General features: G+C 42.8%; 53 protein-coding genes, 3 tRNA genes and 1 pseudogene (2 of these 57 only partly in view). 1 reads left to right on the forward strand and 56 read right to left on the reverse strand.

The window, feature by feature from the left end:
- The 15 genes from MUF05_00605 to MUF05_00675 form a co-directional block, all read right to left on the reverse strand.
- Nucleotides 1-577: the 5' end (the start) of an adenosylhomocysteinase gene (locus tag MUF05_00605; GenBank protein ID MCU0665589.1), read on the reverse strand. The gene continues 680 nt to the left of window position 1, outside the view; the window shows 577 of its 1,257 coding nt (coding positions 1-577); its start codon is at nt 575-577; its stop codon lies off the left edge, out of view.
- Between the two features lie 76 nt (nt 578-653).
- A complete protein-coding gene (metK, locus tag MUF05_00610; protein MCU0665590.1) occupies nt 654-1,817 on the reverse strand; it encodes a methionine adenosyltransferase in 1,164 nt (387 codons plus the stop codon).
- Nucleotides 1,818-1,830: 13 nt separating this feature from the next.
- Nucleotides 1,831-2,586 (reverse strand): nucleotidyltransferase family protein, encoded by a 756-nt coding sequence (locus MUF05_00615; protein ID MCU0665591.1) that lies wholly within the window; start codon nt 2,584-2,586, stop codon nt 1,831-1,833.
- A 7-nt stretch (nt 2,587-2,593) separates the two neighbouring features.
- A complete protein-coding gene (ptsP, locus tag MUF05_00620; GenBank protein MCU0665592.1) occupies nt 2,594-4,327 on the reverse strand; it encodes a phosphoenolpyruvate--protein phosphotransferase in 1,734 nt (577 codons plus the stop codon).
- 9 nt (nt 4,328-4,336) lie between these two features.
- Nucleotides 4,337-4,600: an HPr family phosphocarrier protein gene (locus MUF05_00625; protein ID MCU0665593.1), complete on the reverse strand. Its 264-nt coding sequence runs from the start codon at nt 4,598-4,600 to the stop codon at nt 4,337-4,339.
- A gap of 15 nt (nt 4,601-4,615) precedes the next feature.
- Nucleotides 4,616-5,893, reverse strand: coding sequence for a uridine diphosphate-N-acetylglucosamine-binding protein YvcK (yvcK, locus tag MUF05_00630; GenBank protein ID MCU0665594.1), 1,278 nt, complete (start codon nt 5,891-5,893; stop codon nt 4,616-4,618).
- Nucleotides 5,877-6,347: a PTS sugar transporter subunit IIA gene (locus MUF05_00635; protein ID MCU0665595.1), complete on the reverse strand. Its 471-nt coding sequence runs from the start codon at nt 6,345-6,347 to the stop codon at nt 5,877-5,879. The genes yvcK and MUF05_00635 overlap by 17 nt, the downstream gene beginning before the upstream one ends.
- A 327-nt stretch (nt 6,348-6,674) precedes the next feature.
- Nucleotides 6,675-6,747, reverse strand: a tRNA-Gly gene (locus tag MUF05_00640).
- A 215-nt stretch (nt 6,748-6,962) separates the two neighbouring features.
- Nucleotides 6,963-7,044, reverse strand: a tRNA-Leu gene (locus MUF05_00645).
- A 31-nt stretch (nt 7,045-7,075) separates the two neighbouring features.
- Nucleotides 7,076-7,148: transfer RNA gene (locus MUF05_00650), tRNA-Lys, on the reverse strand.
- A gap of 47 nt (nt 7,149-7,195) precedes the next feature.
- A complete protein-coding gene (frr, locus tag MUF05_00655) occupies nt 7,196-7,750 on the reverse strand; it encodes a ribosome recycling factor (protein MCU0665596.1) in 555 nt (184 codons plus the stop codon).
- 32 nt (nt 7,751-7,782) lie between these two features.
- Nucleotides 7,783-8,508, reverse strand: a complete 726-nt coding sequence (gene pyrH / locus MUF05_00660; GenBank protein ID MCU0665597.1) for a UMP kinase — start codon at nt 8,506-8,508, stop codon at nt 7,783-7,785.
- Nucleotides 8,509-8,524: 16 nt separating this feature from the next.
- Entirely contained in the window at nt 8,525-9,052 is a 528-nt protein-coding gene (gene tsf / locus MUF05_00665; protein MCU0665598.1) for a translation elongation factor Ts, read from the reverse strand.
- Nucleotides 9,053-9,078: 26 nt separating this feature from the next.
- A complete protein-coding gene (gene rpsB, locus MUF05_00670; GenBank protein MCU0665599.1) occupies nt 9,079-9,951 on the reverse strand; it encodes a 30S ribosomal protein S2 in 873 nt (290 codons plus the stop codon).
- Nucleotides 9,952-10,163: 212 nt separating this feature from the next.
- Nucleotides 10,164-11,960 carry an ABC transporter ATP-binding protein/permease gene (locus tag MUF05_00675; GenBank protein MCU0665600.1) on the reverse strand — a complete coding sequence of 599 codons (1,797 nt, stop codon included), beginning with the start codon at nt 11,958-11,960 and terminating at the stop codon, nt 10,164-10,166.
- Nucleotides 11,961-12,021: 61 nt separating this feature from the next.
- On the opposite strand from MUF05_00675, the gene lpxB reads away from it, so the two are divergent.
- Nucleotides 12,022-13,140 carry a lipid-A-disaccharide synthase gene (lpxB, locus tag MUF05_00680; protein MCU0665601.1) on the forward strand — a complete coding sequence of 373 codons (1,119 nt, stop codon included), beginning with the start codon at nt 12,022-12,024 and terminating at the stop codon, nt 13,138-13,140.
- 106 nt (nt 13,141-13,246) lie between these two features.
- On the opposite strand, the gene MUF05_00685 is transcribed toward lpxB, so the two are convergent.
- The 41 genes and pseudogenes from MUF05_00685 to MUF05_00885 form a co-directional block, all read right to left on the reverse strand.
- Entirely contained in the window at nt 13,247-13,477 is a 231-nt protein-coding gene (locus MUF05_00685) for a 50S ribosomal protein L27 (protein MCU0665602.1), read from the reverse strand.
- A 146-nt stretch (nt 13,478-13,623) separates the two neighbouring features.
- Complete coding sequence (locus MUF05_00690) at nt 13,624-15,018, reverse strand: MBL fold metallo-hydrolase (GenBank protein ID MCU0665603.1); 1,395 nt, start codon at nt 15,016-15,018, stop codon at nt 13,624-13,626.
- Between the two features lie 7 nt (nt 15,019-15,025).
- A pseudogene (gene carB, locus MUF05_00695) lies at nt 15,026-16,678 on the reverse strand (carbamoyl-phosphate synthase large subunit).
- 79 nt (nt 16,679-16,757) lie between these two features.
- Nucleotides 16,758-17,876, reverse strand: coding sequence for a glutamine-hydrolyzing carbamoyl-phosphate synthase small subunit (gene carA / locus MUF05_00700; GenBank protein ID MCU0665604.1), 1,119 nt, complete (start codon nt 17,874-17,876; stop codon nt 16,758-16,760).
- 5 nt (nt 17,877-17,881) lie between these two features.
- Nucleotides 17,882-19,405 (reverse strand): DUF1846 domain-containing protein, encoded by a 1,524-nt coding sequence (locus MUF05_00705; GenBank protein ID MCU0665605.1) that lies wholly within the window; start codon nt 19,403-19,405, stop codon nt 17,882-17,884.
- Nucleotides 19,406-19,449: 44 nt separating this feature from the next.
- Nucleotides 19,450-20,547 (reverse strand): tRNA 2-thiouridine(34) synthase MnmA, encoded by a 1,098-nt coding sequence (gene mnmA / locus MUF05_00710; protein ID MCU0665606.1) that lies wholly within the window; start codon nt 20,545-20,547, stop codon nt 19,450-19,452.
- Entirely contained in the window at nt 20,544-21,524 is a 981-nt protein-coding gene (gene hydE / locus MUF05_00715; GenBank protein MCU0665607.1) for a [FeFe] hydrogenase H-cluster radical SAM maturase HydE, read from the reverse strand. Before hydE ends, mnmA begins: the two co-directional genes overlap by 4 nt.
- 36 nt (nt 21,525-21,560) lie before the next feature.
- Nucleotides 21,561-23,171 carry a CTP synthase gene (locus tag MUF05_00720; protein MCU0665608.1) on the reverse strand — a complete coding sequence of 537 codons (1,611 nt, stop codon included), beginning with the start codon at nt 23,169-23,171 and terminating at the stop codon, nt 21,561-21,563.
- Nucleotides 23,172-23,412: 241 nt separating this feature from the next.
- Nucleotides 23,413-26,031 carry a magnesium-translocating P-type ATPase gene (gene mgtA, locus MUF05_00725; protein MCU0665609.1) on the reverse strand — a complete coding sequence of 873 codons (2,619 nt, stop codon included), beginning with the start codon at nt 26,029-26,031 and terminating at the stop codon, nt 23,413-23,415.
- Nucleotides 26,032-26,052: 21 nt separating this feature from the next.
- Nucleotides 26,053-26,415 carry a hypothetical protein gene (locus tag MUF05_00730; GenBank protein ID MCU0665610.1) on the reverse strand — a complete coding sequence of 121 codons (363 nt, stop codon included), beginning with the start codon at nt 26,413-26,415 and terminating at the stop codon, nt 26,053-26,055.
- Between the two features lie 31 nt (nt 26,416-26,446).
- A complete protein-coding gene (locus MUF05_00735) occupies nt 26,447-26,761 on the reverse strand; it encodes a hypothetical protein (GenBank protein ID MCU0665611.1) in 315 nt (104 codons plus the stop codon).
- A 42-nt stretch (nt 26,762-26,803) separates the two neighbouring features.
- Nucleotides 26,804-27,061 (reverse strand): hypothetical protein, encoded by a 258-nt coding sequence (locus MUF05_00740; protein MCU0665612.1) that lies wholly within the window; start codon nt 27,059-27,061, stop codon nt 26,804-26,806.
- A 74-nt stretch (nt 27,062-27,135) separates the two neighbouring features.
- A complete protein-coding gene (locus tag MUF05_00745; GenBank protein ID MCU0665613.1) occupies nt 27,136-28,557 on the reverse strand; it encodes a glutamate synthase subunit beta in 1,422 nt (473 codons plus the stop codon).
- A gap of 123 nt (nt 28,558-28,680) precedes the next feature.
- On the reverse strand, nt 28,681-33,219 hold the full coding sequence (gltB, locus tag MUF05_00750) for a glutamate synthase large subunit (protein ID MCU0665614.1): 4,539 nt from the start codon (nt 33,217-33,219) through the stop codon (nt 28,681-28,683).
- Complete coding sequence (locus MUF05_00755) at nt 33,201-33,584, reverse strand: hypothetical protein (protein ID MCU0665615.1); 384 nt, start codon at nt 33,582-33,584, stop codon at nt 33,201-33,203. The genes gltB and MUF05_00755 overlap by 19 nt, the downstream gene beginning before the upstream one ends.
- Nucleotides 33,585-33,757: 173 nt before the next feature.
- Nucleotides 33,758-35,953 carry a glutamine synthetase III gene (locus MUF05_00760; protein MCU0665616.1) on the reverse strand — a complete coding sequence of 732 codons (2,196 nt, stop codon included), beginning with the start codon at nt 35,951-35,953 and terminating at the stop codon, nt 33,758-33,760.
- A gap of 150 nt (nt 35,954-36,103) precedes the next feature.
- A complete protein-coding gene (locus tag MUF05_00765; GenBank protein ID MCU0665617.1) occupies nt 36,104-36,445 on the reverse strand; it encodes a P-II family nitrogen regulator in 342 nt (113 codons plus the stop codon).
- A gap of 122 nt (nt 36,446-36,567) precedes the next feature.
- Nucleotides 36,568-37,794, reverse strand: coding sequence for an ammonium transporter (locus tag MUF05_00770; protein ID MCU0665618.1), 1,227 nt, complete (start codon nt 37,792-37,794; stop codon nt 36,568-36,570).
- Between the two features lie 21 nt (nt 37,795-37,815).
- Complete coding sequence (locus tag MUF05_00775; GenBank protein ID MCU0665619.1) at nt 37,816-38,622, reverse strand: hypothetical protein; 807 nt, start codon at nt 38,620-38,622, stop codon at nt 37,816-37,818.
- A 240-nt stretch (nt 38,623-38,862) separates the two neighbouring features.
- Nucleotides 38,863-39,384, reverse strand: a complete 522-nt coding sequence (locus MUF05_00780; protein ID MCU0665620.1) for a sigma-70 family RNA polymerase sigma factor — start codon at nt 39,382-39,384, stop codon at nt 38,863-38,865.
- Nucleotides 39,381-41,000 carry an NAD+ synthase gene (locus MUF05_00785; GenBank protein MCU0665621.1) on the reverse strand — a complete coding sequence of 540 codons (1,620 nt, stop codon included), beginning with the start codon at nt 40,998-41,000 and terminating at the stop codon, nt 39,381-39,383. The genes MUF05_00780 and MUF05_00785 overlap by 4 nt, the downstream gene beginning before the upstream one ends.
- Nucleotides 41,001-41,430: 430 nt before the next feature.
- Nucleotides 41,431-41,829, reverse strand: coding sequence for a CBS domain-containing protein (locus MUF05_00790; GenBank protein MCU0665622.1), 399 nt, complete (start codon nt 41,827-41,829; stop codon nt 41,431-41,433).
- A gap of 46 nt (nt 41,830-41,875) precedes the next feature.
- Complete coding sequence (locus tag MUF05_00795; GenBank protein MCU0665623.1) at nt 41,876-44,086, reverse strand: Hpt domain-containing protein; 2,211 nt, start codon at nt 44,084-44,086, stop codon at nt 41,876-41,878.
- Between the two features lie 105 nt (nt 44,087-44,191).
- Nucleotides 44,192-45,784 carry an FMN-binding glutamate synthase family protein gene (locus MUF05_00800; GenBank protein MCU0665624.1) on the reverse strand — a complete coding sequence of 531 codons (1,593 nt, stop codon included), beginning with the start codon at nt 45,782-45,784 and terminating at the stop codon, nt 44,192-44,194.
- A gap of 221 nt (nt 45,785-46,005) precedes the next feature.
- Nucleotides 46,006-46,386 carry a response regulator gene (locus MUF05_00805; protein MCU0665625.1) on the reverse strand — a complete coding sequence of 127 codons (381 nt, stop codon included), beginning with the start codon at nt 46,384-46,386 and terminating at the stop codon, nt 46,006-46,008.
- Nucleotides 46,387-46,580: 194 nt separating this feature from the next.
- Nucleotides 46,581-47,033, reverse strand: a complete 453-nt coding sequence (locus tag MUF05_00810; GenBank protein ID MCU0665626.1) for a nucleoside deaminase — start codon at nt 47,031-47,033, stop codon at nt 46,581-46,583.
- Between the two features lie 56 nt (nt 47,034-47,089).
- Nucleotides 47,090-47,497, reverse strand: coding sequence for a PilZ domain-containing protein (locus MUF05_00815; GenBank protein ID MCU0665627.1), 408 nt, complete (start codon nt 47,495-47,497; stop codon nt 47,090-47,092).
- Nucleotides 47,498-47,555: 58 nt separating this feature from the next.
- Nucleotides 47,556-47,807, reverse strand: coding sequence for a hypothetical protein (locus tag MUF05_00820; GenBank protein ID MCU0665628.1), 252 nt, complete (start codon nt 47,805-47,807; stop codon nt 47,556-47,558).
- A gap of 10 nt (nt 47,808-47,817) precedes the next feature.
- The gene (gene atpD, locus MUF05_00825; GenBank protein ID MCU0665629.1) at nt 47,818-49,218 is read right to left on the reverse strand and encodes a F0F1 ATP synthase subunit beta; all 1,401 of its coding nucleotides are present in this window, start codon (nt 49,216-49,218) and stop codon (nt 47,818-47,820) included.
- Between the two features lie 143 nt (nt 49,219-49,361).
- Complete coding sequence (gene atpG / locus MUF05_00830) at nt 49,362-50,222, reverse strand: ATP synthase F1 subunit gamma (protein MCU0665630.1); 861 nt, start codon at nt 50,220-50,222, stop codon at nt 49,362-49,364.
- The gene (gene atpA, locus MUF05_00835; GenBank protein ID MCU0665631.1) at nt 50,207-51,742 is read right to left on the reverse strand and encodes a F0F1 ATP synthase subunit alpha; all 1,536 of its coding nucleotides are present in this window, start codon (nt 51,740-51,742) and stop codon (nt 50,207-50,209) included. Before atpA ends, atpG begins: the two co-directional genes overlap by 16 nt.
- Nucleotides 51,739-52,290, reverse strand: a complete 552-nt coding sequence (gene atpH, locus MUF05_00840; GenBank protein ID MCU0665632.1) for an ATP synthase F1 subunit delta — start codon at nt 52,288-52,290, stop codon at nt 51,739-51,741. The genes atpA and atpH overlap by 4 nt, the downstream gene beginning before the upstream one ends.
- Nucleotides 52,287-52,781, reverse strand: coding sequence for a F0F1 ATP synthase subunit B (gene atpF / locus MUF05_00845; GenBank protein ID MCU0665633.1), 495 nt, complete (start codon nt 52,779-52,781; stop codon nt 52,287-52,289). The genes atpH and atpF overlap by 4 nt, the downstream gene beginning before the upstream one ends.
- Nucleotides 52,782-52,790: 9 nt before the next feature.
- Nucleotides 52,791-53,021: an ATP synthase F0 subunit C gene (atpE, locus tag MUF05_00850; protein ID MCU0665634.1), complete on the reverse strand. Its 231-nt coding sequence runs from the start codon at nt 53,019-53,021 to the stop codon at nt 52,791-52,793.
- Nucleotides 53,022-53,045: 24 nt separating this feature from the next.
- On the reverse strand, nt 53,046-53,798 hold the full coding sequence (locus MUF05_00855; GenBank protein ID MCU0665635.1) for a F0F1 ATP synthase subunit A: 753 nt from the start codon (nt 53,796-53,798) through the stop codon (nt 53,046-53,048).
- A gap of 3 nt (nt 53,799-53,801) precedes the next feature.
- A complete protein-coding gene (locus tag MUF05_00860; GenBank protein MCU0665636.1) occupies nt 53,802-54,029 on the reverse strand; it encodes a hypothetical protein in 228 nt (75 codons plus the stop codon).
- Between the two features lie 258 nt (nt 54,030-54,287).
- Entirely contained in the window at nt 54,288-55,007 is a 720-nt protein-coding gene (locus MUF05_00865) for a GAF and ANTAR domain-containing protein (GenBank protein ID MCU0665637.1), read from the reverse strand.
- 2 nt (nt 55,008-55,009) lie between these two features.
- Nucleotides 55,010-56,158, reverse strand: coding sequence for an aminotransferase class I/II-fold pyridoxal phosphate-dependent enzyme (locus MUF05_00870; GenBank protein MCU0665638.1), 1,149 nt, complete (start codon nt 56,156-56,158; stop codon nt 55,010-55,012).
- A gap of 99 nt (nt 56,159-56,257) precedes the next feature.
- Nucleotides 56,258-56,743, reverse strand: a complete 486-nt coding sequence (locus MUF05_00875; GenBank protein ID MCU0665639.1) for an Lrp/AsnC family transcriptional regulator — start codon at nt 56,741-56,743, stop codon at nt 56,258-56,260.
- 128 nt (nt 56,744-56,871) lie between these two features.
- On the reverse strand, nt 56,872-57,615 hold the full coding sequence (locus MUF05_00880; protein MCU0665640.1) for an NAD+ synthase: 744 nt from the start codon (nt 57,613-57,615) through the stop codon (nt 56,872-56,874).
- Nucleotides 57,612-57,671, reverse strand: partial view of a YbhB/YbcL family Raf kinase inhibitor-like protein gene (locus MUF05_00885; GenBank protein ID MCU0665641.1) — the end only. The gene runs 375 nt beyond the window's last position; the window shows 60 of its 435 coding nt (coding positions 376-435); its start codon lies off the right edge, out of view; it ends in the stop codon at nt 57,612-57,614. Before MUF05_00885 ends, MUF05_00880 begins: the two co-directional genes overlap by 4 nt.

Raw genomic sequence — 57,671 nt, forward strand, 5'->3', positions numbered from 1 at the left:
TTGACTGACCCGTACCATAGCGATTATCAAAAAGATGCTTAGTCTGGGCGTCGTTTACGGCAATAATCGGATATCTTAATTTTTTCTGATCTGCCAATGCCCTCAAACGGATAACACCCGTTGTAGTTTCCTCAGTACCACCAATAATATTATTGTGGACTGATCTGTCACGCTGATGAATGGTGCCGACTAAATCCGCGCCATCGTCCATAGTAATCTGCGGTTTGACTTTCAATACTTCCTGGAGATGATTGTAATATGTTTTTGTATCCTCGCCTTTAATAGCAAAACACGAGATTTTCAAGTCCTTTACCAAAGAGGCTGCCACGTCATCCTGTGTGGAAAGTGGATTTGAAGCGCACAAAGAAACTTCGGCCCCAGCGGATTTTAAAACTTCCATCAACACCCCTGTTTCAGTAGTAACATGCAAACAACAGGCCAGCTTAATCCCATCAAGCGGTTTTTCTTTGGCAAAACGTTTCTTAACTAGAGCCAAAACCGGCATATTGTTTCTTGCCCATTCAATCCTCAATGCGCCTTTTTTAGCCAGCGCCATATCCTTAATATCGTAATCCAAAATATCTCCTCCCTCTACAGGCTTGCGCCTGTAGTATCTTTATTCCCCACGCGGCAGCTTGGGGTTAATCGTTATTTTATAATTTTGCCGCGGCTTTTTTCAAAACCGCTGCCTTAGCAGTACTTTCCCAAATAAACTCCGGCTCTGTCCTTCCAAAGTGCCCGTAACAAGCGGTCTTGCGGTAAATTGGCCGCAAAAGATCAAGCTCTTTTATCATCCCGCGCGGAGTAAGGTCAAAATTCTCCATGATCAATTTCATAAAAGAAGCTTCTGAAATTTTCCCTGTCCCGTATGTATCCACTAAAACCGATAAGGGCTCTGGTTTTCCAATTACATAAGCCACATGAATCATGCATCTATCTGCTAAGCCTGCAGCTACGATATTTTTGGCGATGTATCTGCCCATATACGCGCCAGACCTGTCCACTTTAGTCGGGTCTTTCCCGGAGAAAGCCCCGCCGCCGGGAGCAGCTGCTCCGCCATAGGTATCCACAACAATTTTTCTGCCGGTCATGCCGGTATCTGACTGGGGGCCTCCGACGACAAACTTACCCGTCTCGTTCACGTAGTATTTGGTATTTTTATCAATATAATTCTTTAAAACAGGCTTGGCCACATGATCAATGATCTCCTGGCGCGCCTGCTTGGTGATTTTTTCTTTTGTGGAATCAAGGATCTCTTCGGTATGCTGACAAGCCAAAACCACTGAGTCCACTCTCTTAGGCAGGCCATCATGGTATTCCACGGAAACCTGCGATTTGCAATCGGGCCCTAAATATTTCAATGTTCCGTCTCTTCTCACATCTGCCATGCGCTTGACTAATTTATGCGATAGCATCAACGGTAAAGGCATTAATTCCTCTGTTTCTTTGCATGCGTAACCAACCATAAATCCCTGATCTCCGGCTCCGCCTCTGTCAACCCCTTGGGAGATATCCGGAGATTGCGCGTTAATAGTATTAATAATAGCGCAAGTATGGTAATCAAAACCATATTTGGGATGGGTGTATCCGATGTCTTTAATCACTGAACGGGCTAATTTCTGAATATCCACATAGGCGCTGGTAGTAATTTCTCCGCCTACGATTAATAAGCCCATAGTAACATACGTCTCACAGGCAACCCTGCCCGTGGGATCATGCTTTAATACTTCATCTAATACCCCGTCTGAAATCTGGTCGCAAAGTTTATCCGGATGCCCCTCACCAACTGATTCAGAAGTAAACAGATACTTACGCATTGCCTTTATCCTCCTATTTTCTTGCTTTATTAGTAATAAAACTTTCTTTGGCATGTTGATAAAATTTCTTATCCCCTATATCATACCATTTACCGCCAAATTTATAGGCGAAAATGTCTTCTTTGCGCATTAACCAATCTATATAAAATCCCAACGCGTCTTTCTTGTTTTCCTTGGCGCTTAAATATTCTTTAACAAGGCCGAGTTTCTCACGCGGGAAATAATAAAGGCACATCGCCACAAGAGTAGATGCCGGAACTTGCGGCTTTTCCTGAAATTCCACAACCTTACCATTATCATCTATCTGCACCAATCCATATTTTGAGGCCTGCGACTTATCTTTTATGTCAAAAACAGCGATAACCGGGCTTTTATTCTTAAGCCGCGCGAAATCAAGCATCAAATTAACGTCGCCGTCAAAAAGATTATCACCTCCTATAACCAGAAGATCGTCATTGATGCGCCTTTTCTGAATAGCAAACTGCATATCTGCTATAGCGCCCTTCTTCTGGCTTAGGTCACTGGTCATATCGTCGACAACTGTTACAACCTTGTCAGTGTTTATCTTGACCGACCATTTATGGAAATGCTCAAAGAACTTGCTGTTTGTTACGACAATAATCTCATCTATCGCTTCAACAACAGATACTTTATCAATAATAAAATCTATCAACGGCCTTTTATTTACTTCTAAAAGGGCCTTGGGGTAATCTTTGGTTAGCGGATAAAGCCTCGTGGCATACCCTGCGGCAAGGATCAATGCCTTCATATTTTATTTACTTTAGGATTTCCTTTAATTGGCCGCGGCAGTATTCTTCAACCTGTTTTCCTGTAGTAAGGCGAAGCGCCTCTTGGGCGATCTTAGCTACCTGCGGGAAAGTAACAGAACGAATAATATATTTTATCTCCGGGATTAAAAACGGCGGAACGCTTAATTCGGCAAGGCCCAGGCCAAGAAGTATCAATACCAAAGCTGATTCTCCGGCCATTTCTCCGCACATGCCTACGGGAATCTTAGCGGCGCTTGCGGCATCCACAATATTTTTGATCATCCGCAATACCGCCGGATGCGCCGGGTCGTACAAGTAAGCTACTTTCTCGTTGGCGCGGTCCACCGCCAAAGAATACTGGATAAGATCATTTGTACCGATGCTGAAAAAATTCGCCTCTTTGGCCAGAATATCCGCGGTCATTGCTGCCGACGGCACTTCAATCATCGCGCCAACCTGTATATTTTGATCAAAGGCAAGGCCTTCTCTGGTTAATTCTTCTTTAGCCTGATAAAGAATAACATTGGCCTGGGTTAATTCTTCTATGCCGGAAATCATCGGATACATAAGCTTTAATTTACCATGCACCGAAGCCCTTAATATCGCCCTTAACTGCACCTTAAATACCTCCGGGCGAGCCAAACAAAATCTTATCGCGCGCCATCCCAAGAAGGGCTGAATTTCGTTAGGGATCTCAAACTGGGATAAAAATTTGTCCCCTCCCAGATCCAAAGTCCTTATGATAACCGGATACGGATCCATTGTCTGCGCCACATATTTATAGGCCTGATACTGCTCCTCTTCTGAAGGGGCATCCTTGCGATTCATGTAGAAAAATTCCGTGCGGTAAAGTCCGATGCCCTGCCCGCCGTGCAAACGCACCGACGGCACTTCATCAGGAAACTCAATATTCCCATTTACTTCTATATGCTTGCCATCAAGAGTAATAGCGGGTTGATCTTTTACCCGCAAGAAATTATCGGTAATGCCCTTTAATTTCTTTTCCTGCTGGCGGTAAAACTCTAAAGTCTGCTCATCGGGATTTATTATGACAAACCCCTCAGAGCCGTCCACAATAATCGTATCGCCGGTCTTAATCTTAGCGCTTAAACCGTCTACCCCTACGACTGCCGGTATCTCAAGCGACTTAGCCATGATCGCGGTATGCGATGTTTTGCCTCCTATGTCTGTAGCGAAAGCGCAAACATTCTGCTTGTGCATCGCGGCTGTGTCTGACGGAGACAAATCATGCGCGACTACAACCACTTTCTCTTTAAGGCTTACCAGGCCCTTATGCTCGGTTTTGCCTAAAAGATTCCTCAATATCCTGCGGCCTACATCATTGACATCGGCAGTTCTTTCCTTTAAATACTCGTCTTCTATTTTTGAAAAAACATCAATATATTTCTTAAGCACCTCGGAAAAAATATACGGCACATTAAGCCGCTCTTTCTTAAGCCGTGAGATAACCTCCTCAATAAGCATGCGGTCTTCAAGAACCAGTAAATGCGCGTCAAAGATCTGCGCCTCGTCCTGCCCCATTTGAGAGGCAATATGCTTCTGCAGGTCGATGATCTCTCTTCTTGTCTTGATCAGCGCCTCTTCAAAAGCCTGGATCTCTAAAGGGATATCCTGCTCGGTAATCGCCTGGCGGGGGACAACAAAATCCTCTTTGCCCACCTTATACACAGGGGCAATGGCGATTCCTGACGAAGCGGCAATCCCTTTTATTTTTATCATAAGCGCCACCTATTCTTTTAGATTCAATACCTTTTCCAATTCTTCAATCGCTATCGCCGCGTCTTCTCCGTCTGCTTCCACGATTATCTCGGTGCCCTTTTCCGCAGCCAGCATTAATATGCCCATAATAGACTTGCCATTTACTTCTTCGCTATCTTTTTTAACTGTCACGCGAGAGTCATATTTATTGGCCACTTGAACAAACAAAGCCGCCGGCCTGGCGTGAAGCCCCTGCTTATTATTCACCATTAATTTCTTGCTTACTAAAGGCATAATTTAATCTCTTGTTTAAAATTCTTCAACTAAACCTATAATCGCGCGCGACAATTTCTGCGGGTCATGGCGGATAAGCCCTTCGCTATTTACGATATCTTCTTCAATCACCCTATAACCCATATTACGCACATTTTGAATATCATTGACGACCAAATACGCGTCTTCCTGCGCGTAACGCTTTAAGAGGTTAGCGGGGATTTCCCCGATATTGACAATACAATAATCAAAGATCTGCGGGTGGCTGTGCGCAACTAAAGTCTTGATATGATCCGATACCCGGAATCCGCCTGTTTCCCCGGGCTGGGTCATGATATTGCACACATAAACCTTTGTTGCCTGCGAAGCGACAATCGCGTCGGTTATTTCCTTGATCAACAGGTTCGGGATAATGCTTGTATAAAGCGAACCCGGGCCCAGGATAATCACCTGCGCCTCTTCAATGGCCTTGATCGCTTCAGGAGTAGCAGAGGGCGAATCAGGCTTTAAATACACGCGGTTGATCAATCTTCCGGCTTTAGGGATCTTGGCCTCGCCTTCGGCAGAAGTCCCGTCTTTGTATTCAGCCGCCAAAACAACATTAGAAAGAGTAGCCGGTATAACTTGGCCTTTCAAGGCTAAAACACGGCTTGTTTCTTTAATCGCTTTCTCAAAATCGCCTGTCAGCTGGGTCATGACCGTAATAAAAAGATTCCCAAAACTATGCCCTCCCAGTTCTGACTTGGTGTCAAAACGAAACTGAAAAAGATCGCGCATTAAAGTAGGCGCGTCAGCTAATGCCACCAGGCAATTCCTGATATCTCCCGGAGGCAAGATATCAAACTCCTGGCGCAATCTTCCGGAAGACCCTCCGTCATCAGCGACAGTGACTATTGCGGTGTTATTAAAGGTATACTCTTTAAGGCCGGTTAACAAAACCGACATCCCTGTTCCGCCTCCGACAGTGACGATCTTAGGCCCCCGGCCGAGCTGTTTTTTATGATAAAGCATATCAAAAAGCTGGCTATCGCCTCCAGAAGGAATAAAAGCAGTTATAAAAGAACGGATTAATTTTACAAAGCTTAAAGCCAGTATAACAATCCCGCAGAAAATAAGGACTATATCTAAAAGGCTGTTGACCCAGAAATCCTCGCTTCTTAAAAGAACAGAACCCAGAATTATAAGAAGCACCGATAAGAAAGATAACCCTATCCAGCGTTTTATCCCGATACCGGGAGAAAGCCATTTAACCAACCAGCCAAACCGGGAATGAAACCTGCCGCCCGGAAAGGCCCTGTTAGATTTTCTTTTCATCTTCCTGGCTGATAATCTTGACAATCGCTTCTTGCGTTTCGCAAACTCTTAGGCTGTCACGGAAATATTTATCTTTAAGAAGGCGTGAAATCCTTGCCAACGCCTTAAGATGCGGGCCGGCAGAATCTTGAGGAGCTAAAAGGAGGAAAAATATATAGGCCGGTTCTCCGTCTAGAGAATCAAAATCAACGCCTTTTTTGGAAAGGCCGAATGCCGCCACGAGCTTTGTGACATTCTCGGATTTAGCATGCGGAATAGCCACGCCTTGTCCTATGGCAGTAGAACCCAAAGACTCTCTGGCCATAAGCGCTTCAAATATCTTAGAGGCATCTTTTTTATCTACCTCTCCGGCATTGATCAGGGAGTTAACCAGCTCACTAATAATATCTTGCTTTTTAGTTGATTTGATTTCAGGGATGATCGCGCCTTGAGCTAAAAAATCCATTATTTTCATGCTTTTTTCTCCTTCATAGTGAATGAACACCGGCCCATCCGATAGGGCCGGGTGTTAGCAGTAGTGAACACCGGCCCATCCGATAGGGCCGGGTGTTAGCAGTAGTGAACACCGGCCCATCCGATAGGGCCGGGTGTTAGCAGTAGTGAACACTCCGCGCCTGCCTGCCGGCAGGCAGGCAATACATAATAAGCGCCGGGTGTAGGTATTATGTATAAAGAAACTATTCCTACTCCTCGCCTAATCGCTCTCAAATTTTTAGTGCTGCGCACCAAAAATTTGCTTCGCAGGCTTCGGAGTGAAATTTTTACTGCGTAAAAATTTCTAAGCGGGAGACGGGGTTCGAACCCGCGACATCGACCTTGGCAAGGTCGCGCTCTACCAACTGAGCCACTCCCGCGTCGCTCACTTTAGGTGGTTCAATATTATCAAGTAAACTAACAATACTTATTGACGTATCTATTACTAATCTAGCGTTCGCTGGACGTTCGCTCCCCATGGGAAAACCAAAGGTTTCCCCTCTGGCGTCGCTTGAGTGACATATCTAAAACTATATGCCCGCTCCTGTCACCCCTTCCTTTTGTCCTATCGATACTTTCAAAAAACTTTAGTTAATGGGCGGAAGAGGAGTTGAACCTCCAAGGGTTGCCCCATCGGCTCCTAAGGCCGACGCGTATGCCAATTCCGCCATCCGCCCGTCGAGGGCTTTGTAACTTTATTTAAATTTATGAGCCTCCCGCGGCTCGAACGCGGCACACCCACCTTAAAAGGGTGGTGCTCTACCAGATGAGCTAGAGGCCCAAAATCAGCTATCAGCCGTCAGCTTACAGCTTACAGCTTACAGCTGATTAGATTTCCAAAACTTCTTTTTCTTTATACTTTAATAATTCTTCAACTTTAGCGGTATATTTATCCGCCGTCTTCTGCAATTCATCTATACCGCGGAATTTATCATCTTCAGAAATAGCCTTGTCTTTTTCAAGCTTCTCTATCGCCTCTTTGGCGTCGCGGCGGATAGTACGCATAGAAACCCTGCCGTTTTCCGCCATCTGATGCACAACCTTAACCAACTCCTGCCTTCTATCTTTTGACAAAGGCGGAATAGAAAGCCGGATAATTTTCCCGTCATTAGAAGGAGTAACCCCAAGGCTTGATTTCATAATCGCTTTTTCTATCTCAACAATCGCGGTTATATCCCAGGGCTGTATGGTGATAAGATGCGCGTCAGAGGCAGAAATAGAAGCCAACTGCTTTAAAAGTGTAGGGGTACCGTAATAATCCACATGCAAACCCTCAACCAGCCCCGGATGCGCCCTGCCGGTTCTTACTTCAGAATATTCGCGCGAAACAGATTCTACCGCCTTCTTCATTTTATCTTCTGCGTTATGCAAAACTTCTTTGATAGTCATAACCCGCCTCCAACGTTACCCAATCTTTAATTTACCTTTGTGCCTATTTTCTCGCCCATTACCACGCGCTTGATATTTCCTTCTTTAGTCATATTAAAAACAATAATCGGCAATTTATTATCCATACAAAGGCTAACCGCGGTAGCGTCCATTACTTTCAAACCTTTTTTCAAAACATCGAGATACTTTAAATTCGTGAATTTCTTGGCGTCTTTAAATCTTACCGGGTCGGCAGAATAAACCCCATCAACCTTGGTCGCCTTTAATATCGCATCGGCGCTAATCTCCATTGCCCGTAAGGCTGCTGCGGTATCGGTAGTAAAATAAGGATTGCCTGTGCCGGCAACGAAAATCACGATCCTGCCCTTTTCAAGATGGCGCACTGCCCTGCGCCTAATATAGCTTTCAGCGATGCGCTGCATTTCTATGGCAGTCATCACCCGGGTAGGCATATTCATCTTTTCCAAAACATTCTGCATAGCTAAGCCGTTTATAACCGTGGCCAACATACCCATATAATCAGCGGTAGAACGGTTCATATCAAGCCCTCTGGAATCGGAATTCTCTTGGCCGCGAAAAATGTTACCCGCGCCTAAAACAATCGCCACTTCCACATCAAGCTTGCGTATCTGTTTTATCTGACGGGCGATACTTACAAGCACCGCATTATCAATGCCATGCGCTTGAGAACCCTGCAGGGCTTCTCCGCTTAACTTCAGCACTATCCTCTTATAAACAGGTTTTGCTTTCATCCCTTTAATAAGCTTGTTATTCGCCGATCTTATAACGGATAAATTTGCGTATCAGGATATTTTCATTAAACTTTGCCACAAGACTGCCCAAATAATCTTTAATATTTAGAGAAGGATCCTTGATAAATGCCTGCTCCATAAGGCAGTTCTCTTTATAAAAAAGCTCTTTATCTTTTTCATGCTCTAAAGCTTCCTGCGAGACATCTTCTTTCTTGATATATTTAGGATTAAGAGCGGCTATCTGCATAGCCAAGTCTTTAGCAAACTGGGCGAATTCCGCGTTACGCGCGACAAAATCCGTTTCGCAATCCACTTCAAGCAACACGCCGATCTTATTCCCGTTATGGATATAGGCTTCTACTCTTCCCTCTTTAGCAACGCGATCCTGCTTCTTGGCGGATAGTTCCAGCCCTCTTTTACGCAAAAGCTCAGAGGCTTTTTTGATGTCTCCGGATGCGTCTTGAAGGGCCTTGCGGCAGTCACTGACGCTTGCGGAAGTGATATTTCTTAATTCTTTAATAGACTCAAGCGGTATCTTTGTCATTTTACTTTTAGTGCCTTTCTTATTTATTATTTGGCTCTTGTTTTTATGTTTTTCTTAGGCAACGCCTGATCCGTCTCCACAACCTCTTCAATAACTTTAATTGTGGTTTCTTCTTCGGCAGATATAACCTGAGCCTCCTGAACCGGCTCGTCTTTAATCTTATTCACTCCGGTTTCGGAAAGATAAGACAAAAACCTCTTTCTTCCTTCTACGGCGCTTTCCGCGATCAAGTTTGTAATAAGCTTAATGGATTTAGCAGCGTCATCATTTCCGGGCACGGGAAAAGCTACCGGATCAGGATTACAATTAGTATCCAAAAGCCCGATAATGGGAATCCCCAGCTTCAAGGCTTCGCGCACCGCGGTTTCTTCTTTTTTGGTGTCCACGATAAAAATAGCCTTAGGCATCTTTTCCATCTGGGTGATACCGGAAAAATTCTTTCTTAATTTCTCTAATTCTTTTTCTAAACCGGCGACCTCTTTCTTGGTGAATTTTTCATAAGTGCCGTCTTCTTTCATTTTTTCAATTTCCCTTAAACGATTAATGCTGCTTTTAACTGTTGAAAAATTAGTCAAAAGCCCCCCCGGCCAGCGCTGGGTAACATAAAACATCCCCGAACGCAGCGCTTCCTCATGCACGACGGCTTGGGCCTGCTTTTTGGTCCCCACAAAAAGGACATAGTCCCCTTTAGAGGTAAGATCCACCACGAAATCACGCGCCTTATTCAGGCACTCTTCGGTCTTTTCAAGGTCAATGATATAAACACCGCTTCTGGAGCCAAAAATAAACTTCTTCATTTTCGGGTTCCAGCGCGATGTCTTATGGCCGAAATGCACCCCTGCTTCTAAAAGCTGCTTTATTAATTCTGTTGGCACAATAACTCCCCCTTTCAAAGGCATAGCCTGTTTTGTTTCATGCTTTTTAAAGCATTACGCACATGCTTATATTAAAGCCGGAAAACAAGCTATTTTTGCTTTGGTTGCGCGCCTCTTGATACCTGTGCGTTAATGGCGCTAACCGTGATTTTTACACTGTTTTTCCAAATTAAACGCCAAATATATCACAATTAAACCGCCAATGCAACAAAAAAGATGACTTTTTTGAAGGATTATTAAGACAGGCCTAATTCCTGCAACTGGTAGAGTTTGCGGTATATCCCTTTTTTCTCCAAAAGCTCTTGATGGTTTCCTTCTTCGGCAATTCTTCCTTCGCTTAAAACAATGATCCGGTGGGCGTTCTTAACTGTGGAAAGCCGGTGCGCCACCACAAAAACGGTTCGTCCCTGTATCAGCTTATCTAAGGCCTGCTGGACAAGCCTTTCAGATTCCGAATCAAGCTGAGAAGTAGCTTCATCAAGGATAAGTATGGGCGGATTTTTCAAAAGCGCACGGGCTATAGCAATACGCTGCCTCTCTCCTCCGGAAAGCTTAGCGCCCCTGTCGCCGATAAGAGTCTGATATCCTAAACAGGAATTTAAAATAAAATCATGGGCGCAGGCCTTTTTAGCGGCTTCCTCTATCTGTTCCTGCGAAGCGTTATCTGTTCCGTAAGAAATATTCGCCTGTATAGTATCATTAAAAAGCACCGTCTCCTGACTGACAATACCGATGTGCGAACGTAATGATTTTAAGGTAAAATCACTTATGTCGTTACCATCAATTATTATCCTCCCCCTTTGCGGATCGTAAAAACGCGGGATCAAGTCTATAAAAGTAGTCTTGCCTGTGCCGCTGGGGCCGACAATAGCGATAATCTCCCCCTTATTTACCTTTATATTGATACCTTTAAGGATATCTTTGTCCGCGTACCTGAACCAGACATCTTCAAAAGCTATATAGTTTTTAAACCCGGTAAGAACTCCGGCATGGGGTTTTTCTACGACAGTAGGGACCATATCCAAAATCTCATAGATCCTCTCGCTTGCGGCTTGCGCCTGCTGCATAATGGAGCTTACCTGGCTTAATTTCTTAAAGGGGCGGATCATGGATAAAAGCGCTGCCATAAACAAAGTAAACGTCCCGAATGAAATCTCTCCGCTTACCACCTGTTTCCCGCTGTAATAAATGATCACCAGCGCCACAAAGACCCCGATTAGCTCTGTAGCGATACCAAGCAGTAATGTGCGCTTAATGGATTTCATAGCCAAACGGTAATACTGAAAATTCTGCTGCGTGAAACGGGCGATCTCGCGGGCTTGGGCATTAAAGGCCTTGACGACTTTTATACCGGTAAAAGTCTCCACAAGAGTAGAATTTATATCGGCAGATTTTTCCTGCGAGCGTTTGCTTAATTTTCTTAAAACCTTTCCCACAGATACCATCGGCCAGGCGATCATCGGCAAGATCACTAAAGAAAGAAACGCCAGCCTCCAATTGATGAAAAATATGAGGATCGCGAAAGATATTACCTCAAAAGACTGATAAACCAAATCCGTAAGCGCGTAAGATACCGCGTTTTCAATAAGTTTTACGTCATTGGTAATGCGCGATATTAGCTCCCCGCTTCTTTTTTGGGTAAAATAGTCTAAGGATAAATCCTGCAGTTTCTCGTAGACCTTATTGCGCACGTCACGGATGACCTTTTGCCCCACATCAGACATAATATAGCTTTGCGCGAACTCAAAAACCGCCCTTAAGATTAAAGCTATGGGCATAACAATAAGGATAAGGCTTAAGACCTTTAACGGGGGCAGGCTGTTTAATTGAACAAGGATCTTCTCTAAGAAAAACGGCAGCTTACCATTCGGGAAAACAATCTGTTTGTTGGTAAAAATACGGTCGATCAAAGGCACTATCGCGCTTAGGCGGAAAACATCAAAAAAAGTGACCACCCCCATCAATAATCCGGAAATAACCAGAAGATGGGTATAGGCTTTGGAGAAACTGAATAGCTTGCGGTAATTTTTCATAACGATGATGATATCATACTAATTGACTTTTGTCGAGGCGTTTGCTATCATTTTTGTTAATATGGAAAATTTAAAACATATCTTTATTATCTGCGGAGAGGCATCCGGAGACCTGCACGCCTCTAACTTGGCAGCTGAACTAAAGAAAATAGACCCCTCTATTAAAATATCGGGTGCGGGAGGAGCTTTATTAGAAAACACCGGGGCAAACCTCTATGCCAACATCAAAGACTTCGCGGTAATGGGGCTATTTGATGTCTTGAAAAAATTACCTCAATTTTTTGCCCTCAAAAAACTCTTAATTGAGAAAATCCGCTCGGAAGCCCCTGACGCGCTTGTTTTAATTGACTTCTCCGGATTTAACTTACGCTTAGCAAAGGCAGTAAATAAATCCCTGCCGGTAATTTATTACATCAGCCCCCAGGTCTGGGCGTCAAGGCCGGGGAGGATTCAAACCATCAAGAAATATATTGATAAAATGATCGTTATCTATGAATTTGAAAAAAAATTCTATGCCAAACACGGTATTGACGCCCAATACGTAGGAAATCCTCTCTTAGATATTGTTAAAGTCCAGCAAATAAAACAAAATAATCCGATTGTGGCCCTCTTGCCCGGCTCACGCAAACAGGAAATAACATATATTCTTCCGGTAATGCTTGAAACATCCAGGCTTATTAAAGAAAAAATACCCGATGCCAGCTTCCTTATTGCCAAGCCGGTAAATCTGGATGAATCTATTTATACAGAAGCAATCAATAAATATAAACTGGATGTGCAGATAATTTCCGGGAAAACTTATGATTGTATTAACGCGGCGAGTTTCTGCTTGGTTGCCTCTGGCACTGCCACCCTTGAAACCGCAATACTTGAAAAGCCGTTTGTTGCTATTTATAAAATGAGCTTATTAAATTATCTTTTTTACCGGCCACAGGTAAAGATTCCTTTTATCTGCATAGTCAATATTATTGCCGGCAAGAAAATAATCCCCGAATTCATCCAATTCCATGCCAAGGCAAAAAAAATAGCCGGTGAAGTTGTTAAAACCTTGACCGACCATCAATATTACCGCCAGATCAAAGAAAATCTTGTTTCCTTTAAAGCGCTTCTTGGAAAAACAGGCGCCTCGCAGCGCGCCGCAGAGATTATTTTGAATACTGTCAGAATGGGAAATGAGTAATGGGTAGTGGGTCCAAGGTGAGAATTGGGTTGAGTAAAAAACTTTAGAATTTTCCCCACAACTCACCCCCACTGTTTACCCACAACTCATGTCTAACAACTCACCCTCATTTTGGAAGGATGTTAATAAAGGTCCTTACAGAACCCTTGGGAGATTTCTTTTTGGTAAAATAAACTGTCCCGCAAGCTATCGCGTAGACAGTCCCCTCTCCTTTAACATTTTTCCCGGCCTTGTAGCGATTAATCCCCCGGCAAAGAATAGTGCCTGTTTTAACCGGCTGCCCTTGGGAAACTTTTAAAACTTCATCTTTTTTTCCAGTTGCTTTACCGCCTGCCATATTACTACCTCCTTAAATAATAAGTTTAGCTTAAAGCTAAAAGCGAAAAATTAAAAATCATAATTCAAAATTTAAAGTTTTTAATTTTACACTATAGTTTTTCGCTTTACGCTTTACGTTTTGCGCTTAATAATACCATAGAACTATTACTGGAGCAATACTTCTTCGCCCTTAGCCGGCAAGTAAGCGCTTATGCCTTTTTGGGTTAAAGCCTGAAAAAAACCCTGCGACTGCTCCTCTTCACCGTGCACTAAGAACACCTTTTTCAAAGGAAGACATGCAGATACAAAATCCATAAGCTCGCCTTGATCGGCGTGCCCGGAAAAAGCATTTATAACCACAACCTCCGCGTTTAACTGATACTCAGAGCCATAAATTTTCACATATTCCTGTTTATCAACTATCCTTCTTCCTAAAGTATCTTTTGCCATATAGCCCACAACAAGTATAGTGTTGCGCGCATCTTCAATATTATTCTTCAAGTGGTGTAATACTCTTCCTGATTCACACATGCCGCTTCCAGCAATAATGATCATCGGCCGGTCGTCATTATTCAGGGATTTTGATTCCTTCTGGTCGCGCACATAACGTAAATTCAAGAATTCAAAGGGGCTTCTGCCGGAACTTATCGCAAAACGCGCCTCTTTATTCAAATAAGCAAGCTGCTTAGAAAAAACCTGCGTAATATCTGTTGCCAAGGGGCTGTCCACGTAAACCGGGACAACAGGGATCTGTTTCTTCTCTAAAAGCTCATTTAAGAAATAAATCACTTCTTGCGCGCGCTCAAGCGAAAAAGAAGGAATGATGACCTTGCCCTTGCGCGCGATAGTGCGGTTAATGACTTCCTTTAACTTCCCCTGGGCCTGATCAATGGGCGTGTGGCTCTTAGCGCCATAGGTAGTTTCAAGGATAAGATAATCTAAATTCTTGGGGATTACCGGATCCTCTAATAACGGCAAGCCTCTTCTTCCCAAATCCACGGCACAACCAATGCGCAAATTCCCGGCTTCATCTTTAACATCTAAAACAATAATCCCTGACCCTAAGATATGCCCGGCATTAAAAAAAGTCAAAAAAACATTCTTGGCAATGCACAGCCTTTGATTATAGGAAAGCGGATGAAATTTAGAAGCGGCTTTCGAAGCTTCTCTGCGGTTATATAATGGCTTGCGGATACTGCCGCCGAAACGCCTGCCGATCTTATTCAAATACCGCGCATCTTCTTCCTGGATCTTCCCGGAATCTTCAAGCATCAGGCTTGCTAAAGCCTTAGTGGCATGGGTAGAATAGATACGGCTTTTCAAACCGTTCTTGACTACCGTAGGGATATTACCGCAATGGTCAATATGCGCGTGAGAGACAACCACAGCGTTTATCTTGTGCGGATTATAAGAAAGGCTGGTATTTACCGCGTAAGACTCATCGCGGCGGCCGTGAAAAAGCCCGGCATCAAGTAAAACCTGGGACCTGCCGGAAGTCACAAGATGCGACGAACCGGTCACTGTCCTTACCCCGCCCATAAATCTTATAGTTACAGCCATATTAGATATCGTAGGTTGAATAAAAATAAGGAGTGTACGCTTCAAACTCTGCGGCGCAGGTGTCTACTAATTTAAATGATGGGACAACCCCTAAAGATTTGCGCAGAACACAGATTTCTTCTTCGCTTTTGCCAACTAATTCCCCAAGCTGCTTATCGCTAAAACCGTATTCCTTGGCCTTTAAAATAAGTTCTTTATCCAAGGTATTTGCCGACGATATTTCTTTTTCGAATTGGATAATTTGCTTAATATTATGTATAAACCAGGGGTCTATTTGGGTTAATTCATGGATTTTACTTTCATCCACTCCGGCACGCAAAGCATCTCCGATATAAAATATCCTCTCGGCGTAAGGCACTCTTATTTTATCATAAATAGTCTTTAAGGCTTCCGCGGACGGATTAATATCTTTTGCCCCCTTAAAAAGAATGCTCTCCAGGCCGGATTTCTTAATTTCAAGCGAACGCAAGCCTTTTTGCAAGGCCTCCTTAAAAGTCCTTCCAATAGCCATCGCCTCGCCCACGGATTTCATAGAAATATTAAGCCTGGGGTCGGCCTTAGCAAATTTCTCAAAAGTAAAACGCGGTATTTTCACCACGCAATAATCAATGGACGGCTCAAAACAAGCTGGAGTCTGTTTAGTAATGTCATTGGGAATTTCATCAAGGGTATACCCGACAGAAAGTTTGGCCGCGATCTTAGCGATAGGAAAACCCGTTGCCTTAGAGGCAAGCGCGGAGCTTCGCGACACCCGCGGGTTCATTTCAATGACCACCATTCTTCCAGTTGCGGGATGCACGGCGAATTGTATATTTGAACCGCCTGTCTCAACGCCGATTTCCCGAATACAAGCTATGGCAGCGTCACGCATCTTTTGATATTCTTTATCGGTTAAGGTCTGGGCTGGCGCAACCGTAATACTATCCCCGGTATGCACACCCATGGGGTCAAGATTCTCAATGGAACAAATGATAACCACATTATCTTTGGTATCGCGCATAACCTCAAGCTCAAATTCCTTCCAGCCTAAAACCGATTCTTCGACAAGTATTTCGCTTATCATGCTTGCTTCCAAGCCTGTGCGCGCCAGGCCTTTGAACTCTTCCATGCTATAAGCAATGCTTCCGCCCGTGCCCCCCAATGTAAAACTAGGCCGGATAATTATTGGGAACCCTATCTTCTTGGCTATTGCAAGGGCTTCTTCAATATTGTAGGCAAGCCCGCTCTTGGGAAGATCAAGCCCGATTTTCTCCATTGCCTGTTTAAAAAGTTTTCTGTCTTCGGCTTTCTTAATCGCCTTGATGTTAGCTCCGATAACTTCCACTTTATATTTCTTTAAGACGCCTTTCTCTGCTAAACCAACTGCGGTATTCAAAGCTGTCTGCCCGCCAAGCGTGGGCAGAAGCGCGTCAGGCAATTCCTTGGCAATAATTTTCTCCACCATCTCCACAGTGATCGGCTCAATATAAGTTTTATCCGCCATCTGCGGATCAGTCATGATCGTGGCCGGATTAGAATTAACCAGGATTACTTTGTATCCTTCCTGCCTTAGAACCTTGCAGGCTTGAGTGCCGGAATAATCAAATTCACAGGCCTGGCCGATAACAATCGGGCCGGAGCCGATAATCATGATTTTCTTAATGTCTGTGCGTTTGGGCATATTAAAAGTGTAAAATTAAAAGCGCAAAGCGTAAAATTAAAATTCAAAACTAAGAATTTTGAGCTTTAAATTATGGTTTTTAGTTTTTCGCTTTTCGTTTTTCGCTCTCCATTATTCTTGTAAACTCCTTAAAAAGATAGCGCGCGTCGTGCGGACCGGGCCCCGCCTCTGGATGAAACTGCACACTAAAAACCGGAAGCTTCTTGTGGCGCATACCCTCTAAAGTCTTATCATTTAAATTAATGTGGGTTAATTCAACTTCTTTCTTATTTAAAGTATCCATGTCCACGCAAAAACCATGATTCTGCACAGAGATAGAGACCTTCCCTGTTTTTAAATCTTTTACCGGATGGTTGCCTCCATGATGGCCGAATTTAAGCTTAAAGGTCTTGCCTCCTAAGGCCTGCCCCAACATCTGATGCCCCAGGCAAATCCCAAAGATCGGGATCTTCCCCAACAACTCTTTTGTGGTATTAACCACATACGGAACAGCTGATGGGTCTCCGGGCCCATTTGATAAAAGCACTCCTTGGATTTTAAGCTTAAGGATATCACCCGACGGTGTTTTGGCCGGAACAACTGTAACCCGGCAATCATTTTCTTCTAAACAACGCAGGATATTATATTTTACCCCGCAGTCTAAGACTGCCACGTGGTATTTGCCATTTTTATTCCAAACATATTCAGCTTTAGGCTGGACTTCTTTTACTAGATCTATTCCCTCTAAACCTTTTGATTTTTTTGCTTTTTCTACAAGGCTTTCTTTATTAAGGTCAACAGTAGAAACAACACAACGCATGGCGCCGGTTTTACGTATATGAAGCGTTAGCTTGCGGGTATCCACGCCTTCAATGCCGATGATATTGTTTTTTTTCATATAATCTGGAAGGCTCTCTGAAGCTCTCCAATTGCTGGTAATTTTACTGACCTCTTTTACCACAACAGCCTCAAGAAACGGCTTACGCGATTCGGCATCCTCAATATTCACCCCGTAATTACCGATCAGAGGATAAGTCATTACCACAATTTGGCCCTTATAAGAAGGATCGGTAATAATTTCCTGATAACCGGTAAGGCTAGTATTGAATACCGCTTCTCCATAAGCTTCGCCTTCTGCGCCAAAAGAATACCCGCACAGGACCGTGCCATCTTCAAGGGCGATCATCGCCCTTTTTAATTTATCGCTTGGATTTGCCATCTTTATTATTCCTCAACAAAAAGATTGCGGGATGAAAACTCTCCGTCAGTGGTAAGGTTTACTCCCAGACGCTTTAATCCAACATCATCCCCGGGGGTGGGGATATGAGTCATATGCAATTCGCATTTATTTAAATCCGCTAATTTATTCATCGCCAACTCTGCCGTATGGTTAGTAGTCGCACTTATAGCCAGGGCGATCAATGCCTCTTCCAAATCCAGGCTCTCTGATTCCGTGCCTAGTATATCCTTCTTAAGCTTGGATATTTGCTTAATTACCTGCGGCGAAAGAAGAAGAATTTCATCCGGGATATTAGCTAACAGCTTAAGCGCGTTTAAAATCAGGCTTGATGCCGCGTGCATCAAATGAGAATTCTTTCCAGTAATAATTTTCCCATTTGGCAACTGCATAGCTGCCCCGCAATAGACCCCAAAATTACCCTTGCCCTTGCCTTCTGCTTCTTGCGCTGCCTTGCGGGCAACTTCTACTACCGGCCGATCAACGACTTTTACCTGCAACTCTTCCATTAATGCGGCGACTCTATCAACCGCTGATTTTTTTTCAATCCCCATCAAATATTCGCTATTATACCTGAAATACCTGCGGATCAATTCCTGACGCGAAGCTTCCCGCACCAAACTGTCGTCCACGATCCCGAATCCGGCGCGGTTGACCCCCATATCTGTGGGAGAATTATACATCGGAGCGCTGGAACTTCCGCTTGAGATGCGGCTTAAGATAAGCTTTAAAATCGGAAAACATTCCACGTCTCGGTTATAATTTATCGCGGTCTTGTTATATGTGCTTAAATGGAACGGATCAACTAAATTAAAATCCAATATATCGGCAGTTGCCGCCTCATAAGCAACATTGACCGGATGTTTTAAAGGAAGGTTCCAAATCGGGAATGTCTCAAATTTAGCGTAACCGGCGTTTATGCCTCTTTTATGCTCATGATAAAGCTGGGAAAGGCATACCGAAAGTTTTCCGCTATTTGGCCCGGGAGCAGTAACCACAACAATGGGTTTCTTTGTGGCAATATAATCATTCTTGCCAAGACCCCTCTCGCTTACCACATAGTCCACATTCGTAGGGTATCCATCAATTGGATAATGCAAATAAACTTTAACATTTCTTCTCTCCAGCTTATTCTTAAAGATAATTGCGGCATGCTGATTGGCAAAACGGGTGATCACCACTGATGAAATATCCAGCCCCCACTTTCTTAGATCATCGATAAGCTTGAAGGTGGCCGCGTCGTAGGTGATCCCGAAATCTCCGCGCACCCTGCCGCGCTCAATATCTGCGGCATAGATACAAAGCACAATTTCAATCTTATCTTTGAGTAACTGCAGAAGGCGGATTTTTACATTGGGATCATACCCGGGCAAAACCCGCGCGGCATGGTAGTCAAAACAAAGCTTGCCCCCAAATTCAAGATAAAGCTTATTGCCGAATTTACTTACCCTCTCGGTAATCGCAGAAGTCTGCTCTTCAAGGTATTTCTCGTTATCAAAACCGTTTTTCATATGGCGGTTATTATATTATAGGAGGCTGGCTTTGTAAAGGCATATCATTGGCGGGCTTTTTCAATAATCCCTCCCCCTAAAACCGAATCCCGCAGGTAAAAAACAACTGACTGTCCGGGGGTAATAGACATCTGCGGCTTGTCAAAAACAACCCTTGCCATATTTTTATCTTGCGCAATAACCGTGCAAGGCTGTTCTGGATGGCGAAAACGTAATTTGGCTTTAGCTTTTATCTTACTGGGCAGTTTTAAATTAGAGATCCAATTGACATCTTTAGCAATCAAAAAGCGGGAAAAAAGTTCGTCTTTTTTGCCGGCAATTACTTTATTTTTACAGGCATCAAGCCCCACAACATAAAAGGGCTCTTTTAGGCCTCCGATATTCAAACCTTTGCGCTGCCCAATAGTATAATAAACGATCCCCCTGTGCTTGCCGATTACTTTTCCTGAAGTATCCACAATTTCACCCGGGTAAATCTTATTCTTTGGGAAAAAAGCCGAAAAATCATCGCCTTCGTAGAAATCCTGGCTTTCCGGTTTCTCTACAAAATCCTTAAGGCCGATTTCCATGGCCAGCTTCTTGACCTGTTTCTTGAGAAACCCGCCCAGCGGAAATATTGTTTTTCTAAGCTGCTGTTGTTTCAAGCGATAGAGAAAATAGGTCTGATCTTTTTCTGGATCAAGGCTTTTCTTAAGTAAATACCTTTTAGTTTTCCGGTCAAACTCTATACGCGCGTAATGCCCGGTAGCGAATAAATCAAAATCAATCCCCAGCTTATCCGCCTTATCCAGTAATAACCCGAATTTGATCTTCTGATTACAAACAATGCAGGGATTAGGGGTTTTACCGGATAAATATTCTTTTGAGAAATACCCTAAGACTAACTTTTTATATTCATCCTTGAGATTTACTACATAATGCGGAATTCCAATTTTTTCGGCAGCTTTTTGCGCGTCCAAAATATCTTTGCCTTCGCCAGGGCCGTAACATCCGCTTTTTATAAAATCCCCCGAAGATGAAGCATCATCCCAGATTTTCATGGTGATGCCTTTTACATCATACCCCTGTTCTTTAAGCAAATACGCGGCGATTGTGGAATCTACTCCTCCGCTTAAGGCGGCTAATACTTTCTTTTTTTTCATAAATTAGCTCCGGAAACAATTGTGCGGCCCAAGGCGCGCGCCATTTTCTCTACGCATCCGCGGCAACGAAGCGCATCTTCACTAATACAAATCTTATCCGGATAGATCTGGTAGAGCTTTCTGTATTTAGCGTCAGTAATATTGGGCATTAAAACATTCGCTCCGCAGGCTAATGCCTTTTGCCTGCCCAAGGCGTCAATTGTCCCAACAGCAGTAGTTGCCGGAATATTTGTGTTCTTGGTAACAATTCTAGTTAAAGCCAATACCTTCAAGACTTTTTCCAGTGTTCCGGTTTTATTTCTTGCTAAAGGCGTGTGAGGATGCGGGATAAAAGGCCCTACGCCGATCATGTCCAATTTAAACTTCTTAAAAAGCATGATATCATCGGCCAAACTTTCATCAGTTTGCCCGGGCAAACCCACCATAACTCCGGATCCGGTTTCAAAACCTAACCTTTTTAGATTCTTCAAACAAGAAAGCCTCGTAGACAACAAACACCCGGGCTTTAATTTTTTGTAGAGTTTCGGGTCAGATGTTTCAAACCTTAGCAAATACCTGTCTGCGCCGGCTTTACGCAATTTCTTATAGTCTGCGTAAGAACACTCGCCGATAGATAAAGTAACAACCAACCCCAATTTCTTTATTTCCCTAATTAAAGCACAAAGCTTATCTATTTTATACCAAGGGTCTTCCCCGGACTGCAAAACAACTGTAGGAATTTTTAAATCTTTGGCTTTAATAGCGTGCCTGAAGATTTCCGGATAATCCATGCGGTAGCGCTTAAGATTTTTGTTATCTCTTCTTAAACCGCAATAAGCGCAATTTCTCTTGCAGTAATTGGAAAATTCAATGATCCCGCGCAAGTGTATTGCATCCCCCACAAAATCCTTGCGCGCTTGATCCGCGCGAGAAAATAATTGATCAATATCGTGCTTCTTGTCGGAATTTAGAAAAGAAAAGATTTCTTCTTTATTCATCTGATGGGCCCTTTTTCTACATAATACCATGGAAACCTAAGGGCTAACAGATTTTAAAAACGCGGATTTGATAAACCTGCTAAACAACGGATGCGGCTTGTCCGGCTTGGATTGAAACTCCGGATGGAATTGCACAGCGATAAAATACGGATGATCCTTCAATTCTACAATTTCTACTAAATCACTCTTGGGGAATGTTCCGGAAAAAACCATGCCTTTATCTTGAAGCGCCTTTTTATATTTGTTATTGAACTCATAGCGATGGCGATGCCTTTCAGAAATAATTTCTTTCTTGTAGATATTGCGCGCCAAGCTGCCAGCTTTAATCCTACAAGGATAAGCTCCTAAGCGCATAGTCCCGCCCAAACCAGATAAGCTTTTTTGTTCTTCCAATAAGCTTACAACCGGATATTTGGTGTTTTTATTAAACTCCGTGGAGTTTGCCTGCTTCATCCCGCAGGCATGCCGGGCAAATTCTATAACTGCGCACTGCATCCCCAAACATAAGCCTAAAAATGGTATTTTATTTTCTCTGGCAAATTGTATTGCCTTAATCTTACCCTCTATCCCGCGATTACCAAAACCTCCAGGGACAAGTATGCCGGATACCCCAGACAGCAACTTCTCTGCGCCATACTTCTCTATCTCTTCAGAATCAACCTTTTCTATCTCTACCTTGGCATCATTGGCAATACCAGCGTGGATTAAGGCTTCATAAACAGATTTATAGGCATCCTGCAAAGTAATATATTTTCCCACAAAGGCAATCTTGACTTTCTCTTTGGGATGGATGACCCTCTCTACTACGTTTTCTTTCCAAGCCTCAAGGTCAGACATCTTGGAAATAAGGCCAAAATGGCTTAGGATTATCTCATCCAAAATCTGTTGTTTAAAAACAAGCGGCAATTGATAAATGGATTCCACGTCTTTTGCCTCAATAACCGCTTCTTTACGAATACTGCAAAAAAGCGAGATTTTTTCTTTTACCTCATCAGAAATAGTTTTCTCCGTACGGCAAACTAATATATCCGGCTGGATGCCGATTTCTCTTAAGGTGCCGACGCTGTGCTGGGTGGGTTTGGTTTTAATTTCACCGGCAGCCTTAATATAAGGAACAAGCGTAAGATGTATATAAAGACAGTTATTGCTTCCGGCATCCAAGCGAAATTGCCGCGCTGCTTCTAAAAATGGCAGGCTTTCGATGTCTCCGACTGTTCCGCCAATTTCTACCAATACTATGTCCGCGCCTGAAACCTCGGCAACTTTCTTAATCCTTTGTTTTATTTCATCGGTAATATGCGGGATAACCTGCACGGTTTTGCCTAAATAATCCCCTTTTCTTTCACGGCCTATTACCGCGCTATAAATTTGGCCCGTAGTCACATTATTAAATTTCGTAATCGTTGATGAGGTAAAACGCTCGTAATGCCCCAGATCCAGGTCTGTTTCCGCGGCATCATCGGTAACATAGACCTCTCCGTGTTGATAGGGATTCATGGTCCCAGGGTCAACATTAAGATAGGGATCAAACTTCATCAGGGTTACTTTTAAACCCCTTGATTCCAAGATCTTGCCGATAGAAGCAGAAGTAATGCCTTTGCCTAAGCTTGAAATCACCCCGCCCGTAATGAAAATATATTTAGCCATAATTGTCTCGTAAATGAAGCCCCCTGATTATTTGTATTAATATTCAGGGGCGGAATCCCGACCCCCAGAACTTTCGTTCTAATATAAATAGGGGCGTCGGGAAATAAAAAAACGTTTAGCGCCGATACTTCGGCCACCAAACGCCGCTGTTTTATAATCTTTTAAGAAACTCGCCCTTGAGCCTCTTCTTAAGTATTAATATAGCACTGCCCTAGACAAATGTCAAGCTCCAGAGGACAATTTATTCATATCCATACCTGTTAATAAACCAACCCTTAACAGCTTGCACCGTAAACAAGTAACCTGCTACAATAATTAATAGGGCAATAAAATAGGTTGGCGCAGGCGCCACAAAACCAAAATATTTCCCAAGCGGAATAAATGGAAGTATCAAACCTATTGTCACAATATAAATAGAAGTAAATATCAGGAACTGGCTAGGTCTACTTTCTGCAAAAGGGATTTTTCCCGTGCGTATAACATGAATTACCAATGTCTGCGTGCAAAGAGATTCCAGAAACCATCCGGTCTGGAAGAATGCTGCGTTGGCGTGGAAGATAAACCATAAAGTCCCGAAGGTTATATAATCAAAAAATGAGCTTACCGGGCCGATAAAAACCATAAATCTCTTAATATAGTTCACGTTCCATGCCCTTGACTTTAAAAGATACTCTTTATCAACCTCATCCGATGGGATAGCAATCTGCGAGAGGTCATACAGAAAGTTATTCAAAAGAATTTGCAAAGGAAGCATGGGCAAAAACGGCAAAAAGATGCTTGCGCCAACCATACTGAACATATTGCCGAAATTAGAGCTTGAGCCCATTTTTATATATTTCAAAATGTTACCGAAAGTCTTTCTGCCCTCAATCACCCCGTCACCTAAAACCATCAAACTCTTCTTGAGAAGAATTATATCGGCTGATTCCTTGGCAATATCTACCGCGTTGTTAACAGAAATACCTACGTCAGCCGCTTTTAAAGCCGCGGCGTCGTTGATCCCGTCTCCCAGATACCCCACAATATGCTTATTATCATGAAGGGCATGGATAACCCGCTCTTTCTGTAACGGCGCCAGGCGCGCAAAGATAGTTGTGCCCTTAACAAGTTCCCGCAGTTCAGAATCGCTTGCTTTCTCAACCTGATCCCCTGTCGCAAGCCCCTTTATGTCCAATCCCACATCAGCGCATATTTTCTTAGTTACCAGCTCATTATCACCGGTTAAGACTTTAAAATCTATGCCTAAGCTCTTTAAGGTCTCAATTGTCTTTTTGGTGGAAGACTTAGGCGGATCCAAAAAAGCAATATAACCTTTGAGAATTAAGCCCTGCTCATCATCTTTGGAATACCTGTCTTGAAGCTTTTCAAAATCCTTATAGGCTACTGCCAAAACCCTGAACCCTTCTTTACCCAAATTATCGTACTCTTTTCTCAATTCAGTTAATACCAAATCTCCTTGGCCCAAATCCAGAATCTCGCCATCCAGCTCAAAACTAGAACAACGTTTATATATTTCCTCGGGCGCGCCCTTAGAAATAAGCCTATGTTTATTATCCATATCCACTACTACTGACATAAGCCTGCGGGAAAAATCAAAGGGAACCTCGTCAACCTTCTTGTAATCTTTTACCAGAAGCTTCTCATGTTTAAGGATAGCGCGGTCCAGAATATTCTTAAGCCCTGTTTGATAGCAGCTATTAATATAGGCGAACCTTAAGACATCATCGTCTTCTTTACGCACCACATCGCAATGATGCTCAATAATAATTTTATCAAGCGTAAGTGTCCCGGTTTTGTCAGTGCAAAGAACATCCATGGCCCCGAAATTCTGGATTGCGTTTAGCCGTTTGACAATAACATCTTTTTTTGACATCGAGATGGCGCCTTTAGAAAGATTAAGCGCAACCAACATCGGAAGCATCTCCGGGGTAAGCCCGACTGCCACAGAAAGGGCGAACATTAAAGCCTGCACAACGTTTCCTTTAGAATAGGCATTAATGGTAAAAACAATCGCCACCAGGACTAACATAAAACGGATCATCAGCCACGTAAAACTGCGGATGCCTTTATCAAAAGCGCTTTCAATAACCATAGACGCCAGTCTTCGGGAAATCGCTCCAAACTGGGTGTTTAGCCCTGTCTTAACCACAACCCCCAAGGCAGTCCCGCTTAAAACTGATGTACCCATAAAAGCAATATTAGAAAGTTCTTGAACCGAAGAACTTTTAGTAATTACCGGTTCGAATGTCTTCTCTACCGGAAAAGATTCTCCGGTTAAGGCTGACTGATTAATAAAAAGATCCTTGCAGGAAACAATCCTTAAATCTGCCGGGATCATGTCTCCAGCAAAAAGGTCAACTATATCCCCCGGGACAATTTCTTTGATTTTTATTTCCTTAGGCTTGCCGTTGCGGTAAACCGTGGCAGTCGCGCGCACCATTTCACTTAAGCGTTCAGCCTCTTTGCCTGCCTTATATTCCTGGATAAAAGACAAAAGAACGCTCATAACTGCCATGGCTATAACGATAACAGCGCTTATCTTTTCCCCAAAGAAAAGAGAAAATCCGGCAATGATTAAAAGCACTATAACAAGGGGGTTAAAAAACTTGGAGAGGATCTGGATAACAATCGTACGTTTCTTTTTCTTAACCGGCTCATTAAAGCCATAATCTTCAAGGCGTTTTTGCGCCTCTTCTTCGGTTAATCCTTGCTGCGAGGTTTCCAGGTTCTTAAGAAGCGCCTCACAGGAAGAACTTACATAATCAAAATTCCAATTCTGGGTTTTATTAATGCCTTTGGCCATATTATCTTCTTTTAAATAGCTTGGTAAATGGCCGGCGGATTTAACCCCGCCAGCCATTTACCCATGACTAAACAAAAATTACTTTACTAAAACAACCAAGGTGGCTTCCTTTATCCCTTCGGTTGTTTCATGATACTTAACTTGCACTTTCTGGTCTTTAACAAGTTTGTCTAAACCAACAACCGCTGCTTCAGTACTTTGCACTACCGCGGAATTTGATACCACAAAAGCCGCTTTGTTGCCAGCTTCATCAACAATTACAAACTGAGCCTTTATCCCTTTTGCGGAATCTGCTGGAGTAACCGTATCAATCTTACCGGTAAGCATTTTTGCCTGTACTGCAGGGCGGCTTGCCTGTTTAACGGCTACGGGCGCCTGTTGCGCGAAACAAACTGAACTAACCGACAAAGCCACAATTGCGAAAGAAAGTAATTTCTTCATGAAAGTTCTCCTTTTTTTGAATTCGTTAATTTTATTTATTCTTTGATCCTGGGTTAACGGCTCTAACAGTTTCCGCGGCACTGCTGCCTGCTTTTGCTTTTACCTTAACATTTTCTCCCACCTTAATGGAAGACGCTTGTTTTTCACTGACCGTAAAAACCTTGTCTTGCCCTGTTTTATCATCTTTAATCACAATTTCTTTCTTTACTTTATCAACCGAGGTAACTGTTCCGATAGTTGTTTCTAAGACAACCGCGCTTTTCTTGCCTTGTTTAGCCTGCGCGAAAGCGGAAACCACCATCAGCGATATAAAAAATACGGCAATAATTAAGGATATCTTTTTCATTTTATCTCCTATTATTAGATTAAAATTATAAATTGCAATTATTTATGCGTATAGAAATGGGGGAGATTTCTCGTGTTGGGCGATATAGGCGATAAGCAGGCTCTTGACAGAAGGATCCTTATAAGCAATGCGGTAGAATCCTCCGGCCCAAGATAAAATTCCCGGCATAGATATAGTATCTACCCCGGCACTGCAAAACTGTTCTTGTGTATTCTCATCATCGCAAACAATAGATATATAGACGAAAGAACACACTATTAAAATTATGATAAAAATCAAAAACGGCGATTTCTTTATCATTATCTTCTACCCTTTCAAGCTTAGATTGGTAATATTATACATTAAACGCGGGATATTTCCAGAGGAATAAAGCTTTAAGCTTTCAAATACCGGCCTATAGATTCGGCGGCGTTTCTTCCTTCGGCAATCGCCCAGACAATTAAAGATTGCCCGCGGCGCATATCACCACAGGAAAAAACACCCTTCACAGAAGTCATAAACCTGTCATCGGTTTTGATGTTGCCCTTCAAGTCCAATTCCAGAGATAAATCCGAAACAAGGCCTTTATGCTGGGTATGCAAGAATCCAATAGCCAAGATCACCAAGTCCGCCTCAAGGACAAATTCCGTGCCCTGTTTTTCTTTGATCAACATACAACCCTTGGAATCTTTCTCAAAACAGGCTTCTACGCAAGATATAGATTTCACAAAACCATTACTACCATTAAATCTCTTGGTTAATACTGCCCACTTACGCTCTCCCGTTTCTTCGTGGCTGGTAGTAGTTTTTAAAAGCAACGGATGCACTGGCCAAGGGAAATCACAGGTCCTTGATTCCGAAGGCTTAGGCATAACTTCAATTTGCGTGACACAAGAGGCGCCTTGACGGCAAGCAGTACCCACGCAGTCTGAGCCGGTGTCTCCTCCCCCTATAACAACCACTTTCTTTCCCCGCGCGTCGATAGCTTCTTTTTCAGAGATAACCCCACCGGAAGCTCTTATGTTGGACTGAATTAAATAATCCATGGCAAAGTGAATTCCCTTTAGATCGCGGCCTTCTATTTTTAAATCCCGGGGGACCCGGGACCCCATACAAAGACAAATCGCGTCAAAATCATTTTTTAATTTATCTAATGAATAATCTTTGCCAGCCTCTGTTCCGGTAATAAATCTAATCCCTTCCTGCTCCAGAATATTTATTCTGCGATCAATAATATTTTTCTCCAGTTTAAAATCTGGTATGCCGTAACGCAAGATCCCGCCCACAGCCTTATCTTTCTCAAACACATTTACCATGTGGCCCATCTGGTTTAATTGGTCCGCGCAAGCTAATCCCGAAGGCCCTGAACCAATAACTGCTATCTTCTTGGTAGTCCTTTTAATCAATTTACGCGGCTTAACTAAGCCGTTATTAAATGCGTATTCTATAATCGCAAGTTCATTCTCTCTTATGGTTACCGCGTCGTCGTTAATCCCTAAAACGCAGGCTGATTCGCACAGGGCCGGGCAAAGCCTGCCGGTTATTTCAGGTAAATTATTCGTAGAGGCTAAAAGCCGAAAGGCCTTTTCCCAATGCCCATGAAAGACCAGATCATTCCATTCCGGGATAACATTGCCTATGGGGCATCCCCAATGACAAAAAGCAACTGCGCAATCCATACAACGCGAAGCCTGTTCTTGTGAATCTTGGGGCGCAGGCAAAACCGCCACATCAGAGTAGTCTTTTACTCTTTCACATACCGGACGGTATTTGGGCTTTAAACGCTTGACTTTAAGAAATCCTCTGACATCCCCCATAATTAAACTCCGTAACTTAAAATTTAAAGTGAAAAGTGCCTGCCTGCCGGCAGGCAGGTAAAACCATAATTCAAAATTAAAAACGTTTTAAATTTTACGCTGTAGTTTTTCGCTTTACGCTTTCTACCCATCGGAAGCCTCGTCTAAATTATTTGAATCTTTTGTTCTTCTTGGTCCTAATACACGTTTATACTCAAGCGGCATAATCTTAATAAAATTCCTGGATAAAGAATTAAAATCATCTAATATTTCTTTCGCCTTAAGGCTTTTGGTATAACGATGGTGATTTACCAAAAGATTACGGATGGTCACCAAATCTTCGTTTTCCAGATTTTCTAATGCCACCATCTCCATATTGCACTTTTCCTGGAAATTACGCGCAAGGTAAACATAGGCAATGCCTCCAGACATGCCTGCGCCAAAATTCCTTCCAGTTTCGCCCAAAACCACAACTCGTCCTCCGGTCATATACTCGCAGGCATGGTCTCCCACGCCTTCCACAACCGCGTAAAGCCCGGAATTACGGATGCAAAAACGCTCCCCGGCCTTACCTAAAATATAGGCCTGGCCGTTTATCGCTCCGTAAAAACTGGTATTACCGATGACAATGTTATCTTGCGGGTTATAATCAGTTTTCGTATTCGGATAAATAATGACCTTTCCTCCAGAGATACCTTTTCCGACATAATCATTGGCCATGCCTTCAAGCTCAAAAGTCACCCCTGAACAAAGCCAGGCGGCAAAACTCTGTCCGGCGACCCCCTTAAACTTGATTTGTATTGTGTCTTCGGCAAGCCCCTCTTCGCCGAAGGCCTTACAGATCTTACCGCTTAACATCGCCCCTGTTGTGCGGTTGGTATTAAAGATCGGGAATTCCAATTTTACCGATTTCTTATTTATAAATATGCCCGAGCAAGCGTCTATTAATTGTAAATCCAGTATGTCTTTTATCGGATGGTCTTGCTTCATGGTGCATGCCCTTTGAGAAGAGCTTGTTTCCGGGAAAAAGAAAATCCGCGAGAAATCAACACCCTTTGCCTTCCATGGCAAGATATCGGTGTCAGTCTCTAAAAGATCGCTTCTGCCGACCATCTCCTCTAACTTTCTAAATCCTAAAGCTGCCATAATTTCTCTTAATTCATTTGCCACAAAACGAAAATAATTTTCCACATGCTCTTGCTTCCCGCGAAAACGCGCTTCCAATAATTCATCCTGCGTGGCAACCCCTAAAGAACAATTATTTAAATGACAATGGCGCAGCATTGCGCAACCCAAAACAATTAGCGCTGCTGTGCAAAAACCATATTCCTCGGCGCCTAAAAGCGCGGCAACAGCCACATCACGGCCGGTACGCATCTGTCCATCAGCCTGAAGACGCACCCTATTTCTTAGGTCATTCAAAAGCAAGCTCTGATGCGTTTCTGCAAGGCCCAATTCCCAAGGCATGCCAGCGTGCTTAATGGAGCTTAAAGGTGACGCCCCTGTCCCGCCATCGCCGCCTGAAATAAGTATCATATCCGCGTGCCCCTTGGCAACCCCCGCGGCAATTGTGCCTACGCCTATTTCTGAAACAAGTTTCACGCTTATGCGCGCATCCGGATTAGTGTTCTTAAGGTCAAAAATAAGCTGAGCTAAGTCTTCAATAGAATAAATGTCGTGATGCGGCGGAGGAGAAATTAAAGTTACTCCGGGCGTTGTATAACGGGTCTTGGCAATAATTACACTTACCTTATGCCCCGGCAATTGCCCGCCCTCTCCGGGCTTAGCTCCTTGAGCAATTTTAATCTGCAGCTCATCAGCATTAACTAAATAATTTGTAGTTACTCCGAATCTGCCCGAGGCAACTTGCTTGATACTGCTTCTTTTAGAGTCTCCGTTAGCAAGCGGCTTAAAACGCGCTGGGTCCTCGCCGCCTTCGCCTGTATTGGAACGCCCGCCCAGGCGGTTCATTGCCAAAGCAAGCGTCTCATGAGTGCCGCGGCTTATAGAGCCAAAACTCATAGCCCCAGTGGCAAATCTCTTCATAATTTCCTCTACCGGCTCTACTTCTTTTAGGGGGATAGAATTTGTGCTTTTAAACTTAAAACATGAACGCAAAGTTACCGGCTGCTCTTTTTGACAATTTATAAGCCCGGCAAATTGTTTGTATCTTTCATAATCCCCCAAGCGCGTGGCGTCTTGTAAAAGAGAAATAGTTTCCGGATTCCAAAGATGGGCTTCTGCGTCTTTGCGCCATTTATAGGCGCCCCCTGCTTCTAAATCCACAGTATTCTGGGTATTTTGGCCTAAGAATGCGGCTTGGTGCCTTAAAGAAGTTTCTTTTTGGATAACCTCTAAACTGGCCCCCTCAATACGAGAAACTGTGCCAGTAAAATATTTATCAATAATATCTTTGCCTAATCCCAAAGCCTCAAATATCTGAGCTCCTCTATAACTTTGCAAAGTAGAGATCCCCATCTTGGAAAGGATCTTTAATATGCCTTTATCCACTGCCTTAATATAATTGCCTGTCGCCCTGGAGAAATCAAGGCTGATTTCTTTCTCCTTGATAAGCGCGTTAATAGCTTCATAGGCTAGATACGGATTCACACAATCCGCGCCGTAACCAAAAAGAAGCGCGAAATGATGCACTTCGCGCGCGTCAGCGCATTCTACAATAATGCTTGTCTGGGTGCGAAGCGCTAAACGCACCAAATACTGATGCACTGCTGAACAGGCCAACAGCGCTGGAATACTGGCGTTGTGATTATCCACGCCTCTATCGCTTAAAACAATAAAAGTAAATCCTTCTTTTATGCTCTCGCCAGCTTCCCGGCAGATTCTATCTAAGGCATTCACAAAATCGTTTTGGTCTGCAGGCTTAAAAAGAAGCGAAATTTTCTTAGAGCGAAAACCAGAAGCGTTAATATTAACTATCTTATCTAATTCTTCATTGGTAAGAACCGGCCTTTTGACCTTAAGCTTATGGCAGGCCTGGGAGGTTTCCTCAAGCAGGTTCTTCTCTGGGCCTAAATATGTTTCTAAACTCATTACCAATTCTTCGCGAATAGGATCAATGGCGGGGTTAGTAACTTGAGCAAATAGCTGCTTGAAATAAGTATATAAGCTTTGGGGCCTATGGGAAAAAACCGCGTGGGAGGCGTCATTGCCCATAGAACCAATTGGCTCCTGAGAAGTTTCCGCCATCGGTTTAATAATAATATTGATATCCTCGCGGGTATAGCCAAAGGCCTTCAATAATTTAAGATAATCATCTTCCTGCCTATTATATCCACAACTTGGGATATCTTCCAGATCCATCATATTTTGCTCTAGCCATTTACTATAAGGATTTTTCGCGGCAATATTATTCTTGATTTGTTCATCAGGAATGATCTTTTGTTTAACAGTATCAATAAAAAGCATCTTCCCTGGCTCAAGCCTGCCGGAATAAGCGATATTCTCCTGCGCAATGTCCAAAACCCCTGCCTCAGAAGCCATCACCACAATACCATCCTTAGTAACAAGGTATCTTGCCGGACGCAAACCATTCCTATCTAAACTTGCTCCTACGCAATCTCCATCAGTAAAGGCTATTGCCGCCGGGCCATCCCATGACTCCATAATGCAGGCATGATATTTATAGAAATCTTTTAAATTTTTATCCATAAGCTTATCCTGCTGCCAGGCCGCGGGAATAAGCATCATCATCACCTGCTCTGGCGGCCTGCCGGATAGAAGAAGAAGTTCAAAAATATTATCTATGGCCGCGGAATCGCTTCCTCCGGGCGCAATAACCGGAAGAATTTCTTCTAAATTCTTTCCCCATACCGCGCTTTTTAAAAACCCCTCTCTGGCGCGCATCCAATTAATATTGCCTCTTAAAGTATTTATTTCTCCGTTATGAGCCAAATATCGGAATGGTTGCGCCAATTCCCAAGACGGGAAAGTATTGGTGCTGTAACGGGAATGCACCAGGCACAACGCGCTTTTCAAGCTTTTGTCCTTAAAATCCAGAAAAAACTTATCCATTTGCTCAGGCATTAAAAGCCCTTTATAAGAAAAGGTACGGCTGGAAAGATTGGTAATATAAAAAAATGATTTTTCTTTAATCTCTGAGGCTCTAACAATATTTTCTATTTTCTTGCGGATAACATATAGCCTTCTCTCAAAAGCCAGCTGGTCTTTTATGTCATCTGAACAACTGATAAAGATTTGCTCAATGCCCGGGCGGTTCTTTTGCGCAGTCTTTCCAATGCATGAATTATCTACCGGAACGCTTCTCCAGCCCAAAATATCCTGTTTTTCTTCTGCGGCAACTTTAGCGAAAACATCTTTGACAAACTGCCTGTCCCTTTGGTTCTGCGGCAAAAATACCAACCCGCTTGCGTATCTTCCATAAGCGGGAAGCTTAATTTTATTTTCACCGGCTTTCTTCCTGCAGAAATCATCCGGCATCTGGATAAGAATACCCGCTCCGTCGCCTGTCCGGGGGTCTGCTCCGGTAGCGCCTCGATGCGACAGGTGATTTAGGATCTGCAGGGCCTGCTGGACAAGAGAGTTTGTTTTTACGCCCTTGATATCGCAAATAAAACCCACCCCGCAGGCGTCGTGCTCAAAACGCGCGTCGTATAGGCCGTATTCGGTGAAGTTATTTATTTTCTTTAATATATTGTTTTGCATGCCTGTAAGCTTATGTTTAATTTCTTAATCTTCGCGCGCATAGTATTTCTGTTAATACCTAAGATCTTCGCCGCCTTTAATTGATTGCCTTCAGTGCGCTCCAATGTATGCTCGATTAACGGTTTTTCAATCGCCTCTAAAACCGATTTATATAATTCACCGCGTTTCTGGTCGTACAAAGAATCCTCTAATGCAATAATCTTGTCTTTTATAAAAGCTAAATCCCGGATATTATCTTTCTTTACGATCCTTATCACGTTATCCCTGGAAATCCCTTCATCCATGGCATAACCTTCATGCTTAAGAAGGCGCGAAATCGCATCTTTGATCTTTAATTCATCTTCGGTAATTATTATGGTAAGCATTTTGCCTAAAGTTTAATCACCGGTTATTATAAAAAAGGCGCTCATTCTGGCTTAACAGATACCTGCCAAAATGAACGCCTATGTTCACTTAATCTAAAGCTAAAAGCACAACACTGTGCCTACCTTTATCTTAGAATACAAGTAAGAAAAACATTCTACCGGTAACCTTTTCTTTACTTAATAAAGAGCATTTCCCTGTATTTAGGCAGATCCCAATGCTCATCAGAAACAACCATCTCTAAAGCATCAACGTGTTTCCTGATATGCTCCATCAATGGCTTCAGCTGTTCAAAATAAAGTTCAGCCCGTTTTTCATTGTCTAATTTTGCCGCCTTTTCCAGAAGCTTTGTCATTTCGCCAACATTGCGCCTGACATAATAGATCTTTGTCACCACGTCAGATAAGTGGTCTTTCTGGTCAGTCAAAACCTTCGCGTCAACGTCTAACTTGGCATCTTTTTTAAGCCGCACCAAATTCTCCAAGTTATTTGCCAGCAGCTTTTCATACTCTTTCCCCGCAGGCACAATAGAGGCGTTAACCATCTCGTTTAGAGTGTTGGCTTCAATCTCCAGGGTCAGATTATACATATGCACCCAAATATGGAAACGCGCGACAATCTCATCTTTTGAGAAAACTTTATATTTTTCAAAGAGAGAAATGTTCTTTTCATCAATTAACGCCCCTAACGCGCCAACCGTAGAAGCCACATTAGCAAGGCCCCTTTTCTTCGCTTCTTTTATCCAGCTTTGCGCGTAGTTATTGCCCTCAAAGCGGATATCTTTAGTTTCTTTAACAAGCTCTGCAATAACCTTAAGGCATGCGCTGTTAAAATCTTTATTGCCGGCTTGCGCCTTCTTAATCCTCTCCGCTACAAAATCAAGCGATTCCGCGATAATAGTATTTATCACCGCAATCGGCGTAGAAATATTCTGAGATGAACCCACCGCGCGGAATTCAAATTTGTTGCCGGTAAAAGCAAATGGCGAAGTGCGGTTTCTATCTGTCATATCTTTATTGAATTTGGGAAGCCGGGCAATTCCTAAATCAATGATATCCGCCTTGGAAACTTTGCCCTTAGCGCCTTTCTCGATCATATCCAGAATTCCGCTTAGCTGATCTCCTAAGAAAACACTTAAAATAGCCGGAGGAGCTTCATTGGCGCCTAAACGGTGTTCATTGCCTGCCATAGCCACTGACGCGCGCAATAAATCAGCGTGGATATAAACAGCGCGCAAGACCGCAACCAGTATTGCCAAAAATTGCAGATTGTCTTCGGGTGTTTGGCCGGGATTCAAAAGGTTGTTCCCCTTATCATCAGACAAAGACCAGTTAAGGTGTTTTCCGCTTCCGTTTATCCCTGCAAAAGGCTTCTCATGTAAAAGGCAGACCATGTTATGGCGAAGCGCCACTTTTTTCATGATGTCCATCAACAGCTGGTTATGGTCAGCGGCAATATTGGATTCTTCAAAAATCGGGGCAAATTCATATTGATGCGGAGCCACCTCATTGTGCCTTGTCATTACTGGAATTCCCAGTTTATAGGCTTCTTCGGCTGTTTCAAACATAAAATTAACTACCCGCTCTTTAATGGTGCCAAAATACTGATCCTCTAATTGCTGCCCCTTGGGGCTGGCTGCGCCTACTAAAGTACGCCCAGTCATGATCAGGTCCTGGCGCAAATTATAATAATTCTTATCGATCAGGAAATATTCCTGCTCCGGTCCGCAAGTGGAAAAAACTTTTTTTACGTTATTATGGCCGAAAAGTTTCAACAAACCAATCGCAGCCTTATTTAATGCTTCGTCCGAACGTAAAAGCGGAAGTTTCTTATCTAACGCCTCTCCATGGTAAGAAATAAATATCGTCGGGATGCAAAGAGTCTTGCCAAGCTTGCTTTCAATAATAAATGCCGGGCTTGAAGGATCCCAGGCAGTATAGCCACGGGCCTCAAAAGTGGCGCGTATGCCCCCAGAGGGGAAACTTGAAGCATCCGGTTCTCCCTGAATAAGCTTGTTTCCAGAAAACTTCTCAATAACTTTTCCCGGCCCGGTAATAGAGATAAAACTGTCGTGTTTCTCGGCAGTTAAACCGGTCATGGGCTGAAACCAGTGGGTATAATAAGTAGCCCCCTTGGCAATCGCCCAGTCTTTCATGCAATTGGCAATTTCATTTGCCTGTTCAATGGAAATAGTCTTTCCTTCAGACATCCATTTCTTAAATGCCTCCAGGGTATCCTTGGAAATAAGCTTCTCCATGGTCTCCATGCCAAAGGTATTAGAGCCAAAATAAGAAGAAACTTTCTTCGGCGCCTCATTTTTATCCAATACAATACCTTTAATATTCGCTAATGCCTCTTGTCTTACCGACATGTTTGCCCCCTTTTAATTTGAATGATTATAGTACACTATACCTTAAATTTGTTCAAATCTCAAATAAAAAACAAGTAAATAGTCTTGCCCCTCTTATATCTACACCCGGCCCAAAATGACGATCCGGTGTTGCCCTTTCTGGGAAAATTTTTACCCAATTGCGACATTACCTTTTTCCTCTGTCCTGATGCGCACGCATTCCTTAAGGTCCAAAACAAAGATCTTACCATCACCGGTTTCACCGGTTTTGGCGCCTTTGATGATTGCTTTTATCGTTGGCTCAACAAAGTTTTCGTTTACCGCTATTTCCAGGCGCACTTTTCTTAAGAGATTTCCCGTTTCTTTGTGGCCCCTGTAGACTTCGGTAACCCCCATCTGCCTGCCGTGGCCTAAAACTTCGCTGACGGTAATTAAATTGACTTCCGCCTTGTAAAGCTGTTCTTTCACTTCTTCAAGTTTGTGAGGCTGGATGATTGCTATAATAAGTTTCATAAATCCTCCCTTTTTAGCGAAAAGCTTAAAGCGAAAAATGCAAAACCAAAATTCAAAATTTAAAAGTTTTAAGTTTTACGCTATAGTTTTACGCTTTGCGCTTTTAGTTTTTAGCTTTTTTGTTATTCCAATACTGTATACGCTCTTTCCCTGTGCTGGGTTAAATCAAGGCCTATGGCCTCTTCTTTATCCGATACGCGCACTCCAAAGAATAAATCTACAACTTTATAAATAACAAAAGTAACTATTATAGTATAAACTATAGTTGCCAAAACCGCGCCCAATTGAACCAGTAACAACTTTGGGTTGCCAAAGAAAAATCCATCTGCTCCAGCAGGATTAACCATCTTAGAGGCAAATAATCCTGTGGCTAATGCTCCCCAAATCCCGCCCACGCAATGCACCCCAAAAGCATCCAATGAATCATCATAACCGAATCTAGGCTTGACCAAACTTACAGCAATAAAACAGAACACGCTGACCAATAGCCCGATAACAATTGCCGGCATAACACTCACAAAGCCTGCGGCGGGAGTAATCGCCACTAAACCTGCGACAGCTCCGGATGCCAACCCAAACATTGTGGGCTTGCCGTTACGTATCCATTCTATTAAAGCCCAGGATAAACCTGCGGCTGCGGCTGCAGTGTTGGTAACCACAAAGGCATTTACTGCCAAACCATTCGCCCCTAAGGCGCTTCCGGCGTTAAAACCAAACCAGCCAAACCACAATAAGCCAGCGCCCAATACTACAAATGGCAGATTATGCGGAACAGGAACATTGGAATCCAAATTCTTACGCCTTCCGATTACAATAGCGGTAACCAAAGCTGCGATACCGGCATTAATATGCACGACCGTTCCTCCGGCAAAATCCAATGCCCCTAAATTTCTTAACCAACCTCCTACACCCCAAACCCAGTGGCATAACGGGTCATAAACAAAAGTCGCCCAGAGAAGAGTAAAAACAATAAACGCGGAGAATTTCATCCTCTCGGCAAATGCTCCGATAATAAGCGCCGGAGTAATAATGGCAAACATGGCTTGGAAAATCATAAAGGCTTGATGCGGAATAGTCCCGGCATAATCTGCGTAAGGCTCTAAACCCACGCCCTTTAAACCTGCCCAAGCAAACCCACCCCAAAAACCGCTGCCTGGATGAAATGACAAGCTATAACCATACAAAACCCATTGCAAACTCAATACGCACATAATAATGAAACATTGCATCAAGACGCTTAACATGTTCTTTTTCCTAACCATCCCCCCGTAGAAAAAAGCCAAGCCCGGAGTCATCAGCAATACCAACGCCGAAGAAATCAAAACCCACGCCGTATCTCCTGCATTAATCATATTCTCACCCTGCCTTTCTTAAAATATATAGCTTAAATACGCCCCGCCATAAACCCTTGCTTGTTGATTCCCATTGCCCTTATCACTTATATTGCCCCAGGGCAGTGAATAGCTGATATTAGGCTTACAGGTTAAATTCTTTGTTAAGGGCATTGTAACGCCTAAAGTCGTGCCAAAATCTCCGCCTTTGCCGCGGTAATAAAGTTTATTGTTTGAGCCGATATGCCCAGAGATATCCAAACTCATATTGTGATTGCTTAAAGTAAACGGTTGACTGTAACTTGCGTTTAAGACTGTGTAACTACCCTCTCCGCCACCGTCGTCTTTTCTGCCATAATCATAATAATAGTAAACCGAAGGAGACAAGAAAAGTTTAGGGAACGCAAACGCTACATACGCCTCACGGCTAAAAGCTTTAGCTGCTCCATCAAGAGGTAAGCCATCCGGGAAATCATAATAGGTGTGCCCTAAGATGAAATCCAAGACCGGAAAACTATAACTATATTCGGCAATATAATCAATTTCGCTGGAATTTAAGTTATCTTGTTTTTCCATAGGCTGACTCGCCCAAAAACCAAATTTCAATTTGCCTAATTTGCTATTTACTGAAGTCAAATATATTCCCGGCTGTACTACCGCGTCCCCATCCAGCATTATCCCGCGCCACATATAAATAGAGCTAAAATTCAAATCCCCTGATATTGTAAAACCCAAATCCGATAAAATTCCTTCTGAAGCACTTTTATCTTGCGCCCAAACACTACCCAAGCTAAGAAACAAGCTGCCTACTGCAATAATCATTACTGCAATAAAACGTTTTATCATGTAATCCTCCCTTTATAAAATAAAGACGCCTTCCCTTTGAGGCCACTATTGGCCCAAAAAGAAAGACGTCTGCGTCTTGATCACACCCCGCGCCTATCTGAATTGCGCGGGTGTGTTGCTTACTGCAACAAAAAGGGGTTCTTTATATGGAAGAACACCTTTTCAATGTTAACACATCAATGTGTTTGTTTCTCTTACTACTACAAGTAAAAAATACGACTTACTGGTAACTAAAATCTTTTATTCTTGAAGAAGATGCTGGTATCTTTTCCTTATATTATCTTTTAGCCTTAGTACGCGCACATGAGAAAGGCCCATACGAGAAGCAACTTTTCTGGCGCTTAACCCCTGATAATATAAATTAAACACTTCTTTTTCTTGGCTTGTCAACCCGTTATTTCTTATTTTCTGAAAAATAAACTGGCTGTTTAACTGTTCCAAGAATAAATTACTGTCTTCTACGGGAAGAATTTTCTCCAAAGTCGTATTGTTATCATTCACAAAAGCATCAAGGCTCATAGTTTGTTTCTTATCGGAAACAGTGCGGATATAATTCTTTAAATGAAAATAACATCCTTGCAATATATAACTATCGGTTTTATCCTGTAATTCACTATCACGGAAACCAACCCACAGATGCACAAGGGCTTCTTGGAACAAGTCCTCTTGATTCAAAAAAGGCACCATCCCGGCTAATTTGTAGGCGATGCCCTTTAATTTAGGAGTTATTCTTTTAAGCGTCCCAGAGAAATCTTGTTTCATTTCAAGCCTTCCTTGTATTTATTAGTGATCGGCATGCGCCTGTCCCTGCCAAATGCCTTAGGGGTAATTTTAACTCCCGGAGGCGATTGTCGACGCTTGTATTCGCTTTTATCCACCATAGAAATAACCCGAGAGGCAACTTGCGCATCAAAACCGCTTTTTATCATTTCCTCTAAATCCCGATCTTCTTCCACGTAAGCCTTAAGTACAGGATCAAGCTCTTCATAAACAGGCAAAGTATCGCTGTCCTTCTGGTTTGGCTTTAATTCCGCGGTAGGCTCTTTAGTAAGGATCCTATCCGGTATAACCGCGGATAGACTATTACGGTAATAAGCTAATTTATACACTAATACCTTGGGCACATCTTTGATCAAAGCAAACCCTCCTGCCATATCACCATAAAGCGTGGCATAGCCAGTGGACATCTCGGATTTATTCCCGGTAGTAACAACTAAGTATCCAAATTTATTGGACAAGGCCATCAGCATATTGCCGCGTATGCGCGCCTGAAGGTTTTCTTCAGCTATATTCTTAGGCATTCCAGTAAAATGCGGCTCAAGTGCCATAAGGCACATTTTATAAATATGCTCAATAGGGATATTTAATAGTTCCACGCCGGCATTCTCGCAAAGCGCTCGCGCGTCTATTTCTGATTCTTGGGAAGAATAACGTGAAGGCATAAAAACCGCCTTCACATTATCTTTGCCCAAAGCATCTACCGCTAAGACCAAAACTAAAGCGGAATCAATTCCGCCGCTTAATCCCAAAACCACCTTAGAAAAACCATTTTTATGGACATAATCCTTCAAGCCCAAAACAAGCGCGCTGTAAACTTCTTCTATTTCTCCCATGGCTTTTATCCCTACGGGCTGATTCTCTTCTTGCGTATCCACAAAAAGAAAATCTTCTTTGAAGCTTGAAGCAAAAGATATGATCTTACCGTTTTGATCAACTACCATACTATTACCGTCAAAAACAAGCTCATCCTGAGCGCCAACCAGATTTGTATAGGCAATAGGCAGCTTGTTCTTTTTTGCTTGCTGGCAAATGATCCGCTTGCGCATCTTTATTTTGCCCATGTGATATGGAGAGGCATTAATATTAAAAATAAACCGCGCGCCTTTTTTTACCTGTTCTTTAAGCGGCCCGTCATCATGCCAGATATCCTCACAAATATTCACCCCAAAAACTAACTTGCCTATCTTAAAAACAACAGGCTTCTGCCCGCGGGAAAAATACCTTTTTTCATCAAAAACGCTGTAATTAGGAAGAAGCATTTTGTGATAGGACCCAATAATTTTACCTTTGTAAATAATTGCCGCGGCATTATAAAGCTTGCCGGCTTTTTTGTCCACAAAACCTACAATACAAATAACATTTCCCACCCTTGAGGCGATTTCTTTCAAAATCTTTAAGTTGTCTTCTATAAATTTATTTTTATAAAGCAGGTCTTCCGCAGGATACCCGGTAATGGCCAATTCCGGAAAGGACACAACATCCGCCCCCAACTCTTCAGCCATCCGGACATAAGATATAATCTTATCCCGGTTACCATGAAGGTCTCCTACCGTACAATTGATTTGCGCTAAAGCTATCTTTAAATTATCTTTTTTCATATGGCTGTCCAGTAAGGACGCACCCGCTTATCCTATAAAGCGGGGTGTCACTTGTTAATATCTACACCCGGCGCTTATCGGTATTGCGCCGGTGTGCTTTTACTAAGCAAAAGGCGCCTTTCGTCCTCTTTATGAGGATAAAAGACGCCTGTGTCTATTAATAATTAAGCCTTCTCTTGGGGGGAGAAGGCATCTTTGCCTTATTACTTCATCGTAATTAGTTATAATATAGCATAGAATCTGGTCTTGTCAAGGGAAAGAATTGCCAAGTAAGCGTAAGAATGAGACGTGGGGCGTGAGTCGTGGGACTGGGATGAGAGTGAGGTATGGGGAAAATCTTTAAATTTTCTCCTCAAACTAATTCTCATCCTAATCTCATTACTCATCCTCACTACTCATTCCTATAATTTAGCTGATAGCTGACAGCTGTTTAGCTTTTTTTTATCTTTGACCTTAACCGCAGGATCAAAGATATGATATCCCTCCTTGCCACAATGCCCACTAATATCCCGTCTTTAAGGATAGGCACCCTTCTAAAAGGATTCTGTATCAGAAATTCACAGACCTGCACCACGCTGTCCTGCGGACAGAAACTTACCACTTCGCTTCTCATGTAATCGGCTACTTTCTGAGTGTCGGTTACCTGTCCATCAACCAAGATCTTTAATATATCTTTCTCGCTGATGATCCCCTCAAGGCGCATATTGTCATCCACCACCGGAAGCCCACTTATCTTATGCTCAAGCATCATATTCATCGCATCGTAAATATTAGTATCCTTCTTAACTGTAACGATACTCCTGGACATAATATCTTCGATCTTAAACATATCCCCTCCCCGTTGCCGGTTAATTCACAACGCTTTTATCTGATATTCAGGCCTCACAAGGCACGCAGAATTTAAGCGGAAGCTCTAGTAAAAAAATGCTTCCCTTGCCTTCTTCCGAGATCACTTCAATTTTCCCTTTTAATTGCTCAATATTTTCTCTTACCACATCCATGCCTACGCCTCTTCCGGAAAGATCAGTAACCTTATCCACGGTGGAGAAACCGGGAATAAACATTAACTGGAATAAGCGATTTTCGTCAACTTGTTCGCCTTCGCGCAATAGGCCATTTTCTATGGCCTTCTTTAAAATCTTATCCTTATTGATCCCCCTGCCGTCATCCTTTACCTCAATAACGATATTTCCGCTTCGCTGATAAGCGCTCAAAGAAATTATGCCTTTTGCCGGCTTGCCTTTTTCCAGGCGCTCTTGGGGGCTTTCTAATCCATGGTCAAGGCAATTACGCACCATGTGCAGCAAAGGATCCCCCAAAAGATCAACTAAGTTCTTATCAATTTTAAGTTCATCCCCGGAAATACGCACTTCAACATCTTTATTCATCTTGCGGGAAAGATCATGTATTAGCCTGGTCATTTTCTGAAAAACAGGCTTGATCGCAACCATACGCAAAGACATGGAGACATCATGGATATTCTGAACGATCCTGCCCAATTGCTGCATATCATCAAAAAACCGCTTATCTTCAAAAGATTTAACATGAGGGTTACCTGAAATCTGAGCGCTTGTAACTACAAGTTTTCCTGCCATTTCAATCAAACTATCCAATTTTGCAACCGGGATCTTTATGCTTGCTTCAATAGTATCACCCTTATACTGATCATCAAGCGCCCTTTTAATCTGCGAGACGGTAGCCATGCGCTCTTCCACTAATATCTCGCCTATCTTCTTAGGAAGAATTTCTTTCTTTTGTTTATCAAGGGCCTTATTAAGGTCTGTTTCGGTAATAATGCCTTTTTCTATCAATAACTCTCCCAATTTAGACTTGGTAAAGCCTACCACCAAAACAGTGACACGGTTTACGATATTCCTAATGGCAATATCCACAGGCCCCGCATCAAAGTATGCGCTTTCCAACCGGCCATTATTAGCTACCTGCTCGGACAATAAATCCAAAAGCTTGCGGATTGCGTCTATGGATGCCAGGGCTGCTTCAGAAATTTCATGAGTAAAAGGCAGGGTGGCTCTTCTTACCATGTCCATCATCGCTTCCGTATCATGTGTCAACACGCGCAGGTCATCCAAATTAAGGAAACTTGCCAAACCCTTTACGGTATGAAAATCGCGCAAGGCCTTATTGATCTGTTCGGGATCTTGCGGGTCATTCTCTAATTTTAATAAAGCTTCTTCCGCGCTTGTCATATGTTCGCGTGATTCAGAAATAAACTCCTCGATTACTTCTCTGCCATAAGAAAAATCCAGGACCGGGATCTTGGGCGAAAACTCATCCGTAACCACGGATTTCTTATCCCCATGAATGATCAAATTATCGATCTTTGCTTTATACCGGCCGATATCCCCATTTAGTGCTTCTTCCGGATTATTTTTTAAAAGATCCAGCAAGTTATTTAATAAATCTAAAGCCTCCAGGATCAAACCCGGCATCTCCACAGAAAAATTTATTTTCTTGCTTTTTAACCTATCTAACAGGATTTCTACTTCACAGCAAAGATCTGAGATATTAACCAGCCCTAAAATCCTTGCTTGCCCCTTAATGCCATGAAACACCCTCAATAGCGCTTGAATATAATCTTTATGATCAGGATGATTTACCGTCTGCGCTATTTCCTTCTTTGTTGCCTCAATAATCGTTTTGGCATGAGCAATAAAATCTGGCATTTCTCTAAGCTGAGAATCGGAAAAAGAATGGACTTGGGCAGTTTCCCCCTGCGGAAGATCAATTTCCTTAAATTTGCGGATTAACCAGTCGGGATGTATGGATAGACCGGTCTTGTCCTTTTCATAGGCGATTTGCTTACTTAAGATTTCTGCGCTAAAAGACAAAGTCTTCTTAAATAAAACTTTGTCGTTTTTAAGAAAAGCGGCGTTTGCGTATTCGTGGCAAAGCGCGGCAACTTTTTCTATTGCTGATAAGCGATTAACCCGCGCTAAGTCCGCGATCTGTTGATACTGGCTTAAGAATTCTTTTATCCCTTCTTGGGAACTGACGTCCAGCATCACAAGCTGCGCTGAGAAGGCCTGCGATAGAATCTCTATCTGTTCTATAATGTTTTCTGCCATGTGACTATCTTATCATAAATAAATAAAAAATAAAGGGGACGGTTCTATTTTTCTACTAGGCTAGCGAATAGAAAAATAGAACCGTCCCCCTGTTTTTTGCCTTGCTTATTTTCCTGTTAAAACTTTCTCCGCTTCTTTACGATAGGCATCCATAACATACGGAATAGCGGAAACTTCCTCTGCTTCGCGCGTTAAGGTCATTAGATCATTGCGCGAAATAGTTTTCAAAGAGAAATTCCTTGAGCCAGCCATTAACTGCTGTAAGCCAACTCTTATCCTTTGAGAGAAAGTATAAATACCAACTGCTCCCAAGGGGATATCTTTCATGTCGCTGCCATATTTTTCTTTTAACTCTTCGTAAGAAACAAAAATCTCCTCTGGCTTGGTACCAAATTCAGCTACATTCGGAGGAAGATTATTGTTCTTAATCCACTCGCCTATGTTTTTACCTACAAAGCCGGGGATCATTAAAGCCCTTCCCATACAAACTGCCTTAACATATGGAGAGCCCATGGCAATGGCTTTAAACACATGGTCCTCAAGAGCAAATCCACCGGCAATCGCCAAATCCGGAATGCGCATTTTTTGTTTGGTTAATTTCTCGCAGAACTCATAGGTAAGCGCTTGAAGATAGAATGTAGGGATACCCCACTCCTGCATCATTCTCCACGGGCTCATCCCTGTTCCGCCGGGAGCCCCATCAATGGTTAACAAATCCACCTTAGCCTCTGAGGCGAACCTTAAGGCTTGGGCTAATTCAAGCATGGAATAAGCCCCGGTTTTTAAAGTAATCCTCTTAAAACCTAAGGCCCTTAAGCGTTTGATCTCCTTCATGAAACCTTCTTCGGAAACAAAGCCTAAACGTGAGTGCCTTTCAAACTCTTTAATCGCGCCGGCTTTAAAAGCTTCCTGGACGGCTTTTGACGTCGGATCAGGAGTAACAATATACCCGCGTCTTTTTAGTTCCTTGGCTCTTTCAATATCTTTAACTTTTATTTCTCCACCAATACACTTGGCACCTTGGCCCCATTTTAATTCAATGGTATCAAGTTTGTGTTTTTTGCTGACGTATTCGGCTACGCCTAAACGCGTATCCTCCACGTTCATCTGCACTAAAATTTCTCCGTAGCCCTGATGAAACCTTTTATACAATTCAATTCTTCTATCCATATCCGGGGCATTGGTGATTTTACCCTTGGAATCAAGCTCAAGTTTCGGGTCAATGCCGCAGACATTTTCCCCACAGACAATAGTTACTCCGGAAATAGCCGCTCCAATAGCAAAATGTTCCCAATTCTTGCGCGCGATCTCTGTTGAACCTAAGGCGCCGGTAAAAATAGGCACCTTCATTTTTACTTTCTTGTCCCATCCATATTCGGTTTCTGTATCTACTGAAGGGAAAATAGCGGTGTCAGAATTTCCCTCTGTGCCTTTAGGAAGTCCTTTCGCCCCTTGGGCATAACCTTGGATATTAAGATGTGAATAATCAACTGGATAATCTTTATCGCCTCCAGCGGTTACATCCCCAAAAGGCCCCGGATAAATGACCTCTCTCCCGCGAAAAGAAGACTTGAACACCTCGCAATTGCCACGGCACGATTCCAAACAACGAGAACACAAACCTGAACAGGGCACAACGTTTTTCGAACGATTAAACGTTCTGGTGGCGTCGCTTCCACCGGGTGAGCGCAAATTCATTTCTTTTCTCCTTTCTGATGACTCTGTATGCAATAATTGCCTTATTATTAGGCAGGATTACCCAAAAAAAATAGTCCTTCCTATATTAAGGAAGGACTCCGTTGTCCTATTCTTATATTCCTAAATCATACCACTGACTTAAAACAGGTCAAGTAAAATGTTGCCAGCTGCAACCTAACAGCCCACCCCCCATCTTAAACTCACAATTCATAACCCAGGGCTCACCCCAGAATTTTCTTAATCATCGCTAAGATTTCCTGGGGGCTGACTGGCTTGGCCATGATATAATGCCTGCCGGATTTTTGCCCGGAAATATTATCCCCCCGGTTTACCACCACTCCGCTTAAAAAAATAATCGGGATATCGCGCGTGGATAATTCATTTGAAAGCTGCGAAGCCACTTCGCTTCCTTCCATGTCCGGCAAGAAAAGATCCAAGATGATTAAATTCGGCTTAAATGATTTTGCCAAAGTTATTGCTTGCGTGCCTTTTTCAGTTACGGCAACTTCAAAATTATCGCGCCCCAAAACCTTCTTTAAATATTCTAATACGTCTGGCTCATCATCAACTACTAATATTTTTCTTTTTACGATATCAGCCATACCCGCCCCTTTTTGATTAATATACCATAGAAAAATGACAAATGTCAAATAACTTAGAAGTAAATAACCAAACACCAAATCACAATCACCAAATAAATTCCAATAATCAATAACCAATAAACCAAACAAGTTTGGTTATTGAAAAATTGGTCATTGGCTATTATTTGGTTATTGTAAACTTGGTTATTGGTTATTTAATATAGCCTTTTCCCCGGCATCTTGTTCCAAGCCTCAAACAATTCCAAGCATTCTTCGCGCAAGAAATCCCTGATTATTTTTACCCTGCTCTTGCCGATTCTTTTCATCATCTGATTTGTAATCTTTAATTCATTAAATCCTAAGGCTTTGGCATCTTGAATATTCGTCCCATAAACCACCCCTTCTATCCTTGCCCAGTGGATAGCGCTAAAACACATCGGGCAAGGTTCAGTTGTAGAGTAGATAACACAACCGTTTAGGTCAAAACTCTTTATCTTGCGTGAGGCAGTTCTTATGGCGTTGACTTCCGCGTGAGAGGTAGCGTCACTTATTAAGACAGTATTGCGCGCTACTGCTAAAATTCTTCCATCTTTTACGATGCAGGCGCCAAAGGGCCCGCCTTTTTTTTCTTTCAGATTACGCCGCGCCTCTTTAATCGCAAGGCGCATAAAAAAAGCAGCCTCGTTTTTTAAATAAGGCTGCTTGAAGATTGTCTTCATGAAAATTAGCGGCTTAGCGCCAGCTTTACAAAATCAGAGATTTCCTGTTTATCTTTATCTTGTATCTTTAAGAAACATATGCCTAAGCGGCGCACGTCATTGGGGATAACCACATTAGAGCGGACCTCGCCTTGTATTTCCATCGGCCCGTAGAAATTAACCTTCCCATCATCTTCAACCCTGAAGAGAGTAAATTTAATGACTAAAATTACCCCCACCGGAAGGTCATAATTAGTGGAAATGGCAAGCCCACCCTCGGACAGATCAAGGGCTGTGGCAAGGATTTCTTTTTCCCCGACCTGCATACGCACGGACAACGGCTTGTCAACCTGATAGACAATGGCTAAACGGATTTTAAGCCGGGAAAACCTTCGGCGCTCTGCGCCTGTATGCTGGAGATCGCTATTTTCCATAACAAAGATATTGTATATAAAAATTCATCCCTTGTCAACTTGTGTTTTCTGCCCGTATTTAACTTAACAAAAGATTTAAACTATTATTAACTACCTCAAAGAAGCCTTCTTTTTCTAATTGAATTAACTGTTGGGTTTTATCGGATTTGGTTATTTTAATCCTGCCCTTTTGCAGTTTTCCCATTAGCGGGGCGTGATCTTTTAAAACCTCAAGATAGCCTAAAAAAGCGGGAAGCACAACAGAACAGGCCTTGCCTTCGTAGATAATCTTTTCCGGGCTCAATATGTATACGTTAAATTCTTTATTCATGTTTATGGCTTTATTTCATTAATATCTTTGCCTTTTCCTGCGCTTCCTCAATTGAACCGACCATGTAAAAGGCCTGCTCCGGCAGGTCATCAAGAGCGCCATCAATGATCATCTTAACGCCTTTAATGGTATCCTGAAGCTTTACGTATTTACCTTTCATCCCGATAAAAGTTTCCGCTACGAAAAACGGTTGTGAAAAAAATCTCTGCACTTTTCTGGCGCGTGAAACAACAAGTTTGTCCTCATCAGAAAGCTCATCCATGCCTAAGATCGAGATAATATCCTTTAAATCCTTGTGGCGCTGAAGCACTCTTTGCACTTTTAAGGTTGTCTCATAATGCTCCTCCCCGATGATCCGCGGGTCAATAATGCGCGAATTAGAATCAAGCGGATCTACCGCGGGATAAATGCCTAATTCCGCGATTTGCCGTGACAAAACAATTTTGGCGTCTAAATGGGCGAATATCGCCGCTGGCGCGGGGTCAGTCAGGTCATCCGCCGGCACATAAACCGCCTGGATAGAAGTTATCGAGCCGTTTCTCGTGGAAGCGATCCTTTCTTCTAATTGCGCAACTTCCGTAGACAAATTAGGCTGATAACCTACTGCGGATGGCATACGGCCCAAAAGCGTAGATACTTCAGAACCTGCCTGAATATAACGAAAAACATTATCAATAAAAAGAAGCACATCTTTTCTTTCTGTATCGCGAAAATATTCTGCCATGGTCAAAGCCGATAACCCTACCCGAAGCCTTGCCCCCGGAGGCTCATTCATCTGCCCAAAGACAAGCGCGCTATTTTTAATAACCCCGGATTCATTTAACTGCATAAATAATTCATTGCCCTCGCGGGTACGTTCGCCAACGCCTGCGAATATCGATACGCCTCCGTGTTCAGTGGCAATGGTCCTTATCAATTCCATAACTACCACGGTTTTGCCGACTCCGGCTCCGCCGAATAATCCGACTTTCCCTCCTCTTGGGATAGGCGCCAAAAGGTCAATAACTTTCATTCCTGTCTCCAAAATGTTCGCGATGGGAAGCTGCTCTGAAAAAGGAGGCGACTGGCGATGAATAGAGTTTGTCATGGAGGAATCCTCCACAGGCCCTTTACCATCAATGGGCTCTCCTAAAAGATTAAAAATTCTGCCCAATACCTGCCTGCCTACCGGCACCTTAATCGGCTCGCCTAAGTCTTCCGCCTTAAGCCCGCGGCTTAAACCGTCAGTAGAGCCCAAAGAAATACAGCGCACAGTATTATTGCCGATATCCTGGGATACCTCTAAAATAAGGTTTGTCTTGTCCTTATCGTTGTGGATCTTGATTGCGTTCAAAAGTTGCGGCCCCTCATTATCCGGAAACCTTATATCTACAATGGGGCCTATTACCTGAATTACTTCTCCTATTGCCATATTTCTGTCCTCCGTCAATAATTAAAGGATGTGAAATGGTTATGGGTAGTAAGATTAGGGTTGGAGATTCCCACACAACCCACCCTCACCCTAGAATCATAACCCACAACGCACAACCCATACTTTATTTTCTTTATTAACTTCTATCTCTTAAGTGCTTCCGCTGAAGAAATTATTTCTGTAATATCCCTGGTAATGTTCGCCTGCCTGAGCTTATTCCTCAAAAGCACCAGGTTGCTCAATAATTCGCGCGCGTTATCAGTAGCCATTTTCATGGTCACGCCTCTTAAAGCATGCTCACAGGTAAAACTTGAGAAAAGAATAAATCTCATCTGCGCCGATAAATACGCCTTTAACAAGCTATCCAATATCTCGCCTATTCCGGGCTCGGTAATATAATTTATCTTTTTAGGCTCATCCGAAACAGGCGCACGGATACTAAGGATTCTTTCTGCCATAGGATTTTGATGAAGGGCGTTCTTGAAATTAGTGTAACATATGTGGACTTCTCCTGATTCACCGGACAAAAAAGAATCTAAAGCCCCCTTGATCAGATCATCATGCAATTTATCGCTATAACGGCCGTTTAGCCCCAAATAAGCGCTGGCTATCTTCACCGCCTTATTCTTCTTAAAATAATTATAGCCTTTCTTTCCGACGATAATAAGTTTTATTTCCGGCCGGGGATTTTTATGGATAAAATCTTGCGCGCAGCGGATTATGTTATTATTATACAAGCCGCACAACCCGCTATCCGAAGTAAACACTATCAATGTAAGGCCCTGTGATTTATTGGGATTTAAAAACGGATGGCCGGGTTTATACAGGTTGACCACGCGGCCCAGCAAAAAGGATAATTTCTGGTAATAAAGCCGCGATGCCTCCAGGAAACGCTGAGTGCGATTCAGTTTAGAGACGGAAACCATCTGCATGGCCTGCGTTATTTTGCGGGTATTCTCCACGCTTTTAATACGGTTCTTGATTTGCCTTAAAGGGATGGCCATGTTTTCTTAAATTCTTCCTTAAAAGATATTACCGCCTGCTCTAAATCAACTTTACTATTCTCTTGTATGCCGGATTTCTCTTCGATCTGTTTCTCAAGCAAAGGATATTTTTCTTCTAAATATTGGTAAAAAGAGGTTTCAAATTTCTTTAGCGATTCAACCGGAAGCTCATCAAGAAAACCGTTTATGCCGCAATAAATAATTATCGCCTGGCGTTCTGCGGATAAAACTTCATACTGCGGTTGTTTCAGTATCTCTACCATGCGAATGCCCCGGTTAAGCTGAACCTGTGTAGTTTTATCTAATTCTGTCCCAAATTGAGTAAAAGCTACCAACTCCCGGTATTGCGCCAAGTCCAGGCGCAGTTTGGAAGCCACCTGGCGGATGGGTTTGGCCTGCGCCTTTGCCCCCACGCGAGAAACCGATAACCCCACATTGACCGCCGGGCGCACCCCAGCGTAAAAAAGGTCATTCTCAAGATAGATCTGCCCGTCGGTAATAGAAATGACATTAGTCGGAATGTAACTGGTAATATCTCCTGCCTGCGTCTCAACTATCGGCAAAGCGGTCATGGAGCCTGCGCCTTTTGCATCGCTTAATTTGGCGGACCTCTCCAAGAGCCTTGAATGCAGATAAAATATATCACCCGGATACGCCTCTCTTCCCGGAGGCCGGCGCAAAAGAAGCGAGATCTGCCGATATGCCTGGGCGTGCTTGGTTAAATCATCATAAATTATTAAGACATCTTTTCCTGAATACATCAACTCTTCGGCTATGGCGCATCCTGAATAAGCAGCCAAATATTGCAAAGACGCTGACGCGCGCGAAGAGGCGCTAACGATGGTGGTGTAATCCATTGCCCCGTATTTCTGTAAGGTTTGAGAAATCGCCACCACGCTTGAGATTTTCTGTCCGATAGCCACATAAATACAATAAACACCTCTTCCTTTTTGATTGATCACCGCGTCTATGGCGACAGCGGTCTTTCCAGTCTGCCGGTCGCCAATGATCAATTCCCTTTGGCCTCTTCCGATAGGGGTCATAGCGTCGATGGCCTTGATCCCGGTTAAAAGCGGCGTATTCACCGGCTGGCGCTCTATAACATTAGGAGAACCGGCCTCAATATTCCTGTATTTACTTGTAATAATCGGGCCTTTATCATCCAGGGGCCTTCCTAAAGCGCCGACTACCCTTCCTATAAGCGGCTCTCCTACGGGAACCTGAGCGACTTTACCGGTTCTTTTAACAATATCGCCCTCTTTAATATTCTGGTCTGGATTATCTGTCCCAAAGATTGCCGCGCCCACGCTATCTTCTTCAAGGTTTAAAACCAGGCCTAAGACACCTGCGGGGAATTCTATCAATTCCCCGATCATCACATCATCCAGCCCATACACGCGGGCGATAGCATCCCCGACTTGGATAACCGCTCCTACTGACTCCGTGCGAAGGCGGGTCTTATACCTGTCTAATTCTTTCTTTATTACTGAAGTTATTTCTTCCGGTTTAAGCTGGCTCATGTATCTGTCCTCACATTTAAAAGCTTTTCTTTTAGGTCCTCAAACCTGCGGCGCACCGAACCATCTATAACGGTATTTCCGATAACTACCTGGATCCCGCCCATAAGGCTGCCGTCAAGCTCTAAATAAAGCTTAAATTTTGAATTAAATTTCTCCTCCAATTTATTCTTTATGCGGGTTAACAATTCCAAATCTAAGGGCAGGCTTGTTTTTAAAACCGCATCTACCTCATCCGGATGGGTATAATAAAACCTGACATATTCGGCGATGTCAAGAATCATGCCGATCCTGAACCTCTCAACTAAAAGTTTTAAGAAATTACACATATCTTTTGAAACATAACTTGCGGCGATCTTATCAATAAAATCATGCTTTTGGCCCAAGGCAAGCTGTGGGGCGCGCAATAATTCCAATATATCAGGGTTGTTCCTTAATAATTCGCGCAGTTTCTTAAACTCCTGCACTGCCTGCTCTATGGTGGAACTTTCCTTGGCCTGTTTTAAAAAAGCTTCCGCGTATCTTCTCGCCAAAATTTCATTCTTTATCATTTTTCATCCAGATTGTCCAGAAAATTCTCCACGATCTTCTTGTCATCCTGTTCAGTAAGCCGCTCTTGAACAAGGTTTTGCGCGGCCAAAAGCGCCATATTCACGATATCCTCTTTTATTTCCTGCTTTGCCTTGTTAAGCTGGTATTTTACGCTTGCGCGGGCATTAGCAATAATATCTTGCGCGTCCTGATACGCCTTCTTTTTAATTTCCTCGGTAAGCTTATGGCCTTCTTCAATAGACTCCCGGATTTTCTGAAGAGCTAATTCTTCAATTTTATCAACTTTATCCTGATAATCCTGTTTAATTTTAGATACATCCAGCTTAGCCTCTTCTATCTGCTTAAGCTCTGTGGCAATGCGCTGCTTCCTGTCATCAAGAAATTTAAGCACCTTTTTCCACAAGAATATGCGCAAACAAAAAAGAAGCAGCAAAAAACTTATTACCTGTGCTAAGACTTCCTGAATGTTAAACAGTTTCGCGCTTTCCATTTTACAAAATTAAAGTTTTCCTGCCATAATAAAACTAAACACCAAAGCGTAAATGGTGATGGTTTCCACGAAAACGCAGCCGATGACCATGTTAAACATGATCTTTCCTGATGCCTCCGGCTGCCTGCCGATTGCCTCCATTGCCGATGAAACAGCCCTTCCTAAACCAATTGCCGAACCAACCGCTGTAATACCCAAGCCCAACGGTAATGCCAATGCCAACATCGCTTTGTAATCCATAATTTGTTCCTCCTTTTTTTAGCTTTATTCCTCATGCACGATAAATATCGCGAAATATATAGTGCTTAAGATACAAAAAACACAGGCCTGTATTACCGCGGTCAACAAGCCTGTGGCCATATTAAGAAATAAAAGCGGTATCCCGGGAAAACCAAACTTTGAAATAACCGCTAACAGCGTATCATCACCCCAGATCACGCTTCTTAAACGTAACGACAGCGTAACCGGTTTGAATAATTCTGAAATAATATGCGAAACAAACATCATCAAAGGCAAAACAATAGTAAAACCAAGCGCGCCGCGGGGCTTTCCTGCCAAGTGATCAATATACCCCACAAGCCCTAATTCTTTAATTGCGCTATATTGCACATAGAAAAACACGCAAACAGCTAAAGCAAAGGTAGTAGATAGGTTTATCGTGGGGGCTTTTAAGAAAGGGATAAACCCGATCAAGTTCATGCCCAGTATATAAATAAAAAGCGTCCCGATAAAAGGCGTGTAGCGCCTGCCATGTTTCCCCAGTATCCCGCAAACAAAATCATCCACTGCCGAAACAAGCGCCTCAAAAAAAGACTGCAACCTGGTGCCACCAGAGATTTTCATATTGCGCGTCCCCAAATAGACCAGGATGCCGATCAAAAAAATCGTAAAAAGCGAATAGGCCAGGCTTTCCCAGCCATAAAGCCCTTTTAAAAATAAATCCTTAGGAAAAGAATCCTTCAGTACTGCAAGAATATCGGGTAATTCAGGAGAAATATTCTGCGCCTGTTCTTGCATCTTCTAATCCAATCTTATTTTTGAAATAATTCTTATGAGCCGAACTGCTTCCACGATACCAGCTAACGCCCCTAATCCGATAATTATATAAAACACATATTCTGGAGCATGAAATTCTTTCTTAAAAAATTCTGCGATAAAATATCCGGCAAAAACCCCGCTTGCCAACGATACCGGAATAAATAAAGCTATCCCATAAGCCTTAACCCAGGCGTAAATATTATGAGGCATTGAGCCCTCCGTGTCTATATATAATATCACGATCGAGACCCCGACTACGAATAAGGTGATTGCGTCGGGAAAAGAAAAAACGTCCGCCATATTAAAGCGAACGTCAATGTTTTTATCTACTGCGATGTAGGATCAATAGTTAAATATTAGCACCCATAAGGCTGTTGTCAAGAAGTTTATATAAACTTACACGGATGAATAAAACTTCAATGAATTAATGGAAGAACTTTTGCCTTAAGAAAATATCCTGGCTAATAATTACCTCTTATCCTTGGTCTCTTTGACCAGAATAACCGCTTCGGCAATTTGGCGCATGGTCTTTCTGGTATCCATGCTCTGTTTTTGAATCAAACGAAAGGCCTCTTGGGAGGAAATATTGGCATCCTGCGAAAGAATATCCTTAGCGCGCTCAACAAGCTTACGGGTAGTAAGCGCCTCTTCAGCGCTTCTGGCGCGCAAGTCAAGCTCGGCGTTCTCAATAGCCACCGCTGCCTGAGAGGCTACAGCGCTTAATACTGAAAGTTCTTCTTTGGTAAACTCGTGTTTCTTATGGGTATAAACATTTAATACCCCGATAACTCTACCCTTTACCGCCATTGGGATACTTGCCAAGGAACAAAGATTTTCCTTCTTGGCAACATCACGGCTTAGATAACGCGCGTCTTCCTGCACATCAAGCACACAAATAGCTTTATTCTCTTTGGCAACTATCCCGGCTATTCCATGGCCTAATTTGATATTAGGTTTTTTATTATAGGCTTCCGATATAGACTGCGTAGCTTTAACCACAAGCTCGTTCTTGGATGGGTCAAGAAGCATCAACGAACAGATCTTAGAATGCATGATCTGGGCGGTAATTTCTACGATAATCCTCAACAACTCTTCAAGATACAAGCCTGAAGTAATTAGGCTTGCCACTTTGGAAAGAAGCTCAATCTGATTAATCAGAGAATCATAAACCTTGGTTTTCTTAGGCATGTTTATTGAATAAACCTTTGCATGCGCGAAAGCGCCTCTTTTAAATTCTGATAGCTTGAAGCGTATGAAATACGAATATGATCTTCATACTCTTTTCCAAAGGCGCATCCGGGTACAACCGCGACTTTTTCCTTTTCCAAAAGCCCTTTAGCAAAATCCATGGCCTTCATACCGGTACTTTTAATCGAAGGAAAAGCATAAAATGCCCCTTCGGGATTATGGCAGGATAAACCTATATCATTCAAGCCTTGTATTACAAGCTGTCTTCTTCTTTTATATTCGCGCTTCATTTCTTCCACAGATTTTCTTCCTGTAATTAAAGCCTCACATGCTGCCATCTGGGAAGTAATCGGAACGCACATAATCGTGTATTGATGGATTTTAGTCATGCCCGCAATAATATCTTTGGGTCCGCAGGCAAATCCCACCCGCCAACCGGTCATGGCATAGCTTTTGGAGAATCCATCCAGATAAACTGTATTTTCTTTTGCCCCCGGAAGCGTGGCAAATCTTACATGTTCAGAATCATAGGTTAAGTCGCCGTAAACCTCATCGGTAATGCAAAGTATTTTATGTTTTAACAAAACCTTATTTATCTCTGACAATTCCTTACGCGAATATGAAGTGCCTGTTGGATTACAAGGGTAATTAAGGATTATCGCCTTGGTTTTTTTATCAATATGCTTCCTTATCGCACTTGGGGTAATCCGGAAATTATCACTTTTTGTATCAATACAAACAGGTATTCCTCCTGCCAAATAAGTCATGGGAGCGTAAGAAACATAACTTGGGGTAGGAATCAATATTTTGTCGCCCGGATTAATTATCGTTCTTAACACTAGATCTACAGCTTCGCTTACCCCTACAGTAATAAGCATCTCTTCATCCGGGCAATAATCAAGATCATAGTGGTGTTTTAAATAACGATTGATACCCAGACGCAGTTTATACAAGCCCTTATTTGAGGTATAAGAGGTAAAACCTTTTTCAAGCGAATAAATGCCGGCCTCGCGGATGTTCCAGGGAGTGACAAAATCAGGTTCGCCTACCCCCAAAGAAATAACATCCTTCATTCCTAAGACAAGATCAAAAAATGCCCTGATCCCCGAAGGCTGCATTGCTTCAACTTTTTTAGAAATAAGATTCTTCATGTTCTGTATAAATTTAGCTAAAAATTCAGAGCGAAAAACTAAAAACCATAATTCAAAACTCAAGATTTTTAATTTTACGCTATCGTTTTACGCTTTGCGCTAATATGATATTGCTATCCTCTGATTCTCATCTTTGTGTTTTAGAATAACCCCGTCTTCCTTGTATTTCTTCAAAAGAAAGTGAGTTGCCGTCCCGCGCACATGTTCCGCGCAGGAAAGTTTTTCCGAGACAAAACGCGCAACTGTCTGTAAATCTTTGCCTTCAACGATTAAAAGCAGGTCATAAGTTCCGGAGATCAGATAACAGCTTGCCACCTCCGGAAAAGAATAGATGCGTTCCGCTATTTTATCAAAACCTAAGTCTTTTTGCGGGACGATATTCACCTCAATTAACGCTCTTACTTGCACTTCAGCATCTTTAACTATCTCGCGATTAATTACTGTTTTGTATTTAAGAATGACCCCGTCTTTTTCATATTTTTTTATGGTTTTCTTAACCGCATCAGGCTTTTTCTTGAGCATCTTGGCAATATCCTCTACTGAAGCACGCGCGTCTTTCTCTAGAATTTCTAAAATCTCATCCATATAAACCCCCCTTGTTGGAGAAAAAAACTAAAAACCAAAATCCCAATAGCATCAGAAGCGAAAAGCTTAAAGCGAAAAATGCAAAACTATAATTCAAAATTAAAAATTTTTAATTCTACGCTGTAGTTTTACGCTTTGCACTTTAAGTTTTTAGCTTTTAAATAACATATTTTCGGCCCTTGCCTCTTATGCAAAGAACAGGCCATCATTTTCTTTACCTTATCTACTTTTTGCTTAGAGGTCTTTGGTTTACTTTTATTCTCCATACATTCAAGTATGCCATCAAGTTCATTATAAGTAATCCCCATTTCGCCTTCATCGGTCTGGCCCGGCCAAAGCCCGGCAGTAGGGGCCTTGGTGATAATCTTTTCGGGAATCCCCATTTCCCAAGAAAGGCGCCTAACATCTTTTTTCAGCAAATCTGCTATGGGCAGGATATCTGTTCCTCCGTCGCCATATTTAGTAAAATACCCCACGCTTAATTCTGATTTATTGCCTGTTCCGGAAACTAAATACCCGTAGGTATTGGCAAAATAATACAAAGTCATCATCCTTAAGCGCGGTTTCAAATTTCCTAAGGCTAATTTGTTGCCTTTGGGCAAAGCATGAAAAAATAATTTATAAACTTTTGATAAATCTACGATCTTATAAGAGATCCCAAGCGCCTTAGCAGTAAGAAGCGCGTCTTTTAGATCTTGAGGGTTACTTTGTATGGGCATCATCAATCCTAAGACTTTATTTTTCCCTACCGCCTCTTTTGACAATGCTGCCACAAGCGCGGAATCTATCCCGCCAGACAAGCCTAGAATGATACCCTTGGCACCAGCCTGTTTAACTTGGCTGCGCATCCAATTTATAATCTTCTTTTTCATTTATTTCTCTTATACAATCCCATGATCTCTGCCTTAGCTATAACATGAGGCCCCAT

This window comes from Candidatus Omnitrophota bacterium, assembly GCA_025453395.1.
In the GTDB taxonomy this organism is placed as follows: domain Bacteria; phylum Omnitrophota; class Gorgyraeia; order Gygaellales; family Profunditerraquicolaceae; genus JAlOQK01.

Excerpts from the sequence above, each read along its gene's own strand:
- MUF05_00755 (MCU0665615.1), bottom strand. The coding sequence starts at position 33,584 with ATGCTTACCATAATAATTACCGAAGATGAATTAAAGATCAAAGATGCG.
- atpD (MCU0665629.1), bottom strand. The coding sequence starts at position 49,218 with ATGGCAATAGGAGAAGTAATTCAGGTAATAGGCCCCATTGTAGATATA.
- MUF05_00635 (MCU0665595.1), bottom strand. The coding sequence starts at position 6,347 with ATGAAAATAATGGATTTTTTAGCTCAAGGCGCGATCATCCCTGAAATC.
- mnmA (MCU0665606.1), bottom strand. The coding sequence starts at position 20,547 with ATGAAAAAAAAGAAAGTATTAGCCGCCTTAAGCGGAGGAGTAGATTCC.
- MUF05_00780 (MCU0665620.1), bottom strand. The coding sequence starts at position 39,384 with ATGAAACAAGATTTCTCTGGGACGCTTAAAAGAATAACTCCTAAATTA.
- tsf (MCU0665598.1), bottom strand. The coding sequence starts at position 9,052 with ATGACAAAGATACCGCTTGAGTCTATTAAAGAATTAAGAAATATCACT.
- MUF05_00730 (MCU0665610.1), bottom strand. The coding sequence starts at position 26,415 with ATGAAGAAATTACTTTCTTTCGCAATTGTGGCTTTGTCGGTTAGTTCA.
- MUF05_00690 (MCU0665603.1), bottom strand. The coding sequence starts at position 15,018 with ATGGCTGTAACTATAAGATTTATGGGCGGGGTAAGGACAGTGACCGGT.
- MUF05_00815 (MCU0665627.1), bottom strand. The coding sequence starts at position 47,497 with ATGGAAAATAGCGATCTCCAGCATACAGGCGCAGAGCGCCGAAGGTTT.
- MUF05_00820 (MCU0665628.1), bottom strand. The coding sequence starts at position 47,807 with ATGAATAAAGAATTTAACGTATACATATTGAGCCCGGAAAAGATTATC.
- atpE (MCU0665634.1), bottom strand. The coding sequence starts at position 53,021 with ATGGATTACAAAGCGATGTTGGCATTGGCATTACCGTTGGGCTTGGGT.
- MUF05_00795 (MCU0665623.1), bottom strand. The coding sequence starts at position 44,086 with ATGGCAGAAAACATTATAGAACAGATAGAGATTCTATCGCAGGCCTTC.
- MUF05_00805 (MCU0665625.1), bottom strand. The coding sequence starts at position 46,386 with ATGGCTGATATCGTAAAAAGAAAAATATTAGTAGTTGATGATGAGCCA.
- MUF05_00675 (MCU0665600.1), bottom strand. The coding sequence starts at position 11,960 with ATGAAAAATTACCGCAAGCTATTCAGTTTCTCCAAAGCCTATACCCAT.
- metK (MCU0665590.1), bottom strand. The coding sequence starts at position 1,817 with ATGCGTAAGTATCTGTTTACTTCTGAATCAGTTGGTGAGGGGCATCCG.
- MUF05_00855 (MCU0665635.1), bottom strand. The coding sequence starts at position 53,798 with ATGCAAGAACAGGCGCAGAATATTTCTCCTGAATTACCCGATATTCTT.
- MUF05_00865 (MCU0665637.1), bottom strand. The coding sequence starts at position 55,007 with ATGCCTAAGAAAACCAAGGTTTATGATTCTCTGATTAATCAGATTGAG.
- MUF05_00685 (MCU0665602.1), bottom strand. The coding sequence starts at position 13,477 with ATGGCAGGCGGTAAAGCAACTGGAAAAAAAGATGAAGTTTTAAAAGTT.
- MUF05_00735 (MCU0665611.1), bottom strand. The coding sequence starts at position 26,761 with ATGAAAAAGATATCCTTAATTATTGCCGTATTTTTTATATCGCTGATG.
- MUF05_00720 (MCU0665608.1), bottom strand. The coding sequence starts at position 23,171 with ATGGCTAAATATATTTTCATTACGGGCGGGGTGATTTCAAGCTTAGGC.
- MUF05_00880 (MCU0665640.1), bottom strand. The coding sequence starts at position 57,615 with ATGAAAAAGAAGATTATAAATTGGATGCGCAGCCAAGTTAAACAGGCT.
- pyrH (MCU0665597.1), bottom strand. The coding sequence starts at position 8,508 with ATGAAAGCAAAACCTGTTTATAAGAGGATAGTGCTGAAGTTAAGCGGA.
- MUF05_00740 (MCU0665612.1), bottom strand. The coding sequence starts at position 27,061 with ATGATAAAGAAATCGCCGTTTTTGATTTTTATCATAATTTTAATAGTG.
- rpsB (MCU0665599.1), bottom strand. The coding sequence starts at position 9,951 with ATGCCTTTGAAAGGGGGAGTTATTGTGCCAACAGAATTAATAAAGCAG.
- mgtA (MCU0665609.1), bottom strand. The coding sequence starts at position 26,031 with ATGGCTGGCGGGGTTAAATCCGCCGGCCATTTACCAAGCTATTTAAAA.
- atpH (MCU0665632.1), bottom strand. The coding sequence starts at position 52,290 with ATGATAAAGAATGAAATTTTGGCGAGAAGATACGCGGAAGCTTTTTTA.
- MUF05_00625 (MCU0665593.1), bottom strand. The coding sequence starts at position 4,600 with ATGCCTTTAGTAAGCAAGAAATTAATGGTGAATAATAAGCAGGGGCTT.
- MUF05_00765 (MCU0665617.1), bottom strand. The coding sequence starts at position 36,445 with ATGAAACTTATTATAGCAATCATCCAGCCTCACAAACTTGAAGAAGTG.
- yvcK (MCU0665594.1), bottom strand. The coding sequence starts at position 5,893 with ATGAAAAGAAAATCTAACAGGGCCTTTCCGGGCGGCAGGTTTCATTCC.
- MUF05_00705 (MCU0665605.1), bottom strand. The coding sequence starts at position 19,405 with ATGAAAAACGGTTTTGATAACGAGAAATACCTTGAAGAGCAGACTTCT.
- MUF05_00615 (MCU0665591.1), bottom strand. The coding sequence starts at position 2,586 with ATGAAGGCATTGATCCTTGCCGCAGGGTATGCCACGAGGCTTTATCCG.
- atpG (MCU0665630.1), bottom strand. The coding sequence starts at position 50,222 with ATGGCCATCCCTTTAAGGCAAATCAAGAACCGTATTAAAAGCGTGGAG.
- hydE (MCU0665607.1), bottom strand. The coding sequence starts at position 21,524 with ATGAATAAAGAAGAAATCTTTTCTTTTCTAAATTCCGACAAGAAGCAC.
- MUF05_00775 (MCU0665619.1), bottom strand. The coding sequence starts at position 38,622 with ATGATAAAACGTTTTATTGCAGTAATGATTATTGCAGTAGGCAGCTTG.
- atpA (MCU0665631.1), bottom strand. The coding sequence starts at position 51,742 with ATGAGCCAGCTTAAACCGGAAGAAATAACTTCAGTAATAAAGAAAGAA.
- MUF05_00860 (MCU0665636.1), bottom strand. The coding sequence starts at position 54,029 with ATGCCTCATAATATTTACGCCTGGGTTAAGGCTTATGGGATAGCTTTA.
- MUF05_00790 (MCU0665622.1), bottom strand. The coding sequence starts at position 41,829 with ATGTTTAAGATCGAAGATATTATGTCCAGGAGTATCGTTACAGTTAAG.
- MUF05_00810 (MCU0665626.1), bottom strand. The coding sequence starts at position 47,033 with ATGCGCCTTGCGATTAAAGAGGCGCGGCGTAATCTGAAAGAAAAAAAA.
- MUF05_00760 (MCU0665616.1), bottom strand. The coding sequence starts at position 35,953 with ATGTCGGTAAGACAAGAGGCATTAGCGAATATTAAAGGTATTGTATTG.
- atpF (MCU0665633.1), bottom strand. The coding sequence starts at position 52,781 with ATGGAAAGCGCGAAACTGTTTAACATTCAGGAAGTCTTAGCACAGGTA.
- ptsP (MCU0665592.1), bottom strand. The coding sequence starts at position 4,327 with ATGATAAAAATAAAAGGGATTGCCGCTTCGTCAGGAATCGCCATTGCC.
- MUF05_00785 (MCU0665621.1), bottom strand. The coding sequence starts at position 41,000 with ATGAAAAAAGATAATTTAAAGATAGCTTTAGCGCAAATCAATTGTACG.
- MUF05_00800 (MCU0665624.1), bottom strand. The coding sequence starts at position 45,784 with ATGAATTTGCGCTCACCCGGTGGAAGCGACGCCACCAGAACGTTTAAT.
- carA (MCU0665604.1), bottom strand. The coding sequence starts at position 17,876 with ATGGCAAATCCAAGCGATAAATTAAAAAGGGCGATGATCGCCCTTGAA.
- MUF05_00870 (MCU0665638.1), bottom strand. The coding sequence starts at position 56,158 with ATGAAGAATCTTATTTCTAAAAAAGTTGAAGCAATGCAGCCTTCGGGG.
- MUF05_00745 (MCU0665613.1), bottom strand. The coding sequence starts at position 28,557 with ATGGGGGATGTCAGAGGATTTCTTAAAGTCAAGCGTTTAAAGCCCAAA.
- gltB (MCU0665614.1), bottom strand. The coding sequence starts at position 33,219 with ATGCAAAACAATATATTAAAGAAAATAAATAACTTCACCGAATACGGC.
- lpxB (MCU0665601.1), top strand. The coding sequence starts at position 12,022 with ATGGAAAATTTAAAACATATCTTTATTATCTGCGGAGAGGCATCCGGA.
- MUF05_00875 (MCU0665639.1), bottom strand. The coding sequence starts at position 56,743 with ATGGATGAGATTTTAGAAATTCTAGAGAAAGACGCGCGTGCTTCAGTA.